Origin of the sequence: Bradyrhizobium sp. NC92 (assembly GCF_025200865.1) — a bacterium.
Lineage (GTDB): Bacteria > Pseudomonadota > Alphaproteobacteria > Rhizobiales > Xanthobacteraceae > Bradyrhizobium.
Window position 1 is genome coordinate 4,924,238 of record NZ_CP104171.1, and the last position, 56,588, is coordinate 4,980,825.

A 56,588-nucleotide genomic window follows, 5' to 3' on the forward strand; every position below is an offset into this window, starting at 1 on the left:
GCATGGAACGAGACCAACAAGAAGACTGCGAGGCTGGCCGCCGGCTCTACTTCAGCAATTGCCTGATTTCCTGAATCAGGCCGCTGTCACCGAGGCAAACGGCCCACTCGAGCAATGTCTGGCGAACAGTCGTCACGAGCATGCCATGGAGCACCAGACGGTCGAACGTCGGCCTCCGTTCGGCTTCGCGCCTCGCGGCTGACAGATCTGACAGGAGGCGTATATCGTAGCCCCGCGCGGCGCCCTCCAGGGCTGTCATAAGCACATCCTCCTCGAGCCAGGCGCCCGCGAGATACAGGAATCGAAAGTCGTCTTGCGCTATGCGTTGGACGAACCGCTCGTCCTTCCAAGGAACGTTCCCATCAAGCGGAATCATTTGAAAGACTTGCCCCATGCCCGAGGCCGACGTTTGCGGCTTGCAGTCGCCCAAGACCAGCGGGGTGACGCCCAATAGCCGACACCCCGCCTCCAGAAGCGGGAAATTCTCCCTATCGGCATCCTCCTCCTGACCGCCGGCCCTCGCCCAGTCAGGATTCAGAATGACGACGACGCTCTGCCTCGGATCTGCCAGCATGCGTCACCTTCCGGCCGTCTCCGGAAAGGTCCGACCACACAACGTCACGCTGCGGCAGGAATAGACGTGACCGGAATCAAAACCTGCCCAGGGACGCCAGCGGCTTGGTAGAGCGCGTGAAGGGCCGCGTCAGAGGCATGAAGATATCCTGCGAGAGCTGTGGTTTGTCCGACACGGCATGGTGCGCCTAGCCGCTCGAGAGGCCACCCCGCTCGGCGCAGGATCCGCTCCATTCGAACATCCGTCACCGTCACGATGCAGTCGGCATTTTTGGCCCTAAGATGTTCGATCATGGCCGCAAACAACATGATGGTTGCGCGATTGATGCCGTTGCCGGCAAGTTGGGAAGCCCGCTGTGTATCTACACAGAACCTCGAGCTTTCGAGGACCTTGTCACTTCGCGGCACTGGACTATCGCCGAGCAAGAAAGGAAATGTGTCCGCGAGCATGTTTGGCCCGACCGTTGGCAACAGCCTGACGCTGCCCACCACAGCGCCATCATCAGACAGCACCAGGAGATAGGTTGGATTGAGAGCGTCGAAGAGATCGACTTCCATGTCTCCGGAAACCGCGACCGACCAATCGAGCCGGTCTTTGAAGATCTGCCTGCGTAGCCGATACATGTCGGCAAGCAGATTGACATGCTGTCCGAAAGCGTGATGGTTCAAAGCGGTTGCAAGCACGGTGACCTCCGGTTGAATCGGTGACAAATCACCACAGCAGAAACCGGGGTTTGCAGCGCCTGTGTTTTTTAACAGGTGCCTCCGGCAGAACCGAACTTAGAAGAAGTTTGATCTAACGAGATCTTGGGGCCGAGCCAACGAATGCCAGCCGTACTTGCGCGCCGGCATACCGAGCGGTACAGGCGCCGACTCATTCCGGGCAACGGCCGGAACGGGCTTGGCGGCTTTCATCGATCGCCAAGCCACTGAGGAAGTTCTCTGAGGTGTCTCTGCCGACGGCGATGCTGGCCAAGGCGTACGTCTCCGCTGGCTATTTTGCGCACCGGCGCCCGTATGCTCCGCGATAAACTGGACCCTGCAAGCTCAGGCAGCAGAAAATCTGGATGAAATCGCCTACGTCAGCAGGCGACGACGGATGGCCTCGGCGACGCATTGCGCGATTGAGGTCGCATCCAGCTTGCGCTTGGCATTCTCCAGGTGAAAGGACACGGTTCGGGGCGAGATTCCGAGCAGCAGAGCGCTCTCCGAGACAGTCTTGCCACGTGCCGCCCAAGCGAGGCATTGCCGTTCGCGATGAGCGAGGACCGGATCGACCAGCGGTACTTCCGCCACCAACTGGCGTGCCGCCAGATGCGTGTGGAAGTGCAGTCCGACCAGACGCAAGATCTGCGCCGACGTTGCAATCAAACGCTCGGGATGCAAACTACGATCATCGCTGGCCAGCGTAAACGCCGCCATCCGACCGAAGCCGCCACGGATCGGTATCGTCACGCCGCCGCGAATGCCAAAGGAAACAGCCTCTTCAAAGAACCTGAGCTGATCTTTTGTACCAGGCGGCGCTGCCGCGCCGCTCGTCCAGCCGAAAACGTCATGGTCCAGCCGGGCCCTGCGAATCACCGGGTCCAGCTGCTGATAGTGCAGATCGAAATAGCGGCCTGACCACGATCTGGGGTAGGAGGAGATCAGCCTCGGCGCCCCCTCGACGATCCTTAGATAGGCAAACCAACGAAAGCCGAGGCACACCGCCGTGCGCGCCGCCGCACGCTCAAACTCGATATCGGTGCGCGCCAGCTCGATCGAATCCACGAAGTCCTGAAACACGCGATCCAATCGCTTCATCGTGCCTGATCCGATACGCAGCAACCGCCCCCGCCGGGCTGGTGACGGCTCGTCCGGTAGGGCAAACCAGTCAAGACAGCGACGTCAACTCCGGAAAGCCGTCCTTCGAGCGAAGATGCTTGCCACTGGCGAAGCAGATTCACCTCAGCCTGCTCGAGACTGCCCGCGGCTTTGTTCGGAAGCGAAGCTCGATCGAAGTCGCCGACAGCGAGTTGTGACATTGCAAAGACGTAACGGCAGACTGAAAGAAAGGTCGGCTTTTCAAGCCTGTCTCCGAGGAAGGATTCCCCTGCCGCGCCGCGGGTGACATTCAGGAGAACAACTCGACTACGCCACGGCTCAGCCAACATTAGCAGATGTCCCTCTTGAGGAGCCGCGCGAATGCCTCAATCAGCTTCAAGCTCTGCGCGCGGCGAGAGGAGCACCGGTCATCGCACCATTCGCGTGGCGGTACATGCGGTCGAGAGCTTCGCTTGAGCCGTGCAGCAAACCAGGAACCACCATCGTTCCGCCAGAGAGCTGGGTGACGCTAGACGCCGCATCGGCCAGCCGGCTCGGTTGAGGCCGTGTTCCGTTCTCGTATCGGTCACTATCACTATTGGTTGTGCACTTAGGTTCCACATCATCTCGATCATTGCGGCGAACAGGACGTATGCTACGCGACTGAGGCCATTGCGGTCGAAGTCGGAGGCAGCTACGCAAAATCGCGAGTTCTCCGGGATTGTTGGGCCGCTCGGGATCCGATTGGTCCCAACACGTGCCGCAATGGAGACTTCAGCAGCGCTTGCGCCATCTCCAGCGCCTCTGCCTCCGAGGCGGCGACCAGCATCGGATATCCCCAGAACTTTTCGGAAACGATCTGGAAGGCTCTCATGCCGAGCCGCTTCGCCCGTGAGGGCTCAACATAGATCAGGGCCTTTACAAATTCGCGCAATCGCGGTTTGTGCTTCTTCGACCAGAGCGCAAGCCTTCTCTGCTCACCCACATCGTGCTCGTGTTTGTCGATGTCGGCGCTTGCCCCCTGTCCTATGATGACGAACGGCGTGCCACGATCGAGCAGGGCTTCGAAGGCAGCGAAGGCCTCGTCAGCCGTTCCAGCAAGGCCCTGATCGTAAGAGAGCCTTACAATCGGAAAAGTCGCGGCGTTCAACAGCATTATCGTCCTATCAGTGCAGTTGGCGCAGGATAGACCCGCGTGAGCATGGCGAGTGACGATAGTCGAGATGATCTCTCAGCGCATTCATCCGCGGCGCCAAACCGTTGACCAAAACAGACAATCATGGCGACCTGCTAGTGCGACGGCGTAGTCAGGCCTTAGTGGCATTTTGGACGAATTCTTGTCCGGTGGCTGAATTGAACAATGGACTGGCCGAATTGCACGATGCGGCGTCCCACCACCCTGCTGTAGCCATTCCGCTGGATCACGACCTGCCCGAAATGGCGAAACACGATGCCGAACGACCTGTTGCCCACTCGTATTCCCAAGCGAATCTCGGAAAGCCTGGCAAGTCCCTATGCCTCAATAACCCTGCCCCGACCGGTCCTGCAGATTCGCGCCCAGCGTTTGACCAAGTCGCAACTGCGTGACCTGCTCGTCAGCAATCCCCACGATGCGACGCATTGGGTCGGGGCAGCAGCCGAGGCCGATATCATTCCCGCACAGATCGTGTGGGGCCAGTTGCTCCTCGACGGGACGCGGGTAGCGCGTGATCCGGCGGCTGCCTTCGTCTGGTTCGAGCGCGCCGCCCAATCCGGGGATCCCGACGGACAAAATATGGTCGGCCGGTGCTACGAACGAGGCTGGGGTGTCGAGCCAGATCCGAAGCTCGCGACGAGTTTTTTCGAGGCGGCCGCAGCATCAGGCCACGTCTGGGGTCAAGTCAATTTGGCGCAAATGCTAATGCGCGGCGGAAATCCGGCGGATCGGCCGCGGAGTTTCGAGCTCTTTCGGGCAGCAGCGGAAGGCGGCACCTCCAAGGCGAACCTCAAGGCAATGAATTCTCTTGCCCGCTTTCTTGAAGAAGGCTGGGTCGTGCCGGCCGATCCGAGAGGCGCCTTGTATTGGTACAACCGTGCAGCTGCACTTGGTGACCACTGGGCCCAGTACAACCTCGCCACGATCCTGCACGCCGGCGGTGACGCCGCCGGTGCTGATGTTTGGCTCGAACGGGCGATCTCCGCCAGCGATAGCGGCTTTCGCCGGCGCATTGCGCCGTTGTTGCTGGTGCGGAGTGAACTCGCCCTGCGCCGCCATGGCCTCGAAGCACTTAAGCGCATGGCGGCTTCCGGCAATCCCGCCGACGTTCAAGCGTATGCCTCCGCCGTCCACGAGACAGCAGCCGCGTCTTCGGACATCGACGGGGCCAGGAGGCGATCGATGCAGCCGCCAGGTCATGGGGGCGCGGATTCGCGATGGGGTCTTCCGACGTCGATCGTCCGATGCCTTGTTGATTATTTTGCCGGCCGTATCGAAGCGATTTCGCGCCGCATCACGAAACCATCCAACGCAACATCATCAAGCTCAGTGAGGGCTCTGTGACCATCATACAAACCTTACGACCAGCACTTTCCGGACTTGGGGCCGCAGCGAGCCTTGCAAACGGCTTTCTGTTCGTCGCGGCCGCCAAGGCGGAGGGCCAAAACGATCGACCAGGTCCGGCGTCCGGGAACGGGGCGGCAGCGCTTCCCCCGGTCGAGGTGGCCGCTCCCGCCGCCAAACGGCGGCGAGCTTCGAACGCGGGCTCGAAGCAGGCCGCGAGGCCCGTTCCGCCCAGCCGCTCTAGCAAGCCGACCGAAGCGCATCAAGAGGCTGCGGCTCCGACTCTTTCGCCTGGAAACTCGCTGCAGCGAAGCACCGGTCTCAGCCGTCTTTCCGATTCTCTGCAGAGCACGCCGCAGACCGTCACCGTCATACCGCGCCTGGTGATCGAGCAGCAGCAAGCGGCCACGATCAATCAGGTGCTTCAATATGTGCCGGGAATCACTGTTGCCACTGGAGAAGGCAATGGCGGCATCAATGGAGACCAATTCCGCATCCGGGGCTTCGACGCTTCTGGCGACGTGTATGTCGACGGCCTACGCGATTTTGGTTCCTATCTGCGCGACAGCTTCGCGACCGAAAGCGTCATGGTGCTGAAGGGTCCGTCGTCACAGAGCTTCGGCAATGGCACGACGGGCGGCGTCATCGAGATCGAGAGCAAGAAAGCTCATCTCGGCGACCAATCAACGTTCGAGGCTTCGGCTGGGACGGGCCCCTACGGACGCGGCATTCTGGACATCAACAAGCAGATCAACGACACGACGGCGCTAAGATTCATCGCCATGGGGAACGGCCAGGATATTGTCGATCGCGACCACGTCTATTCCGACCGGGGCGGTGTCCTCGCCTCGTTAGGACTTGGCCTCGGCACCGAGCAGTCCCTGATCGTCAACTACATGCATCAGCAGAGCGTACAGCGCCCAGATTTCGGCGTCCCCATCGTCAGTGCACCCGGCGTGATCGGAAAGCCGGTGACGGAGTACGGAGTTCCGCGCTCGAACTATTTCGGACGAGAAAGCGATCGCGACAGCGCAACGGCCGACGTTGCAACCGCCCTCTACAAGGGAGAATTCGGTGATTGGCTCACGCTCACGAACGACACGCGTGTCGGGTACTACACACGCGATCTGAAGTTTACGCCTGCGCTGTGCGCCTCGCCCGGCTTCCCGTTTCCAAGCAGTTGCGCGACGGACGTTTTGGCCGGGAATCTGGCGACGCCCTACACAATCTGGTCCGTCGGCGGAACGAAGCAGGTCAGTCACGGCGGGGAAAACGTAACGACCGCCACGATGCGGTTCGACACCGGACCGTTCCGACACAAGCTCATCGTTGGCTTTGACGCCTATTCGCAACATGCGACGACCGGCTTCTACCTTCCTTCAGGTCCGGAGCCGGCAGGGACTCTTCTCGATCCCATTTTTGCGAACTCACCCGGCTTTGCAGTGACTGCGGCGCCCGGAAATCAGTTGTCGGCCACGAGCTGGGATGTTGGTCCCTTCGTCAGCGACCGCATGTGGTTGACGCCCATGCTCTCGATCCTGGCGGGTGTCCGATGGGACCACTACCGGGTCGATGGCCAGGTTGGCGCCTCACCCCTCACGACCACGGCTGAGTTCGCCAGCCCAAAAGCCTCCCTGATCTTCGAGCCGACGGCGCATCAAAGTTACTATTTCAGCTATGCACGTTCGTTCACGCCGCCGGGCAACAACATCACGTCGCTGAGCTCGTCCCTCGGCCTGTCTCAGGCGCCAAGCGCTGCAAACCTTCAGCCGGAAGCCGATACGACCTACGAGGTCGGCGCAAAATGGGGCCTACTCGAAGATCGGCTCGGCGTGACCGCAGCGTTGTTCCGCGTCGATAAGAACAACGCGTCCTATACCGACCAGGCATCGGGGATACAGACGACGACCGACGACAAGGTGCGAGTCCAGGGAGTTGAGCTCGGATTGACTGACAAGCTCACGGCGAATTGGGATGTGCAGGCATCCTATTCGTACATGGACAGCAAGATCATCGCCTCGACAATCAACGCGTTCACGCCAATCTCAGCTGCAGGCAATCGGGTTCCGTACGTGTCTGAACATGGTCTGGCGATCTGGACCACCTATGACATCGCTCCCCTGCTGCCACGCGTACCGGGTCACCTGCTCGTCGGCGGCGGACTCAATTATCGTTCGGACTATTACCTCAACAACCTCAATTCGATGGTGATCCCCGCAGCGGTCACGATCGACGGGATGCTCTCCTACGATCCCAACGAGCGGCACCATCTTGCGCTCAAGGTCACAAATCTCACGAACAAGCTGACCTACAGCTCTGCTTTCGGAAACGGCTACGCGACACCCGTTGCTGGCCGCAGTGTCACCCTCACCGCAGCAATCAGATTCTGAAACACATGCTCATCGAAATCCCAGACCTGCTATCCGCCGACGAAGTCAAGTCCGTACGCAGTATCATCGAAGCCGCTGACTGGATCGACGGACGGGCAACTGCGGGTGAGCTGGCATCGCTCGCCAAACGCAATATTCAACTTCCTGAAGAGTCGCCTCAGGCTCGCCAGGCCGGCGATATCATCCTGCGAGCTCTCGGCCGGAACGCACTGTTCAACAGTGCCGCTCTGCCCTTGCGCGTCCTGCCGCCACTCTTCAACCGATACGACACCGGGATGTTCTTCGATGCCCATGTCGATGGTGCGGTCCGAGCCGCGCCTGGACTCGGCACTCGCATGCGCGCTGACCTGTCTTCAACCCTCTTCCTCACGGCACCCGATGACTATGACGGTGGCGAGCTGATCATCGAAGACAGTTACGGCGTTCACGCCGTAAAGTTGGCGGCCGGCAGCATGGTCCTGTATCCAGCAGGGAGCCTGCATCGCGTGAGCGAGATTACGCGAGGTGCGCGTTTGTCATCTTTCTTCTGGACCCAATCGATGATCAAGGACGAGGGGCTTCGCACAACGCTCTATGATCTCGACCGGGGCATTATTGAATTGCGCAGATCCCTGGCCGGCGATGCACAAAGCATCCTTATGCTGACAGGCGTCTATCACAATCTTCTGAGACGGTGGGCGGAGCTGTGATGGCGGCCGACCCTCTGCACGAACCCAGGACACAAATCAAAATGTCGACTTCGAGGATCACGGCGATGACTGATCTGACGAATGAACTCGCCGCTCGATTTGCCCGTCAAGAGGCGGCGTTGCTGTGGTCGGTCTGCGGCCTCGGAAACACGATCTACGCGGTCATCCAAATCCTTACATTCGTGAACCACCAAATCGATAGCTCCGGTACGGCGCCGACGGTATTCGATGCGATGGCCCTTTGGTACTTCGGTATCGTATGCTCGCTATCGGTCGTGCCCCCTCTATTTCCCCTCATCACTTCGGGGCGAGCTGAGAACCTGGCCTCGTCCCTCCTGGGTGGCTTTCTGGTCGTCACCACCCTCGCAGGCGGTTTCTTTGATGGGGTGCGCGACGGACTTCATATTGCAGGGACAGCTGCCCTTGCCGTAGCTCTGCCCGGGATTTTTGCAATTCGTGCATCTTGGCGATTGCTGCGACTTCCAGCTGCGCCTGCCCATCTTGCCAAGGAGTCGGCGTCCTAGATGGCGCTGAAGCGAGTCGCCGCTGCCGGTTTAGATTAGTTCAAAACGGCGCAGTTCTGGTGGCCGCTCTCGCGTCGATTTGCGATGGTCGACTTCGAATGACTTGGTGGCCAGTCGCCGACACAAAACGTTCTGAAAGGCGGCGAGATGCTCTCCCCTTCCCTTGGGGCCGACATCGATAGCATACCCCGCACAATTGCGCTGCGAAGCGGAATGCTATCGAATGACTGGACCTATGGTCGGCATCGGCATCGCAAGGCTCAGTTGCTGTACTCGCTACGGGGTATTGTCTGCTGCGAGATGGCCAATGCGGCTTGGCTTGTACCGCCCGGATGCGCGCTATGGATTCCAGCACAATTGGCGCATTCGGCTCGCGGCGCTGGCCTCGTAGAATACCACTGTCTCTATATCGAACCGAACTCCGCCAAGAGCTTCCCGACGACGTGTTGCACCATCTCGATATCACCCCTGGTCAGAGAGTTGATTCTGAAGCTGGCTCAACTTCCGGAATGCTATCCGCTCGGAGGTCGCGAGGATCGGCTGGTGATGACCTTGATCGACGAGCTGTCCGATGCACCGATCAGCAGCCTGAACCTGCCGATGCCAGGAGAGGCGCGCCTTCGGCGTCTCGCGGAAATGCTGATCGCCGATCCAAGCGCCAAGACCTCCTTCAGCAATTGGGCAAATTCGCTGGGCATGAGTGAGCGCACCTTGAGCCGCCTGCTTCTCCAAGAAATCGGGATGAGCTTCGGACGCTGGCGACACCAGCTTCATGTCATCCTCGCGGTGCAAAGAATCGCGAGTGGTGAAAGTGTAAAGACCGTCGCCTTGGAGCTCGGATACGAAAACGCCAGCAGTTTCGTGAATATGTTCCGAAAGACCCTCGGAAAACCACCGGTCCGCTATCTGGCCGAACATCGCGAAACCGCCGTGAACGGCACCACTGTATAGATGCCCCTGCTCGTCCGAGGCGCCCCCGCGCTCATCGCTTCGTTCACTTACTGCACGGCCCCATCATCTTGAAGGCCGAGGTATGCCATTGTGTTGTCCGTCCACCAAAAATGGCCCGCCGCCGTAAACCGGCGGCGGCCCATCCCAGTTTAGGAAGGTTAAGCAGACGAGCCGGCGTACCGGCACATTGGCAGTCGGCATCTATCTAGGTACGCCGGCCTGCCTCGCCGGAGCATGCGCGTTTGGATGAGAGCGCCGAGATAGACTCGTCGCATAAGCGGTCAAGTCCAATGGGCTCGTCCGGGCACCGGAGTTCGCGACCTATTATGACGATGCGCCGATGTGGAACGTCGAGCCGCGCAATCTGCCCTTCAGAGGTGCGCTTGCGACGGCGCATCCAAACGCGATTTCCCTGACGTCACCAAGGTCACTGGACAAGCGCAGAATCCGCAAGGGCCGAAAGGCCGCTTCCATACGCTCAACTCCTGGAGCCGATCCATCTTCACCCACATGTAACCTGTCCGGCGAGCGCTCGCGCCTGACGTGCCGAGCGCTGCACAGTCGTACAAAAGCGCAGAAAATCGTAGTTCGGCGTGCAGAATCGTAGGGTTGGTAGCGGGGTTCGCTACATCGCGAAGCCCACTATTTCGGAGGTACTGTTCTCCTATCGACGAACAGCTAACGCGTGGCACGGTTTTGTTGCGGTGTTTTGGTGACTTGCTGTCGCCTCGAACGGCCGGATACCACGGAAAGGAGAGAGTGGGAGTCAAACCCACGATTTTCGATCATTACGCGTCGAACAACTGAGATTGCAAGTAAGCACCCGCCGGCCTGCTGCCCTCGGAAATCCAGATTTTGCAAATGCGCCACAAGCCTGCTCACGTTGGCTGTGGTGAGATTTTTCTTGATCTCCCGGTGCACACGTCATGCACACGCCGACCCCTAACCGATTGAAAAAACTTGAACTCTCGCTCCAATCCATCATGGGGAAGTTTGAGCAAGCTCTAGCCAATGCGATCGAGGCCGATCAATGCTCGTCCGCTTTGCGCCAACAGCGGCCGCTCCTAACAACTCAGCTCTGCACTCTTCGGAACGCTTGTCGAGCCGAACGCCGGGCATGCTCTAACGGCTGCGCCTTTCCTGCACATACCGGCAGGCGCGATCCGCAGTCGAGCATTGGAAGGATTACGCCAGGATCCGAGTAACTTTCAGTTCGGCTCCGTGCCGCTGGAAAAACAGCCAGAACTCGGCCCGGGAGGATCAAACTTTTTGATTTGCGAACCCTTCTCTAGAGGATGATTGGACGAGCGGAACGCGCCTCCGATCGTCTGCGGTAGGTGAGATCATTCATGGTGCCAGAGAAATCATATGCGGCGCCCCGAGACATGCCGCTGTCGACAGCCTAGTCTTCCTTTTGGATTCCGAGGTCTTGTCGTTTGGTCCCTTTCGCGACCGGGAGCTGCCAACCGCGCTTGATCGCGATGACGCGAAGGAGGAAGCACGAAATCAGCGCGACTGTTGTCACTGCGGCGATCGGAAGCTGCAGCATATGGCCGATCACCATGATGGCCGCCGCCACCAGCGCCGCGACCGCGTAGAGATCGGCGCGCAGCACGGTCGGAATCTCGGCAAGCAGCACGTCACGGGCCATGCCACCGCCGATCCCCGTGACCATGCCAAGTACCGTCGCCATCACCGGATTGAGTCCGAACGATAGCGCCTTCGATGAGCCTGTGACAGCGAAAAGCGCTAGTCCCGCCGCGTCGAAATACAGCACCGCGTTTGATAGGCGCACGATGACGGGAGAGAAGTAAAAGGTAATAAGACCTGCGAAGAACGACACGCCGAGATATCGCCAGTCACCCACGGCTCCTGGAGGGACCGCGCCGATCAGGAGGTCACGGGTCATGCCACCCGAATTCCCCGCCGCGAAGGACAAGACCATGACCCCGAACAAGTCCAGCCCGCGCTTGGTCCCCGCCAAGGCCCCGCTTAGCGCGAAGACGAAAGTCCCAGTCAGGTCGAGCACGATAGGCAGCTTGTCCATCGGCGTTTCTCGCCTTCAGCTAGAGCTGGCTGGTCGATCCGGCGGTTAGCATCACCTATCCCGGCAGCCAGGCGCGGGCCGCAACGACCAGCGCTTCGACGCCGGTCCGCAGTGTCGGATGGAGAACGGGTGCGAATTTGGGACTGTGGTTCACCGGAAGTTCGTTGATCTTGTTCGCCTCCTTGGCCTTCGCGTAAGTTTCGGGATCGGTACCGCCGACGAACCAGAACACAGAAGGCACGTGCCATTCTGACCCGAATGATCCGAAGTCTTCGCTGGCAGGGGCCGGTCCTGTCGCTCGAACACGCTCGACGCCAAAATGTCCCCGGAATGCATCCACCACCCGGCTGCTGGCTTCCTGGTTGTTCACGTTCAGAGGGTACCGATCGATGGTCGTGATCTCTGGCAGCCGCGGCGCTCCCGAAGCCGCCGCTTCGGCATTGGCGATCCGCTCGATTGCAGCCAGCATCCGTGAGCGCACTCCGGCATCGAAGGTCCGGACGTTGAGCTTGATAATGGCCTCGTCGGGGATGATGTTTTCCTTGGTACCTGCCTGCAGGACGCCCACCGTCAGCACGGCCGCGTCGGCCGCGGCCAGTTCGCGCGATACAATGGTCTGCAGGCGCAGTACGGTCGAGGCTGCCATCACGACCGGATCAATGCTGGCCTGCGGCATTGATCCGTGCGCGCCTCGCCCAATCAGACGTATCTGCAAGCTGTCCGCCGCCGATGTGATTGCGCCGGCTCGCCCGGCGACCGTCCCGGAAGGGCCAACCATGACGTGTTGGCCCAGGATCACGTCGGGTTTCGGAAAGCGCTTGAACAGACCGTCGTCAATCATGGCTTGCGCGCCTTCGCCCGTTTCTTCGGCGGGCTGAAAGACCGCCATGAGCGTGCCCCGCCACGCGCTCTTGGCTTCCGCCATGAGCTTGGTGGCTCCCGCAAGCCAGGTAACGTGCATGTCGTGGCCGCACATGTGCGACACTGGCACAGTATTGCCCTCCTTGTCCGTCGCCGTTGCCTTGCTCGCATAGGCAAGACCGGTCGCCTCCTGGATTGGCAGCGCGTCCATGTCGGCGCGCAGCATGACCGTGGGTCCCTCACCGTTTCGGAGAAGTCCAACGACACCGGTTTTACCTATACCGGTCGTCACTTCGTAGCCGGCGGCGCGAAGCCGGTCCGCCGCCAATCCCGCGGTGCGAGTTTCCTGCATTGAGAGCTCCGGATGCAAGTGTACATCCTTGTAGAGAGCTTCCAGATCGGGAAGCATGCCGTCCAGGGCTTGCAGCGCTTTGGTCTCGCTCATACTTCCGATCCTTGTGAAATTTCGTCCAGCCAGAGCTTACGGCGGTCCGGATCAGTCCCTGGTCCCTTTGTGCTACCGCTTGGTGTTGGCTACGATCCACGCCTCAAATGCATGCATGAACTGCTGCAAGAACTTGCGTATCCGCTCGTTGACGAGCTTGCCATCAGCGTCGAAGAGCTTGTCGGCTCCGCCGAGATAGGCTTCCGGCTGCGGCATCGCAGGCACGTTCAGAAACACCAGAGACTGCCGCAAATGGTGGTTAGCACCGAATCCGCCGATGGCGCCCGGCGAAGCGCTGACGACCGCTCCAGGCTTGCCGTTCCAAGCATTCTTGCCGTAAGGGCGCGATCCGATATCGATCGCGTTCTTCAGTGCGGCCGGAACTGAGCGGTTGTGCTCCGGCGTGACGAAGAGAATGGCATCTGTAGCCCTAATGCGCTCACGAAAGGAAGTCCATACTGGAGGCGGCGCGTCGTCACTATCTTGGTTGTAGATCGGAAGGTGGCCAACTTCGACCTCGCTAAGCTTCAACGATCCGGGTGCGAGTTGGGCAAGCGCATTCGCCAGCTGCCGATTGATAGAATCCTTGCGGAGACTGCCGACGATCACTGCGACGTCGCGAGTTTCGTTCATGCAGGAATTCCTTCTTTATTGCCAGCCATGGCTCTCAAAAGGCGCCATCAAATTCTGGCGGGTCTTCCCTAACCTTTTATCCAGTAGCCACAATCGCGCTCACGCGTGGGCCCGAGACGAGCAGTATGCCTTGGCCCCATCGATACGGGACACAACTCGCACCCGAATGTGTCAGCGGTGTTGACCTCACTGACCGTCCTCTGGGATTCCATGCCGCCGAGCATACTGACGCCGCTCGATTGCCATCGCAACAGCGACATTGATTTAGATCGCCTGCGCTTCGTCGCGACTTCTCTAATAACCTTCATGTGCGCTCGTTCCAGCGAGACTGGCTCCAGAGTTCAAGCACAACGCAAACCTGCGTCAGACAAGCAGCTCAAGATCGACTGGCTGTCGCAAAACATGCTTCCACGACAATCTGAAAGGCCGAACTTCGGGCTCACGATGCAACCGCGTGGCCCAGCGAAGTTGCAGCGTCGAAGGCATGTATGATTTGCTTGTCAGTCATCGAACTGGCTCATGGGTGTAATTTACCTACCAATAGTCTGATTTTCCAGAACGTCACACTGGCGCGTTTGTCTTGACCAAGTACTCGTCCAACCACGGATGCGCTTACTTCTCGAACGGAGTCACATTGAGATCGCGGTTAAAGGCCAAGTAATCGTCCATGGCGGTCCAATTACGCCGCTCTCGATGTGCGGGCGGTGCTCGCCTTATCGAGCAGATCTATAGATTTCCCGGGACGGTGCGCGGTTTCGACACAATGGTCCTCGTACCAATCGGACTTATATTGCCGCCATGACCTTCAGTGTCGAGATCGCCCTGCGCTTCGCGCTCTACGTACACACTGGACGGCGCCAACCGCTCGTCTAGCCGGACGGCCTATTCCGCCGTCCGGGTCCGCTTTCTCTCCCCGACATCGTTGAATCTTATCATCGTGCCTCACGGAAGGAGAGCACTTTGCCTATGCCGTTGCCGGATCTTGCTATCAGGGCGTCTGAATACCAGCGCTTGGAGAGCATCGCTCGTATCGCTGCAGGTCGCGGTGACGTCGACGCCCTGCTTCTCGTGGGCGAGCTCACCCGAGCCACGTGCATCCCCGACGAGGATAACGATCCTGACTTCCTTAGGACGCGCGTCAGAATGGGATCGTGGGTCACCTACTGGACTGAAGCGGGCACGAGCGGTCTGCCTCGCAGCACCCGCCAGCTCGTCTACCCAGATCAGTATAAGTCTTCGAAGTGGCATCTCTCAGTGCTGTCCCCGCTGGGCGCAGCACTTATCGGGCTGCGTATCGGAAGCCAAATGCCGTTCTTCCACAACGGAAGCATGCACCACGTGCGCGTCGAGAGCGTGGACAAACCGTCGTCGAATGTCGTGCCGCTGTTTTTTAACAGGCCGGCGGGTATGGGGCACAACGGGCCACCGCCGGATGATGAACCTGACGGACCAACCGCAGCGTAACCTGGAAAGGAGATCGCAGTGTGAAGAAGAGCGCCGTACCGGTGATATTGCCGAGCAGTATGATGACAGATGACATGCACCGTTTGAACGCACTAGCCAAGCCAAGCGAGGAGCGCCTCACTAGGCTGGCCTGCTTTCTCGCGGGGAAAATGGAGAGTGCCACCGAAGTCGAGGATAGCACGCCCCTCAATGGCATCATTCGGATGGGCCCTCAGGTGCGCTATCGCGATAAAACAAGAGCGGTCAAAGACGTCGTTCTTGTCTAGCCGCACGAGCCGGAAATCGCGCTGAAGCACATCTCGGTGCTCCCGCGGATCGGATTGCCGATGCGTCGATCGATTGAGTTCACTACACCGGGCGATCTAAGCCAGTCGGAACTGTCCTAGGAGTGGAGAACTAGAACGGAGAATGGGATGATAAGGGACGTCAAGAGACGGGAAGCTTATGTCACGGCGGCATCCTTCGTGGTTGCCATCGTGGCGATGGTCCTATTGGTCAATCTCTTCATGGAGTGATCGATAACTGCCCCTAGACCAGCGTGAGCGAGTTCTAGGGACCTCTCTAGAGAGAACTTGCTCTTAGCAGGCGCCAGGCAGTGTTCACCTGTCGAACCTCTTCGCGGCGCGAAGATGCCTCCATTGCTTATGTAGAGCACCTCGTGGGGTCGTGAGGCGGGCGCTGACCTCGAACGGTCAGCTGTACTCTCATCCGCCCGGTCGGCCCGCAGCCGTAGGCGGGCTCGATTGCACGGATCCGCTCGTGATGCCGGCAGTAACCCCCGCCGATCCTGTGAATTTCCCGCCCGTTAGCGAGAGAGTGCCGACCGACGAACCGTCCACAAACTGGAGGGTCACGATGCCACGCTGACGAGATTCGACCGCTGGATCCCGCTCGAAGCTATCGGCGATAATCACTCGGCTTGATTCACGGTCTCGATTCTGAGGACATCCATCCCTTCCGAGGTGAAGTATGGCATGTGATCCCCCGCCCTGAGACCGACAAGCGCTACCCCCAAACCCGATAGAACGGAAATCTGAGTCGGATTGGAAGTGACGTCTTCAGGCCAGACCAACTGCACTGTGCGTCTGCGAATGCCCAAATTCGTCCAGAACGCAACCCAAGAGCCGATCGCTACGAGTGATTTGATCTCGGGAGCGTTATCCGAGAGGATCTTTGCTCGATCGATTTCAGCAAGTAGGCACATCCCATCCCTGCCTCCTTGCTGCGCAGCTACGCGCGCGAGTGTGTTTAGGCGCGTATAGTCGGATTCGGTTAATGCGATGGAAGGTCGAGGCATCACTACACTCATTTCGTCAAGATAGACCGACGCGAGCTCCCGCAAGCAAGCGTTGGAACAACCTGTGTGTTGGATCGAGAGAGAATCCGGTTGAGCGAATAGGTCGCATGCGCGCCGAAAACGTCCCGGCTCGTGCCGCCGCTAAACCCATCCAATCGCGAAGAAGTCCTTTGTCGTACCTCGAATGGGAGGCCCGCCGCCGAAGTTGTTCAATTGTATCGTCGGGATAACAGTGCTCAAAGTCTTCGCGGATCAAGCTCTCAAGGAAGTCTCGCTCAGCTTCGTCCGTTGGATCCACGTAGTGGTGGGAAGTACTCAACACAGTGTTGTCACCCGTCTCTGTTATAACGTTCTAGTTTCGAGCGCCGAGCGCAGACGTTATTGATTCCGCGGGGCGCGGAATAAGCACCTGCCCTGCGGTGTTTCATCGCGATCACCAGTGCACTTCGGTGCATCAGGCAATTTGCGGCCCCCGGACCTCAAGGACCGTCAATCGCCGGAGGTCGCCGGTCCGCGTCTCCCAAGTGATCGAGTTACCGGCACTAAGGCCAATCAGTGCGGCGCCGACGGGCGTCAGGACGGAAATCCTTCGTCGGGAGATGTCCGCATCGTCCGGATAAACGAGCGTCGCGGTCCGAACGGTCCCGTTCGCGTCGTCCCGGAACCGTACTTCAGAGCCCATGCAAACCGTCTGTGCAGGATGACCATCCGCAAGCACGTGTGCCCGCTCCAGCTCCTCGGTTAGTACAGAGGCGACATCAGGCATTTTGTTCTCCGCTGCTCGCGCGAGCAGAGACAGCCGTTTGTAATCATCGGCTGTGAGCGTAATAGGCGGTTTGATCTCGCTGCGCATGATCGTGTTAGCTGATGTTGTTGACATCGTTCTGTTCTCCGTTTTTCGTTCGGGTGGTGGCCTGACAAGATCGGCTTAGGCCGATTCAGGCCGCAGATTCTGCTTTGTCTGGTGATGTGGCTCCCGTCGCGCGCCAGTTTGATTAGAGCTCGGCCGCAAAATGAAGCGGCCAGAGCTTCTGAGCCGATCTGGGCTGGCGGATTCGGGTGCTCGGACTTGATTCATACATCGGACACCTACGCCCTATACGTACGGCGCGGTCCGACATGCTTGCAGGCGTTTTGGGCTCGACCGAACGCGATGCGCTTTAGTTTGCCTGCTGAGAGCGCCCCGAGCTCGGAGCGGACAAGCACGCTGAGCTCGGGGCTATTCGCCCGCGATCGGATAACCTGCGAGACACAGGCCCTGAAAGAATGTTGCCAAGCTCAACATGATAAAGTTCAAATGGGCATTACTGACATAAAGTCAAATGCGACATTTCGTCAGGAACGCCTAGCGACTCAAGAAGAACGGAAGACCCTTCTCAGACCAAAGGAGTTGCCCTTCCTCTCCTGCGCAAGAAGGTGCGGGCCTCCCTCTGCCAGTAGCTTTCAGTGATTGTCGCCTCTGTCCGGGCGACGCGATCTTGCTAGAAATGAGCTAACCATTCGCAGCGATGATCGCAGTCACTCACTCGTCAAGCGCCGAAGATTCCTTCACGTGCCATTCTGCAGGGCGATTAGTTTTGCGCCTCACGGCACGCCAAATCCAGGTGAGCAGCAGATAACGGCGTGGTCTGCCTTGCAGTAAACATCCTACGCGGGCTGTTCAGAGCCCTTCTGAAGCAAAAACCTCAATTCCGCTCGCTTTTTGATAGTACCATGTACGTTCGTCACGGGGTTCTCTGGCAAAAGACGGCCGATCACCTGCTAAACGCGGAGATTGATAATGCCGAAGGAACACGAAACATCGGAGCAGCGAGAAAAGCGAGAGCTGGACGAGGAACTGGACCGGCAACTGCGGGACACTTTTCCGGCCAGCGATCCCCCAAAAATCACGCGACCAGCCAAACGAACCCGACGGAAATCATCTGTTCGCGACACCGGGGGAAGCCGCCGCTGAGCCATTTCGGATGGACGCGGTGCATGGCGATCCGCGGACATGGGAATGACTGCGGACGCCATGCTTGCTGTGTAGGGGATTCCGCGCTTGGCGCTGGAGACCTGCACGGAGAACTCCCGATCGAACCGTCACGCCTCAGAGGAGGCAGCCGTGGCTACCTTTGGAGGTCTGAGGTCATGGCGTGTGGGAGGAACGATGAGAACGTCCACGTTCACGGACCGCAGAACTTCTTCTGTGACGCTGCCAATCAACGCTCGGAGCAACCCAGATCGGCCGTGAGTACCCATTACAAGCATGTCCGGCCGCTTTTCCGCAACCGCACGCGCGATCACTTGCATGGGAAGACCCTCGTCGACCCTAAGCGACCATCGCTGGGGTCCGAGCTCATTGGCCACGAGAAAAGCGCTCATTTCCTCCATCGCCCCATTGCGCTCGCTATCGACATATTCACTGATGACGTCGGAGCTCGCACCAGAGCTGAGCAATCGTCTCTTAGCCACCGGCGAGAAGGCGTGAAGAAGCGTCGCTCCGTCGTCCAACAGCCCGGCGGACAGACCGATGCGGATGGCGTCGGCCGATGTCTCAGACATGTCGACCGGCACCAGAACCCGTTCGTAATGCCGCTGCGCTTCGTTGTTCACCATGAGCACCGGATACTTTCCTCCGCGAATGACACGCTCGATAGTGGTCCCTGTAAAGATATCGCGCAGAAACTGCTTGCTGCGATGGGCGCCCATTACGATGAGATCGGCACCGACCGAGGCGCTCGCGCGCAAGATCCCGTCGAAGGGGTGCCCCCTGATCACGGTCGCATGGCAACGCGCGTCAGGCAGCTCGGCCATGGACCCGATCTGCTCTATCAGGACCCGCTGAGCCTCGCGCTCTTCCATGCGGACAAGATCGGCAGGCAGGTCTTCATCAACGACGTGAACAAGGTGCAGCTCGGCACGGCGGGCGCGAGCCAGAAGGCCGGCTTGACGCAAAGCGCGATAAGAACGCGTAGAAAAATCCGTCGCGGCGACGATGATCATGTCAAACCCTTATATTGGCCAACCACGCCGAGGCGATCTCGGCAAGGCGGCGATTTGATTGCTTGAAAGCCGGCTCGTGGCCCGGCCACACAAAGGCGGGCCCGAGATCCGGAGCGCAGGAGCGTGTCGCGGTCGAAAACCGTGCGGGCGGCAGCGCGCGGTGACAAAGCACCCACCAACGTCACGTTTCAGGGTGATGCGGAATCCGCGGAGGCCGGCGCGCGAAGGCTGCGCGGAAATCGTCGGGGTCGTAAATCCAGATGAACAGAATCCACGAGGTCAGGACGAGCAGTGCCAAAAAGACAGACATAGGAACTCCCAGCTTGGTCAGAATCGTTGAGTTGCCGTGCCCGGGCGATACAAAATCGCCCGGGTCACATGCCGATTTGCAGCCGGTTCTCCTGAATGTCTGGTCTCATTTTGGTCATCATGTCCTCTATTGGGAATGCCGCAGAGCTTCGAGCGACATCCGCAAGATCAGGCCGCCGGCAGGGGCCGACGATCGGCCGGCTGAAGTCGCGGCGAACGTGCACGCAGCTCAGCATCATGCCTAAAATGGATTTAAGCATGGGCCGCGGAAGATCAATTGCGACATTTAGCCGGCCTTGCGCGGCGGCGCGCCGTCTGGAACCGGCGCGTGAGCAGCTCTCGGCCTACCTATCCTGTGGTTCACCCAGCTGTGCCCGCTCGGCGGTGTCACGAAAGCGGGCTGCGCCGACGAGAACGGTCAGCGCGATCGGAGTGGTCACGATGCCGAGTACGACAATCAGGATTTCGTGCAGCACAGCCCTGCTCTCCAGAACCGAGAAGCAGACCATCGAAGCGGCGGCGATGAAGACGGTGCCGAGCGTCGAGCCGAGCGTCGGCGCGTGGACCCGCTCGTAGAACGTGCCTAGCCGCAAAAGACCCAGCGAGCCGATCAGTGTGACGGAGGCCCCTGTGAAAACCAAGACCGCAGTGAGTACGGCAGCCCAGGGCGGAAGGTGCTCGATGCCGTTCATTCGATCACCTCGCCCCGAAGGAGGAACTTGGCCAGGGCAACCGTACCAACAAAGCCGAACAGGGCCATGGCCAGAGCGGCCTCGAAATAGAGCGCCTCGCCCGTTCGAATCCCAACCGTCAGAAGCAACAACATCGCGTTGACGGACAACGTGTCGAAACCGAGAACGCGATCCTGCGCGCGCGGTCCGAGGAAGATGCGCAAAGCACCGCAGCCGATCGCCAATCCCAGCAACACCTGCGCGACCAGGAGCGAGTAGGTCAGCATGAGCTGGCTCATTCGAATATCTCCAGCAGATGACGTTCGTAACGCTCCTTGATGGTGCGGACCCACTCCTCTTCATCGACAAGGTCCAGAACGTGGATGGTCAGCGCGCCTCTTTGGGCGTCAAAATTCACCCACAGAGTCCCCGGGGTCGACGTAATGATGCAGGCGAGCGAGGCCAGCCCGTAGGGGTTGCGCATGTCGAGGGGAATCTTCACAAAGCCCGGCGCTCGTTGTCGCCGTCCAAAGCCGAGAACGATCCGCCCCACCCCTAGATTCGAGCGGACGATGTCGACGGTGACCAGTGCCAATAGTCGCAGAATGACGCCGGGTCGCCTGACCCGCAGGCTCGGTAATTCCAGTACGGTCAGAATCCGTCCGCCGACGAGCGCGACCACGCAGCCAAGCAGGATGTGCCCTGGGGTGACCGCTTGATTGAGCAGCAGCCACAGCGCGAGCAGGCAGACGCTGACAATGGGAAAGGGCAGCAAGCGTGTCATTTGCCCTCCCCTTGTCGGCTGCTAGAGCCGGTGTCCAGGACGTCGCTGATGTAGTCCGCCGGCGAGTGGAGGGAATGCGCCGCGGCCTGCATGAAGCGGATCACGGGACCCGCCCAGACGGTTTGCGCGGCACAGATGAACAGCAGGAACATGATCGGCGCCATCTCGATCACGCGCACGCGTGGCACAGTGCGATCGGGCGAGGCCCAGAAGATGCGGATCCCCGCGCGTGCCATCGCGACCAAGGTCGCGAAACCCGAGAGGATCAGCACCGCGAGGAGAGCCCATCCGCTGCCGGGAACGGCTCCCGCCGGCTGATCGGCTGGATGCAGCGCCGCCACGAGCAGCGCGAATTTGGCAATAAATCCGGACAGCGGCGGCAAGCCGGCGATAACCAGCGCACAGCCGATGAAAGCGACGCCGAGCAATCCCATGGTGGCCACGATCGCGATGCCCACATCTCCTTCGGCTTCGTCTGTTTCGACCTCCTCTCCATAAGCTTCCCGCGTGACAGCGATCATGTCCGCGCCAGGTTCACGGCCGCGCTCGATGAGCTCGACCAGAAGAAAGAATGCGCCGATGCCGAGCGTCGAGCTGACCAGGTAGAAGAGCGCTCCACTGGTGACGCCGACCTGTCCGATCCCTGTGGCCGCGAGCACCGTTCCAGAGGATATGAGCACCGAAAAACCGCCGAGTCGGGCGGTATCTTGCGAGGCTAACGTGCCGATGGCTCCGAACAGGATCGTCGCCAAGCCGGCCAACAACAAGAACTCCCTGCCGAAGCCAGCCGATGCGCCGGCGTCCTCGCCGAAAAGCAAAAGCGACAGGCGCAGCACGATATAGACGCCGACCTTCGTCATGATCGCGAAGATCGACGCCACCGGCGGACTTGCGGCGGCGTAGGCGGTCGGCAGCCAGAAGTTCAAGGGCCACATTCCCGCCTTGAGCAGGAAGGCAATCGCAAGCACGCCCGCACCTGCTTCGAGCAAGCCGCGGCTCTCGGCGGCGATCGCCGGCACGCGTGCCGCGAGATCCGCCATGTTGAGCGTTCCGGTCACGCCGTAGATCAGGCTGACCCCGATCAGAAACAACAGCGAGGCGGCGAGGTTGACGACGATGTAATGCAGCCCTGCCTTCACCCGTACAAGGCCGGATCCGTGCAACAGAAGGCCGTATGACGCCGCCAGCAACAACTCGAAGAACACGAACAGGTTGAAGAGATCGCCCGTGAGGAAGGCGCCGTTAAGGCCCATCAGCAGGAATTGAAACAGCGAATGGAAATGCGCGCCTGCCCGGTGCCAGCGTGCAAGGGAGTACACAACTGAGGCCAGCGCGAGGATATTGGTCAGCAGCAGCATTAGAGCCGACAGTCGATCGAGAACGAGGACAATTCCGAACGGCGCAGGCCAATTGCCCAGACGATAGACGTCGCGCGTGCCGGTATCGGAGATTCCGAGCAGGATCGTGGCGATGCAAACGAGGGCAAGGCTTGCGCAGACGTTGAGGCCGGCGACGATCCACCGGTGCCTCTCTCCGTTGAGCAGGAGCATGCAGGCACCTACCAGCAGGGGCAGGAGGATCGGGGCAATGATCAAACCAGAGGCGCCGCTCACGCTTCCGGCTCCTGGCCGTCGACATGATCGGTCCGGGCGAGGCCGCGGGATGCCAGCAGCACCACGAGGAAGAGCGCGGTGGTCGCGAAACTGATGACGATTGCAGTCAGTACCAGCGCCTGCGGGAGCGGATCGGCATACCGCGCAGATTCTGCGGCCTCCTTTGCGATGAGCACTGGAGCCCCCGTCCTCACTCGCCCCATGGCCACGATGAAGAGATTGACCGAGTAGGAAAGCAACGACAGCCCAATGATAACCTGAAAGGTGCGCGGCCGGAGGATCAGCCAAACGCCGGACGCCGCAAGCGTACCGATACCGATCGCCAGCACGAGTTCCATCAGACCAGTTCCTCCCTCGATGGCTCACTTGCCAAGCCTCGACCGCTTTGAGGCGGAACTGCGTAGCGACGCAGCGATTGATGCGCGATCGCGATGAGCATCAGCACCGTGGCGCCGATCACGAGTGAGAATACGCCGACGTCGAATAGGAATGCGCTCGCCGTGGGGACCCGGCCGATCAGCGGCAGCTCGGCATAGGCAAAGTACGAGGTCAGGAACGGATATCCGAATACGCAGGCGGCGGCCCCCGTACACCCGGCGAGCAGAAGCCCGATCCCCATCCAGCGTACCGGCATGACGTTCAGACGAGCTTCCACCCATGTCGTGCCGCGCGCCATGTACTGCAGAATGAATGCGGTCGCCATGGCGACGCCAGCCACGAAGCCTCCGCCCGGAAGATCGTGCCCGCGCAACAGCAGGAAGATCGCCACGACACCGATCACGGGAAACATCAGCCTCATCATCAGCGCCGCCGTCTCCGTCGTATCCTTGGCGGTGTCACCCTTCTGTCGGTCAGGATGCGCCTCGTCGTGGGTGTCCTGGGCGTGCTGCTGTTCGGGAACGGGAATGCTCTCGGGTGCCGGACGGAAGCGGCGCAACAGCGCGTAGACGGTGAGCGCAACGACGGCGAGCACGGTGATCTCACCCATCGTATCGAATCCGCGGAAGTCTACCAGGATGACGTTGACCACGTTGGTTCCGCCGCCTTTTGTATAGGCGTTTTCGATGAAGTATTGCGAGATGCTGTTCGTATCCGGGTGCTGCATGGCCGCAAAAGCGAGCGCCGCCAGGCCGACGCCGACGGAGAGCGCGATCGCGAAGTCACGCACGCGGTGCCATCGAATCGTGCCGGTTGGCGCGTCCGCCCCGGCCGGCGCGATACGTTTTGGCAACCACCGCAAGCCGAGCAAAAGGAGGACTGTCGTAACCGTCTCGACGACGATCTGCGTCAGCGCCACGTCGGGAGCCGATAGCCATACGAAGCTGGCGCAGGTCACGAGACCGGCAGACCCGAGCAGGATCAGCGCAGCGACGCGATGAAATTTGGCCTGGATTGCGGCGCCGACCGCGCAGGCGGCGCCGACCGTCCAAAGCAAAGCGAACGCAAGGTCGAATGTAGTGCGCAGGGGATCCGCAAGCGGGACGCCGCGCGAATAGAGCGGCAGCAAGGCAGAGAGGAACGCTGTACCGGCCAGGACTCTCAATTGTGGCTGGAGACGTCTCGTTCCGAGCTTGCTCTCGAGCCAGCGTGCAAGACGCCAGGATAGCGTCACCATCGTCCAGTCGAAGATCTGCTTCCCGCTGAAACGGCCGAGCAGAGGCGGCCCCTCGTTAACGAGAAGGTAGGAGCGCAGCATCACATAGACGCCGACGCCACCAACCATCGCCAGGCCGCTCATCAGCAATTCGGGCGTGAAGCCGTGCCAGATCCTGAGACTGTACTCCGGCATGTTGGAGCCGAGCACGGCGCCAGCGGCGGTGTCGAGGACCGGTGCAACGGTCAACGCCGGGGCGATGCCCACCACGACGCATGCAAGCACGAGAAGCTCGGCTGGAAGCCGCATCAGGAGGGGCGGCTCGTGAGGCGTGCGCGGAAGGCCGACGGGGGCAGGACCGAAGAACACGTCGCGAATGAACCGGAGAGAATAGGCAACGGTGAAAGTGCTTGCCGCAGTGACGATGTAGGGAAGCGCCTGATCGACAAATGAATTGTCATGGACTTCGATTGTCTCGGCGAAGAACATCTCTTTCGAGAGGAAGCCATTCAGCAGCGGCACGCCGGCCATCGATCCGGCCGCAACCATGGCCAGCGTCGCAGTGATCGGCATGAACGCGTAGAGACCGCTCAAGCGCCTGATGTCGCGCGTGCCGGTTTCGTGGTCGATGATGCCCGCAGCCATGAACAGCGAGGCTTTGAAGGTGGCATGGTTCATGATGTGAAAGATCGCCGCGATCTGCCCGAACGGCGTGTCCAGTCCAGTCAGGAGCGTGATCAAGCCAAGATGGCTGATGGTCGAGTAAGCCAGCAAGCCCTTTAGATCCTGCTGGAATACCGCGAGAAACGCGCCCAGCAGAAAGGTGATCAGGCCGGCCGATCCCACCAGCCACAGCCATTCGTTCGATCCGCCGAGGGCGGGCCAGAGTCTGACCAGAAGAAACACGCCCGCCTTCACCATCGTTGCCGAGTGCAGATAGGCGGATACGGGAGTCGGAGCCGCCATCGCGTGCGGCAGCCAAGAATGGAATGGAAATTGGGCGCTCTTGGTCAGGGCGCCGAGCAGGATCAGCACGAGCGCGGGAACATAGAGCGGATGCGAACGGATCGCCCCTCCTGACGCCAACACCTTGTCCAGGTCGTAGCTGCCGACGATGTGACCGATCAGCAGGACGCCGGCAAAGAGGCAGAGTCCGCCACTCGAGGTGATCACCAGCGCCATCCGTGCGCCGTCCCTCGCAGCCGAATTGTGATGCCAATAGCTGATCAGCAAGAACGAAAACAGGCTGGTCAGCTCCCAGAAGAAAACGAGCTGGAGCAGATTGCCGGAGAGCACGATCCCGAGCATCGCCCCCATGAATGCGAGCAGGAGAGAAAAGAACCGCGGAACGGGATCGCTAGGCGACATGTAATAGCGGGCGTACAGCACCACCAGAAATCCGATGCCGGTGACCAGCATGGCGAACGCCCAGGCGAAGCCGTCGAGCCTCAGAGCGAACGAAAGACCAAGTTCGGCGATCCACGCCGTGCGCCAGCCGACGACCCCGCCGTGCGTCACGCTCGGATAGGCCACAGCAATGATGCAAAAGGCCGCAAGTGCAACTCCTCCGGCGAGCCATGCCGCAGCATTGCGGGCATGGACCCGCAGGAGCGCCGCAATGAAGCTTCCGACGAAGGGAAGGACGAGAACGGCAAGGAGGAACATGCCTTCGCTGCCCCAACTGCTAGATGGAGGGTATGTTTTCGCGACCCATCTTGCTTAGCCGAGACAGACGCACATCGCCACTGTAAGGTTTGGCGCCATTGTGCGCGACCGGCATACCCGGGGCCACTCGCCAGCACTCGTTCACAATCGAACGGTTGAGATCCAATGAGGGAAAGTGCCGACCAAGGCAGCAATTGCGGCCGCCAGAGCGCCAAAAAGCGCATACAATCCGCAGAGCGCGATCACCCGCCAGCCGCTTAGAGCAAGGGCCTCGCCGTCTTTGGCCTCACTGAACTCTGATCGGCGTCGCATGTCGTGGATGCCATTCGTTGTTCCGCGCAGGTGGATCCAGCGCAATATAACGACGTGTTGCGGAACTGCGGCTCACATTCACGTCAAAGGCCAGCCCGACCCGATTAAGGCGACAGAGTTAGGGCCCTCAAATGCGGACCGAAATACTGTCCCGCGTACTATGCGCGTGTACAATTGTGTAGGCGGATGGCCACCCGCCTGCTTCACCTAGCAGGGCTCTTTCACTCGAGCTTCAGTGTTGCAAGCGGCTGTGCGGTTTCGCCGCAATGTCGCCGACGGGCTAAGGTCACTATATTGGTTGTGCTATGCTTATAGGATCGACATTGATAAGCGTGCGGCGCGCTTTGATCTTCACGCCGGCCTCCTTCATGCAGGCGGTTAGCCGGACGGTGTGCGCGCCGTCCGGGCTCTTTTCCAGCTTTCGTGATCTCCACCCGAGAGATCGAATTGAAGCAGAAGGAGTTTGTCATGCTTCCTCTTCCAAAAATCGCGCTCACCGCATCTGACTATCCACGGCTCGAACAGCTCGCCCACATTGCCGCCCGACAAGGAGACTTGGACGGGATATTCCTTATGGGTGAGATCAACCGGGCCGAGATCGTACCCGAAGAGTCGGAGGATCTCCCCTCGTTCGTGACCATAGGATCGTGGGTCACCTATTCCACCAACTGGAGCGTTCCTCGGCGACGGGTCCAACTGGTCTGGCCCGAGGAGTGTCAAGCGGATCTTGCCCGCATTTCAGTTTTGACACCGCTAGGTGCGGCTTTGATCGGACTCCAGGTCGGCGACCAAATGCCATACTTCGTTGCCGGCTGTTTGAACGTTGTCAGGGTGAAAACCGTGGCTCAGTCAGATGCCAAGGTAGTGCCACTCGTGCGCAGGGCGGCGCGGCGGCAGAGCAAGCCGTTTAATGATGACCCAGGGCCATCTGCGCCATAGGAGAAATCAATGGCCAATTTCGAAGCCGAGAAGCGTCAGCCGATCGACTTCGAGACACCCGGCAGGCGCACAAGAGGTCTGACCTTTCTGTCGGTTTCGGAATGACAGCCGGACAGGTCGGTCGATCGGCGATGCAGGACCACCATACGAGCGCGGATTTAGAGCACGTTGTCCCCTCGTGCGTATAACGGATCAGTCAGGCCGCCGCAAACTTGCAGCCCTACGCACTTGAAACCTCGTCGGCCGAAGAACGAGAGCAGGATATGAGGAAGACTAAAGGCGCGGAAATCGCTCTGTTGACCATTCTAACAGCCATATTGTTGCTCACCGGCGCTGGAGCTGTTGTTACGTGGGGAGCGACCACCGGTGTGGAAATCGGAAAGCATGGCTGGATAGCCCTTGGCCTCGGAACATTCTTCTCCCTGCTAGTCGGTTGCGGGCTGATGGCACTGATGTTTTTCAGCAGTCGCAGCGGTCACGACGATATGGCGGACCCCTTCCGTCGGACAGAGGTCAGATAGTCGTATCGTGCCCCTCATGACGGCCGGACAGTCGCCACCGAGGAGAAACATTCGACCCTCTGAAACTAAAGGACGCCCGTTGAGTCTTTGCATTCTATCGAGCTCGGCAGTGCCACGTCCGGGTGGTCAGCTGCACCGACGATGTCAACGATCTATGTCTTGCAGATGGAGCGACATCGAGCAACACCCCGGTCGCCGTAGCGGTTGCCCGTGGCGCGCAGCGCCTAATCGTACTTCCTACCGGCTACGCCTCCGTTCTTGACTATTTTGTTGCGCCGCCGCTCTGTCCCCTAACCGAAACGCCGTATGATTTCTCGAAGACCAGCGAGCTGATCGAACGGGCAGCGAAGGATGCCGAGGGAGGTCTCGATTGTCCCGGCGTTCATGCGCAATTGAGGATGCACAAGCACAGGCACAGAACTAGGTGGTGAGTTGCGTGGTGGCTGCTTAGAACCGGCATGAGCGATGCTCCACCTTCTTGCATTGAACCGCGGCCGCTCGAGCTGCTATCGAAGGATGCAAGTCTATCCGCACCTATCATCTTTTCTGAGGTTGACGCGCAATATTTGTCGCTTGTCAAATGCGCACAAGAGACAACACTAACGGCGTGACGTTAAGCGCGGTCTTTGGATATCTGAGGTGCTTCGGTGTGAACAACGGCGTCATCCAATCCCGTCGCCGGACGACTGGAGCACATCGGTCGCCTCGTGCCGCGTCTATGCCCGTCGCAATCAAAACGCGAGGTAGCGCGATGAATCCGACAAGAACGCTTCACGATTTTGGTCAAAGCTTGTGGCTCGACAACATCACTCGCGATTTGCTCAACGATGGCACTCTGCAACGTTACATCGACAAGCTCTCGGTGTCGGGACTGACGTCGAACCCCGCAATCTTCAATCATGCGATCAACAGCAGCACAACCTATGACGTCGACATTTCCCGGCAGGCATTGCCGACGAAATCGGCTGAGGATCTTTTTTTCGATCTGGCCCTGGCAGATTTGACCCGTGCCGCCGAGTTGTTTCAACCTGTTTTCGCCCGGACGAATGGGATCGACGGCTGGGTGTCGCTGGAAGTCTCGCCCGCCTTAGCTCATGACAGCGACAAGACCGTCGAGGCGGCGATCGAGCTTCACCGGCGTGGCGGCAAGCCCAACCTGTTCATTAAGATTCCCGGCACTGCGGAAGGGCTGCCTGCCATCGAGGCGGCTATCTTTGCCGGCGTTCCCATCAACGTCACGCTGCTTTTTTCACGCGAGCAATACGTCGCGGCTGCCGAGTCCTACCTGCGCGGCGTCGAGCGGCGCATCGCGGCGGGGCTGAATCCGGCAGTCGCCTCGGTCGCCTCGCTCTTCGTCAGCCGCTGGGATGTCGCAGTCGCCGACAAGGTTCCGGGCTCGCTGACAACCCGACTCGGCATAGCCGTCGCTCAGCGGACCTACAAGGCTTATCGAGAATTGTTGGCCTCCCCGCGCTTCCTGCGCGCCGCCAACGCCGGCGCACTACCTCAGCGCCTGCTATGGGCCAGCACCGGCACCAAAGATCCGCACGCCTCCGATATCCTCTACATCAAAGCGCTCGCGGCACCTTTCACGATCAATACGATACCGGCCGCTACCCTCGAGGCCTTTGAAGACCACGGCGAGGTCGACACGACGCTCGATCCTGACGGAGGAGACTGCGAGAGGGTTCTCGCCGAATTTTTGAAGGTCGGTATCGATATCGACGTACTCGCTGCCAAGCTGCAGAACGACGGCGCCCAGTCTTTCGTCAAGTCTTGGAAAGAGTTGATGGGGCGTATCAACTCTAAGGGGATCGCGATCCGCAAAGCGAGCTGACGTAGACGGGCATAACCTTCCGTACACCGGGCTTTGTGCGGGAGCATTTGCGGCCTGTCCATCCACCAGGCCCGCCCCACCCAGTGCTTGCTTTACCTCATTCACGGCTCGATGCGCAGGAGCTTCGGCATCCTGGTCCTTGCCGGCCCTTGGCATCCCGGACCGGCCGCTTGGCCGTCATCGGGCGCTTGACGCACGTCAAGCGCTCGTCATCTTCGATATCCGGATTGGCCATCCTCCATAGGTGACTGCGCACGACGAAATAGCGTCCATCGGGCTTCACCTTTACGTTTACGCCGCTTTCCGCCGCGCTCGCGGGTCGCCAGCGGGGGCATTTCAAAGCCCCCAAAATGACTTGGATATTGCATCGAGTTTGCGCTGCTAACTCTCGCCATTCGTCCAGCGCGTCTATCTCTGGATTGAATTCCTTAGCGTTGCCAACTCAAGGAACGCGTCTGCTTGCCGTCTCAGCTCTTCGGATCCCATCGCCGGTGTGGTCTGTAGACTCGACACGACCGTGACTCTGACCCCCAAACGCTGAACCGCTTCGACGAGGGCACGAAAATCGCCGTCGCCAGAGAAAAGGAACAGTTCATCCAGTTGCGGAGCGATCTCGAGCTCGTCAATGGCGAGGTCTATACCAATGCTGCGCCTCGACCTCCTACCCTCATCCTCATGGCGCTTGATCAACTTCGTACGAACGGTGAACCGATTGACCTCGAGCCAGTCAGTGAGACGCTGAACGTCGCCGGCCGCGCTTTCTCTTATCGCCAAGTAGAAGTAAGAACGGACAATGCTCCCGGATTTTTCGAATTCCAGCAACAATCTTTTGTAGTCGATCTCGAAGCCAAGGTTTCTGGCCGTCCGATCCAGATTGGCTCCATCGATGAAGAGCGCTCTTCGTCCTGTCATGCCTCTTGCTTCCGCGGCGATCTGAGCCGCCTGCTTCTTTTGCGCCAACGTGCGCAGTGGTTCCTAATGATCTCCCGAAATCCGAGGCAATACTTGGAATTGGTGGAACGGCGGCGGAGACGAAAGCGTCCACTCCAGCGTAGTCGCGCCGGGACCCCACGGGTTGCCCGCTGCCGTCTCTTTCCGGACGAAGGCATACACCATGGTCACGAAGAACGTGATCAGACCGGCGGCGGAGAGATAGGACCCGACGGAGGCAACCTGATTCAGGCCGCCGAATGCGTCTGGATAGTCTGCTATTCGTCGCGGCATTCCCGACAATCCGAGAAAATGCATAGGGAAAAACGCAATGTTGACGCCGACAAACGTCAGCCAGAAGTGCAGTTTGCCGAGGGCTTCCGAAAACATGTATCCGGTCATTTTCGGAAACCAATAATACCAGCCTGCAAAAATTGCGAACACGGCACCAAGCGACAGGACGTAATGGAAATGCGCAACGACGTAGTAGGTGTCCTGCAGCGATCGGTCGATGCCTGGATTGGCAAGCACAACGCCCGTGACCCCACCGATCGTGAATACGAAGATGAATCCGATAGCCCACAGCATCGGCGTCCTGAAGGTTATGGAGCCGCCCCACATTGTCGCTATCCAGGAAAAGATCTTGATGCCCGTCGGCACAGCGATAACCATGCTGGCCAAGGCGAAATACGCCTGCGCGCTGCTGGACATGCCGACGGTGTACATATGATGGGCCCAGACGAGGACTCCGATAACTCCGATCGCAAGCAGCGCATAGACCATCCCCAGATAGCCGAAGATCGGCTTGCGGCTGAACGTGGAAACGACATGGCTCACGATGCCGAAACCCGGCAGGATCATGATGTAGACCTCGGGATGACCGAAGAACCAGAACAGATGCTGATACAGGATCGGGTCTCCGCCGCCTTCGGGCGCGAAGAACGTCGTTCCGAAATTGCGGTCGGTCAGAAGCATGGTAATGGCGCCGGCCAGTACAGGCAGAGACAGCAGCAGCAGGAAAGCCGTGACGAGGACCGACCAGACGAACAGCGGCATCTTATGCATCGTCATGCCGGGCGCTCGCATATTGAAGATCGTCGTGATGAAGTTGATCGAGCCGAGAATCGACGACGCACCCGCGAGATGCATCGACAGGATCACGAAATCGACTGCCGGCCCCGGATGACCGGCGGTCGACAACGGGGCGTAGAGCGTCCACCCGGTGCCGGCGCCGTCCGCTCCAGGCGCGCCTTCGACGAACATCGAAATGATGAGCAGAGCAAACGACGCCGGCAGCAGCCAGAATGAAACGTTGTTCATGCGCGGAAACGCCATGTCCGGCGCGCCGATCATGAGCGGCACCATCCAGTTGCCGAATCCGCCCATCATCGCAGGCATAAGCGTGAAGAAGATCATGATCAGGCCGTGGCCTGTCACGAATACGTTGTAGACATGCGGGTCCGTGAAAATCTGCAGACCGGGAAGCTGCAATTCCATCCGAATCAAAACCGAAAAGATCCCACCGATAAAGCCTGCACATATGGCGAGCACGAAGTACATCGTGCCGATGTCCTTGTGGTTGGTCGAATAGAGATAGCGACGCCAGCCGCCGGGATGTGCCTGTTCCGCTTCGTGAGCGTCACCGACTGTCGACTTGGTTGTCATCGCCAATTCCGATCAAGCATTGGAAGGTTAGACCTGCTCGCCTCACGGCCTTCAAAGCAAGTGGTTGCTTCTATCTTCCATCAAGGCAGCCGAGCGGCAATCGATTTTAACTGCAGCTTAAATGCATGATTCTTGATCGTTGAAACTCGCGTCCTTCTTCCAGGCCGACGTCATAGACCTTGCAGTCCACGGTCCATTTGGATGACGCCAATCATCGATCGCGCGATGTACCATGTGGCTCTCTGGCGATTGAAGGCTTGGGCCAACGGAGCGAGACCAACCTCTTCGCCGGCAGCGGAGCGCCATGTCGGATTCAGACCAAGCGAGCCTTTGCGCCCGCCGCTCGTGTCACCCGCCTAAGATTGCCAGGAAGGCCTCGAGTATCTGGGAACCACCACCGGATACATCTCGTGGACCTTCCGAAATTCGCGTGCGATCTCTTCGTAGCCGACTGCGTCGAGGAAGTCGCAGATCACCGTTTCAGCGCTACCGTGCACGTTGCAGCCGTCGTTGCTCCGTTGCAGCGATTTCAGTTTAGCGATCGTGTCATGCTTGATGACGGTGTGTTCGAATTGCGGTTTGGGCAAAACCGGCATTTCAACGTACTTCCCTTTCCGGCACGGCACGAAACTGTCTTTCCACCGCGCCTTCACATCGAAACGACCTTCCTCAATACGGTCGTTCCGTCGCAGGTCGAGGTCTCAAAGCCCGAGATAAGCACGTCGGACTTCTGGATCGTCGATGAGCTGCTTGGCGGACCCGCTGCGAGCGATATGTCCGCTTTCCATGACGTAACCCCGGTCGGCAACCGACAGAGCCAGATTGACGTCCTGTTCGACCAACAGAACTGTCACGCCCTCACTTCGGATCGCCACCAGCGCATCGATCAACTGCTCCACGACTACGGGTGCCAGTCCCAAGCTCATCTCGTCGATCATCAAGAGGATCGGAGCGGCCATCAATCCGCGGGCCATCGCGCACATTTGCTGTTCGCCTCCCGACAAGCTGCCGGCAAGCTGACGCTGGCGCTCCGCCAGGCGCGGAAATAGAGAGTACATTCTGTCCAGGTCTCGGCTTATTCCAGACTTGTCCGCGCGTACGAACGCGCCCATCAACAGATTGTCCCGTACGGTCATGCGGTCGAAGAGCTGACGACCTTCAGGAACCTGTACGAGGCCGGCTCTAAAGGCACCGTCAGACGTCATCGGCAAGAGGTCCCGGGAATTCAAGGTCATGCTGCCCTGGCAGGGAAGCACGCGCGACAGCGCGCGCAGCAGAGTGGTCTTGCCCGCCCCGTTGCTGCCGACCAGCGCCACGACCTCGGCCGCGTAGATCTTCAGGGTTACGTCCTGCAAGACCGGCATTCCGCCGTAGCCCGCACTTACTCCGCGCACGTCGAGCAGCGGGACCGCTTTGGCTGCCGAATCCAATTTCATGCCCGCCTCTTGCCGAGATAGGCCTCGACAACCGTTTGGTTCGACAGGACGCGGCCTGGATCGCCCTCGGCGATCTTCACGCCATGATTCAGCACCAGCAGCCGATCCGACAGACTCCTGATAGCCTTGATGACGTGCTCGATGACGAGGACGCTGATCCCCTCATTGCGAACCTTGCGGATCACTTCGATCACGTCTTCGATCTCGACCTGATTGAGACCCGCCATGACCTCATCGCACAGAAGAACCTTCGGCTTCATTGCCAACGCCTTCGCCAGCTCGAGCCGCTTGCGGCCCGGCCCTCCTAATTCGTCGGCCCGCTGATCGATATTCTTGGCCAGTCCGACGAAATCGAGCTGAGCGCGGGCCTGCTCGCGGGCTTTCGCCATTTGGACCTGTCCGTCGCCCCTTCCGAACAGTGCCCCTACGGCCACGTTGTCCAGGACCGATAGGCCGGGAAAGGGACGCATGATCTGGAAGGTGCGGCCTATGCCCAGTCTCGCACGGCGATATGCAGGCAAGTGGACAATGGACCTTCCTTCGAAGAGGATGTCGCCGGAGCTCGGAGCCAGCGTTCCGCTTATCAGGCTGACCAGCGTGGATTTGCCTGCACCGTTCGGACCGATCAGGCCGAGGATCTCGCCACGCAGCAGCATGAAGCTGACGTCGTCGACGGCGACTAGGCCCTCAAAGCGCCGGGTGACGTGGCTGATCTCGAGCATCGCCGTCATAGCTGGTGGCTCCGAATATTTTCGACGAAGTAACGCCAGCCCATGCTGCGAAAGCGCCGCAGCACGTCGGCCAAGCCGCGCGGCATCGCGACGACCGCAACGACGACGACAACGCCGAAGAACAGGCCCGCGAGACTGGTGATCTCGCTCGACAGAAGCTCGGAGACCGCCGAAAGCGAAAGCGCCCCGACGATGGGGCCGAAAACCGTCCCGGGTCCGCCAAATACCGCCATGATGATCATCTTGACGTTCAAGCCGATATCGAATGCGCTTTCCGGGTCGATGAACGTAACCCAGTAGGCGTGAATGCCGCCCGCCAGCGCGCTGAATACGCCAGAGATGGCAAAAGCCACGGTTTTGTAGAGGGTCGTATTGACACCCATCACCGCCGCACCTTCCTCATTTTCGCGGATGGCGATCAATCCAAAGCCGAAGCGGCTGCGCGTCAGCCAGTAGACGGTCAGGGTCGCGAGCACGAGCAGCAGCAGCGACAACTCGTAAAACAGCGAGTCGTTGTTGAGGGGCGGCAAGACGAGTCCGATGTTCCGCCCGGCCAGTTTCACGTTGGAGACGATCGCGGCCATGACCTGGGCGAGCGCGAGTGTCGCGATCGCGAAGTAGTGCCCCCGCAGCCGCAGCACCGGTATCCCAATGAGCACGGCAAACACGGCCGCAAGCGCCGCGCCGAACAGGAGGCCGCCCCCGAAAGGCAATTGCCACTGCACCATCGCGATGGCCACGCCGTAGCTACCGAGCCCGTAAAAAACCGAATTTCCGAAGGAGGCATAGCCCGCATAGCCCCCAATCACGTTCCAGCCTTGCGCCAGAACGGCCAGAAGCAGGGCGTTGATGCCAAATTGGATGAGCACGTCCGAACCAAACCACGGCACCGCTGCCAGGACGGCAATCGCGGCCAGAAGTAGCATGGTGCGTGCCGCCTTCATGCCGCTTTCCCGAGCAGACCGTTGGGGCGAACGATCAGCACCAACACCAGCACGCCGAAGCTTGCCACGTCGGAGAAGGTCGATCCGATATAGAGTGCTGTCAGGGACTCCAGGATTCCCAGGAATAAGCCGCCCACGATCACACCGAGCGGATTGTCCAGTCCGCCGATGATCGAGATGGCAAAGGATTTGGCCGTCAGCGCCGCGCCGATATAGGGATTGATTTGCGACACCGTTCCGTAGAGGCCTCCGGCGGCGCCAGCCAGCGCAATCCCGATTCCAAACGTCATGGCGTAGAGGTGCCGGGGCTCGACGCCGTACAGCCGGGCCGCGACCAGATTTTGCGCGGTGGCGCGGATCGCACGTCCAAGCCGTGTGCGCAGCAAAAAGAGCCACATGCTGACCGTCAGCACGATTGCAATGCCGAACGCCAGAAGACGCGACACCGGCAGTACCACCGTTCCCAAGGCGATGCTGTCGCCGACATAGGACGGGTTGATGGTGCGAAAGTCGGCTGAAAACGCCAACTGAGCCAGGTAGGTGAGCACAACCTCGGTCCCGAAGGTCACCAGCAGAGTGTTGAACATCGGGGCCCTGACGATCAGGTTCAAAAGGCCTCGCTGCACGCCGTAACCCACCGCAAACATCACCACGGCAGTCAGCGGCAGCCCCAGAAACGGGTCGATGCCGACATAATTGTAGAGGTACCAGGACACATAGCCGCCGAGCATGATGAACGCGCCATGCGCAAGGTTGACGATATTGAGGACGCCCCAGACCAGGGCGAGACCGAGCGCCATCACGGCGTACAGACCGCCGAGGAGCATTCCGTTGACAAGAACTTGCGCGAGCAGGTCCACATCTTCCTCTTCTCAGCCGACAGCTCGTTCTCAGTCCGCCTGGCGCACGTCCCAGGCCGGCATGGGATATTTCGGCGGCGCGATCTTGCCCTTGCCGCCGAAAATCGCGACCAAGCGGTCACCCTGAACCTGAATGACCGTCTGGGGCAGATCGATCTGGCCACTCTCATTGAATTCGACCGGACCGTACAGGCTGTCGAACTTCACGTTCGAGAGCGCGTCGCGCACCTTCGCGGGATCCGTGGAGCCTGCCATTTCCGCAGCCTGCACCAGGGCTTGCACGTCGGCGACGCCGGAGGCGGCATGATAATCGGGGTCGTAGCCGAACTTCGCCTTGTAGACGGCCGCGAACTGCGCGGCATCGCCAAACCAGCGGTCCTTCAGGTCTGCCGAAGGCAGCCAGGCCGTCATGCCGAAGGCGTAATCGGCATCCTTACCCAGCGCCTTGCGGAAATCCTCGCTGGGAACGCCCACAGTGAAGGAATACATCTTCGGAGCGACGGCCAGGCTCTTCGCCTGTAGCACGAAATTCAGGATCTCGGTCTCATGACCGGCGACCAGCACCGCATCGACGTTCTTGCTTTTGATCCGCGACAGAAGTGAACTGAAGTCCGTGGCGTTCGTGCTGTATCGCTCGTCCATGACCAACGTCAGACCCGCCTTCTTTAATTTTGGTCGAGTCCCCTCCGCCACCGAAACGTCGAAGGCATCGTCCGCGTACAGCAGCGCGACCGATTTGGGCGCAGGATCGAGCCCCTTCAACATCTCGATCGTCGAGCCAAAATAGTTGCTGGCCGGCGCCAGCGTCCCGAAGATGAACTTGAAGCCGCGCGAGAAGATCTGGTCGGACGCGCCGCCCCCCTGCACCATTGGAACTCGGTATTTTTCGGAGACGGCCGAATCCGCCAGCGCGAAATTGCTCGCAAACGGCCCCAGCAGGAAGTCGACCTTGTCCTGCGAAACCAACTGCGTGTACTGACGCACACTCAAGTTCACGTCGGACTGATTGTCGTACAGCTTGAGCGTGAGCTTGTATGAATCGTTTCCGATCCTGACGCCCCCCGCGGCATTAATGCGATCGACCGCGAGCTGATAAGCGTCGCGATAGTAGCGGCCGGTATTGGCGACGGGTCCCGTCAGTTGTACCGACGCTCCCAAGACGATCTCCTTTGCAAGAACCTCGCCCGACGGCATCGCGACGGCAGCGGCAAACAGCAGGAGCGCCGACAGACGGGAGATTCTGAACACGAAGCTCATGCTCTCCTCCTCGCCTTCGATTGCGGTATCGGCGCGACGCTGCTCGCCGTCCGCTGGGGCTTTATAGCGATGAGAACGCTGCAGGGCGGCCGATGCAAGATCGACTCGCCCACCGATCCGCTCAACCAGCGCGCAAGGGTCCCTTGATCTCGATGGCCCACAACAATCAACTTGGCGCCCATTTCGCGAGCACACAGCACTATCTGTTCGGCCGGCCTCCCATGCCGGATCTCGCTGGTCGCGATGCATCCAGCGCGCTGGAAACGCTTGACGCCTTCGTCCAGCACCTTCTGCATCACAAACTGCTGATTTTGCGGGATATGAGTCATCGCTTCGCCGATGAGCATGCTTTCGGCAGCGTCGACGATCGCCAGAAGATGAACCGTCGCGCCGCACCTTGACGCCAACGTCTCGGTCTGCGCCAGTGCCTCGCGGCCATCGGGCGAGCCGTCGAAAGCCAACAGGATTTTCTTATACATTGCGGGTTTCCTCTCCGTACTTACGTGCGCGGCCAGCAGCAACACGCCTGACCGCCGAGCATCTGGTAATCTTGGCCCAATGGACGGCGCGAGCGGCCGGCACCTTCATCGACACGTTCAAGCTGCTGGCGCAAAGATGGCCGATAGCCATTGAGCCTTCAGGACGGTGTCGACGCCACCGACCATCGAAGGCCCGCCGAAGCGTTTCGAAAAGAAAACTTGCGGAAGTTCGCATCATCTCGGCGTTCCTCAGCAGCACGCGGGTCGGCGCACCGATCTGCACGATTAAGCCGTCATCAACGTATGTCCGGGATCAAGTTTGACAAACGAAATGTATCAACACTTGATATCAGTTTTGTTGCTGCGGGATTTCGTGCGGCACCAACGCACAATTCGAGAATGCTCGAAGGTGTGACATGCGACGAAGCGACAAGGGATCCGACGCTGTCGGTCGAACATCCACCTGCATCGAACTTGCATTGAACTGGCAACGAATTTCGTTTGCGTCGCTCAACCACGGATGAATACAGTTCTCTCAAGCACACAACAAAGCGGCTCAGGTCCGCCCAAGGAGGTTTTGATGTCGCGAGACGTAGTACGGCAGCTTGCCCATCGTCGTGATCTTCTCACCGTCGGCGCCGCTATTGCCGGTCTTCTGCCTCTCTCCAACAGCGCGTTCGCCGCCGCCAGGCGCTCGCGCCCAAACAAGGGAAACGCTCGCACCGACAAGACTTCCGAGACGGCGGCCACACTCCGAGATCTTTGGATCGGTCACATTTTCTGGGTAAGAGCCGTCTCGCTCGCGACGATCGAAAACCAGGGAGCGATCGCAAAAACGGCAGAACGAAAAGCCGTTGCCAACGCTCAATCCATCGCCGCGACCGTAGAGCCATTCTACGGCGCAGCGGCCAAGGACGCCTTCTTCAAGCTCCTTGCGGGGCACTATGGTGCCGTAAAAGCCTATCTTGCAGCGACGGTCGCAGGCGACGCCATCAGGCAAGGCGCGGCAACTCAGTCTCTGACGTCGAACGCTGAGGAGATTGCACACTTTCTGAGCAAGGCAAACCCATATCTGCAGAAGGATACAGTGAACGGCCTGCTCCAGGCCCACGGTAGTCATCACATCCAGCAGATCCAGCAATTGACCGATCATCAGTACGATGCCGAGGCTCAAACCTGGGAAGAGATGAAGAATCACATCTATCAAATCGCAGATGCCACCGCCGACGCTCTGGCAAAGCAGTTTGCCGAGAAGTTCTCCTGACCTTCGAGGCAGACAACGAGCACAGAGGATCGCTGCTCGTCGCGGCGATCCATTCTAGCCGGCGCGAGGGGCAATGATATCAGAACTGGCCGAAGAGACCGGCCGAGCACCGCGAGCTCGGCCGGAACGAAGCGCCGTTCAATCGGATGTGACACTCGACCTCGACAGCACGGACGTCGTGCGCGGCCGTGAAATTGTGCCACATGGGACCCAATCCTTCATGAACGCGACTGATCGCGCGATACATGCCGATCGGCATGGGCTGGCGATTTTGCCGAACTCGCTGTCGACCGGAGGACCGTCACGCTGCTCGGCTCGCCGCTTGCTGAACACCAATCGACCGAGTGGCCTTCCGATAGTCCGATCAAGGCTGCTCCCAGGGGACTCAATACCGAAACCGCGTTCGGTTGTTCCGACGTTTCGTGGGGCATGACGAGGACGACCTGCCTTGTCGTGCCGGTAACATTATCGCGCACGTCCACATGCGAGTTGACTGCTACGACGTTCTCTGGGAGCTCGTCATCAGGGACGATTCTCGCCCGAGATATCTCCCGTAGTACGTTCGATGCGGACGACGCCATACGGCTGTTCGTCAGCGCGGAGATAGCGATGGCGTATAGCCTGTCTCGGTCCGCTTCTGAAAGCATGACTGGAGGAAGTGCAATCGGATGGTCGTCGGGCGTATTCATGGCGGACTCCTGGCGGGTCGAACCTCGCTATTTTCGCTCACCGCTTGCTATCCGCAAGCGAAAAACATTGCGCGTCATGATCAAGAAAATTGATCTATCCTTCTGCGACTCTTACGCTTGAGCGTCGTTTCCGATGTACTCGACGGTTCAAGCGCTGCAACGTGAACTTCGGCGCCCCGCGAGAGTTGACGACGGAACGCCCCACCATGGCCAGAGGATATCGTTTACTAGAGGGCTCCATGGAAAACGACCTCTTGTCTGAGAGAATTCTCGATCAAATTGCCGACGCCGTCATCTACGCAGACCGATCGGGTGAGATCGCGCGATGGAATCGCGCTTCGGTGGCCATGTTCGGCTTCCCCTCGGAAGAGGCGCTCGGCCAACGTCTCGATCAGATCATTCCAGAGCATCTGCGCGCTCGCATTGGCGAGGGGTTCGACGCAGCTATGTCAACCGGCGTATTGAAGCTACAAGGTCGTCCGACTTTGACGCGAGCCCTGCATAAGAGCGGACGCAAGCTCTACGTCGAGATGACCTTTGCCCTCGTGAAGGGTGTCGACGGCGACGTGCTTGGCTCGGTCGCCATGGCCCGCGACGTCACCGAACGCATCGAGCGAGAGCGTTCTGCAACACGCGCGGCCTGACTTCGGCGGTCATAGCCGCTCGACTCTACGCTGCGCGGTCGCAAGGAAGCGCGACAGGAGCTTGGCGCAAGCGCACCCGTCGCGCTCCCACGAGCCAACAACATTCTTGATGCAAACTTGCAATACTTTTCGCTTGTCGAACTCGACCGAATAGCCGGTACTGGTGCGCGGCAGCCCAAGACATCGATGGCCCAATGAGCCAAGGACTGCAGATCCTTCTCGTTCTCCCAGGGAAACGACATCATGCGGAAAGCCCGGGTACCCCAACAAACGAACGCGGACGTCACAATCCGGCAGTTTGCGCCCTCTCCTCTCAAGGCAAATGCGCTCGGCTCCAGCTACTTTGGCTATTGGTCCAAAGAGGAGATACTGAGCTTTCTCAAGCATCTGCTTGACGGCGAACACATCGGCCTGACCGCATACGCAGCGATCGGTCGTGCGGCCTGCACCCATCTTGCAGACCTGGCTTTAGAGGCCGAAATGGGCCAAGGAGCGATTTGCATCCTGCTCAGAAAGGAGATTGCCGCGAGAGGCGGGACCGGCATACTTCGCGCAAAGGCGGCGGACGCCATTCCCAACATCGATTGCAGTCTCCGAAGCCGGATCAGATTTGCAAGCCGCAATCAGGCCATGCTGGCGGACATGATCGAGGATGCTGTCGTGGACATATTCGACTCCAAACTCAATGCGAAGCTCATTTACTTGCTGCTGCTACACCGCAAACAGGTCGAGCAGCTTGAAGCCATCGCCGCATAGCCCACGTGGGGCCAGCAGGCCTTTCGTGTCGCGCGGCACATGCAGAAACGAAGGGAGATTGTCGTGACCGCCAGAGAGTCTTTTGCACAGTGGGAGAAGAGAGAGATCGATCGTCGACTGAACGATGAGCTGGAGGGCACATTTCCAGCAAGCGATCCACCCAAGATTACTCGCTTTTCCGCGAAGTCGCATGGCGCCCCGGACGATACACGGCAGGGCGCCCGTGTGCCCAAGTTGCGAATGAAGCACCGATCAATCATGTGATGTTCAATCAAAATCCGCTGACGGCGCGCAGGACACCGCAGCGCCGATGAAGCAATGAGGTCATGGGAGGATATCATGGCCGGGCTGTGCGGTCTCGACTCTCAATACGACGCCTTCCTGTTTGCCTCGATATGCGAGACAGATCAGAGCAACTTGAGCGTCTTGTCACTACTCGCACGCCAAGACGTCGATCCCTGGCAAGAGGCGGCTCGCCTAACGAGCCTGCCAAAGGCTCAAGCAATACAGAGCTTTGCTGCGACGATTTCACGATCGAAGAGCGAGCAATGGTCTCCGTCGGAGGCAATCGTGCTGGCTGGTCCCTTGATCGATCTGTTGCCGTCGCATGGCCGTCCCTCATCGGCAGCGCCCTGGGCAGAGGACGGGATCGGCGGGTTGACGGTGTGGGTGATCCTCGGGGCGCTATTCATCTCGATCGCCATTTCGGGAAACAGCGTGCGGAATTCGACCAGGGACTCCGGCGAGCCGATCAACGTCGTCAGCAAGACTGCACGGGCGGATACGGCCACACGATCGTCGAGTAGAATCGGAACGGATTAGAGCGTCGCTCCGAATAGAACGAACCGGTCGAGAGAAGGGAGAGGCATCAATGGGACGCAAGTTTATCGCGGAGAACATCAAATTGAAGCGCGCATACGATGAAGTCCACTCCGGTGACGGCACGCGAATTCTGGTAGACCGTCTTTGGCCCCGCGGCGTCAGGAAAGTGGACGCGGCGATCGACCTTTGGGCCAAGGATATTGCGCCAAGCACGGGGCTGCGGAAGTGGTTCGGACACAATCCCGATCGTTGGACCGAGTTCCGCCGCCGCTACTCGGAAGAGATGCGCCAGCACCGCGAGCGGCTTGACGAGCTACGCGCCCTTGCCCAACGGGGGCGTATTACGCTCGTTTTCGCAGCGCATGATGCTGCTCACAACGATGCCGTCGTTCTTAGGGAAATCTTGCTCGGCCGGAGCACCTCCGGAGCGCCTTAGCCTCGCATCGGCCGGTAACCGAGCGCGATGCGAGACTTGACTATCTCGTGATTAGCAACATTTTCTCGCGCTCTCGATGGATCAAGGCCAAGGATATAAAAACACCTAATCGCAGCGCCCGCGCGCCCGTATTGTCTGCGGGGAGAGTATGGGGAAAGACCCGTCAGCGCGTCCATGATCCGCGGTCGCAGAAGCCCCGCGGGCCGGACCGTTCTGCCCTACCTGCCTCCCCTAGCTGGATCAGAGCGCGTGATTTTCGGCGGATCGCTCGCGGGAAATGTTTGTTGCAGCTGCCTGTCCAATTCCTCATCCAGTTCCCGTCTCTCGCGCTGTTCTCGGGTCTCAATTTCTCTTGTCACGACTAATCTCTCCCATCTCGGCGGACAACCAAACCTGTTGACCTTCTCCGCGACCGCGCTGAATGCGTGGTTGGCGAATGGATCTCCTGCGGCAAGGGGTTGCGACCGCAAGACGAGGCCCCTGCTTCAATGCGGGACCAGATTTGGGGGCTTCGGACCTCCGGGCGCGAGCACGCGATGCGGCGCACGCCCGGTTCACGAGCGGATTTGTCGATACCCCGGGCTGCGAGGAGAATGCTTGGAAACTCGATTAAACATCATTGCTCTCATGTATGGTCTAAAGACGGGATCCCAAGGCAGCTGCGGACTTTTGCCGCACAGTCACACTGCTGCGAACTCGATTCAGGCGAGCATCATCAGTCGGCGTCAGACCGGGAGGGTTTGTGGTGCACTGGGGTCCGACAAAAGGAAATGCTGAGGCTGCGCGCCCGGTAACCTCGTCTGAGCCTCATGGGCCTTAAACTGCTTGCGTACGCTCAGACTTCGCCACTACAAGCACGCTGCATGGCAGTGGAGACAAGGTCGACCCATCTGCCAGGCCATCGAAGTAGCGGGCGAGCGCTCCGTGATCTCGGCGACCGACGATAATCAGATCCGCGCCTATCTCAACGGCGGCGAGCATTATCTGCTCCGCCGGCTTCCCGTAGTCCAACTTGCCTGCTGCCGCGCATCCGGCGCCCGTGAGCTGCCTCACAGCCTCGTCGAGCACTGCCTGCGTCTCAACTCCCTGATTTACGAAGGATGAAGTCCCCGCCTCGACAGTGAGCATTCGCTCGGGCGATTCAATGATCGCAATGAGATGAACTCTCGAACCACACGCGGCCGCCACACTCTGGGCATGAACGAGTGCGTCGCGGCCATCCGGTGATCCATCAAAAGCCAGGAGAATCCTTCTGTACATCAGAGTCCTTGGTTTGACATACGTTGAAGCTCGGAACGTCGCCGGCCCCGCAATGGTTCCTCGGGGGCAAGTCCGGGGCATTTTTCCCGCTCCTGGCGCGCGGATCACGCCGAGGTCAACCTGCACGTCGATCAACATTTGACAAGCGAAAATGATCATCAGCTGATGCCGATTGGCCGAAGGAAACTGGCGGAGGCTTCTTCAGTCTAAACGACCATGGGCGCACGACTTGCCGGCCGTTGCACCTAACATTCTCCTCGATGAGAACTGACAACACTTTTTGTTTGCAAGACCCGCACACTGGACGACTACTCGAGAGGCCCCATGGGGACACTGAACGCGGACGATTGGAACGGATGCAATGCCTCTGCCGCTCGAACATATCGTCAAGCATTCGATGGGCACCCCCGCGCTCACAGCGCCCAAACTGACATTGCTCCTTTTGGCAATTATTGTGTGCCTGGGCATTGCCCTCGTGTGGACCCTTTGGAAGATCGAGCACGATGCGCATCCGCGACACGATAGATATCGGTCGGATTAGGTAAAGCCAATCAATCGCAGCCCAGCAACGAGCTGATTGGATCAGAGTGGGCGCGACGGCATCCATCGCGCCCACGTTCTCTCTTCGCCGCCAACTAGCCTTCGCGACCGACCTTGAGCACGGTGAGCTCGCGCCTTTCGCCGGTTCTACTGCGGAATGAAATCGTCTGATTGGCCGAAAGCCCCAGAAGTGCGGCGCCGACCGGCGTCAGCACGGACACACGTCGGCGTGCGATATCGGCATCATGCGGATAAACTAGGACGATTTCTCGAATCTTTCCGGTCTGTTCATCTCGAAATTCCACCTTACTGCCGAAACTAACGATATCAGGACGCAGTTTATCTGCGGGGACGATATGCGCTCGGTCGAGCTCCTCCCGAAGATATTCACATACCTCGGCCATCGGCCCGGTTGCCATGGACGAGAGCGCCGATAGTCTGGCCAAATGATCAGCATCAATGGCAATCGGCGGTCTCATCTCAGCTACTCTGTCGCGCTGCATTTCCCACTCCTTTAAGACTTGTCGAGCGATCCAGCTCTCTTCCAACACATGCGCTCCTAAGCCGCCTGAGGGCCGTCGTCATCGGCCCCGGAGAGCTAGTGGGAGCCCGACCGGCTCTGCGGCGGGATTGTGCCGGAAACAACACGGGTGCTCCCGCCGGTGCCAGGACGCTTTCGACAATGACGGAATGAAGCCCGCCCTCGATACTGAAGAACTTCATAAGCTGCCCAACGCTCATTCCGAGAAGGGCGGCACCAAGCGGTGAGAGGACCGATAGTTCCACCAGCCCGTTTCTAAGATCGTGCGGGCACACCAGGATTTTGCTTTCGGACTGCCGACCACCATCGACCCTGTAGGTCACCCACTCGTTGAGACGCACAGTACCATCCGGTACCTGGTTCGAATCGAACACAACGGCCCGACGAATCTCTGACATCAGGAAGCTGCCTACCGGATGACGTTCTTTCACGGCATCATCGGCTAACCGTTCAAGGCGCGCATGGTCTCGTCGCGCTATGCCGATCGAGGGCAATTGCCCGGTGGAATCGACTCGGATGTTTGACATCGAGCAATACTCCTCAGTTTTCATGAGCTGGTAAGACGCCTTCGTCCGCCTCTTGGCGTTCAGAGGGGGCTAGACATAAGCTTCGCATCCTCCGGGTTAGGTCGATCAGATTGTTCGCGTGCTGCCCCAGCGCACCTATCTGATTTCTATAATACGCGTCTGAAACCTCGATCGCTTCCATTCCAGTTCTGGCGCCTGCAAGTCGGGCAAGGTATGCAAATGACTGCAACGTGTTGTTGCCGGCCAGTTGCACGGTCTTGCGACTATGGTCTGCAATGGTCGCAACTACATCGCTCGCGGCGTTCATGTACACTCGCCCGATCTCTCTCGCCTCTGTCATCACTTGACTCCCTCGGTGTTAGCTCGATAGTGCGGCAAAGTTGCAGGTCCAAGCCTCGTATTGCGGCGCACCTTCGTCGACAGGCTCATGTCAAACGAGCGCGCAGCGCGTACTACGCACTTCGTGACAGAGCAGTAAAGATTGTTGTAAAATAGTTATGCCCGGACAGCCATTAAGGCTACCCGGGTCACCTGCCAATTTGCAGGTGGCCCTCGACGCAATATTGTTGATCGAGCGCGATGATAATCATGCCAACATAGTTGGCGCGATGGCCCGCGAAATCAAGATACTCCGTTGGTCCGCGCCGTTTTGTCGCGAACTGCTACCCACCTTCTTACTTAGACACCTTCCGATCTCCGCGGAATGAAACCGCGATGAGATACGGGCTTGAAATCCCATCGCGGATCAAGTTGGTCCTGCCCGTGAAAAACCCGGCCCGGAATCAACAACCAACGATGTAGCTCTCGCCTGACATCTCAGACAGTAGGCGCGGGTTCGTGATCTGGATAGCGCATCATTCGGAGAACGCGCAGGACCCCACGGTCGTGGGTCACGGTGGCCCTGCGGCAATTGCACAGCGCGCTTTCTAGCCACGCTGTCGCACTGAATCAGTGTCGCTCATCCCAGCGTTTTCATTGCATCGAACGGTCAAATAAACTCGTTTGTCATCGAGGGCGGCCGATGGGAAGGTGCTGTTCTCCGGGATCACCATGACGAACGCTGGACAGAGACGTCCTGACCGACCGCCCATAGTTCTAACGAGAATGGACCGACAAAAGCTGCTCAGGCTGCTTCAAGACTTGCCGATGAAGAGCGTCGATACCGATTGCCTTCTTCGAGAGGAGATTGATCGCGCCGATATGATTTCAGACACCGCCGCATGGAGTTCGGCCGTCAGACTCGGATGCGAGGTGAAGTTCGTCGAGCTTGGAAGCTCACATCTTCGGCGCGGTCGTCTCGTTCTTCCGGACGAAGCCAGAACCCCTCATTGCATCTCGGTTCTAAGTCCGATTGGCACCGCCCTCATTGGACTTGGACCTGGGCAATCAATTCATTGGACCGAGCGTGGTAGGAAACGAAGCCTCGCGGTGCTTGAAGTAAGAGCGAGCGGAGTATCACCGCCGACCTAACCGGCGGCACAGCGTATCGATGATGCATGGTGACGATCTTGCCGACCGTCGTCATTAGCGCTTCGCCAATGCTGACGCGATTGCACGTGCGCTTGCTGAACGAGTCGCCACACTTTCCTGTCGAGCTACTTCCCGACGCTTGCAGCATTGCGCAGCGCGACGAGTGCCGCTTCCAACGCTGCGGCATCAACATTTGTCGCGTGGGTGGCGTAAACGGGGAATGAGAACCGAGGCGCGCCGGGAACCAGGTGAAGTGTGCCGTCGGCAAGATATGACTGAACCGCATGCATTCGGAAGTATCCGGAGCCTCCCTCCAGGAGGATATAGCTCAGCGCAAGTGGACCGAGATTTGTTACGAGGCTCGGCACGGTTTCCGGAAAGCTCACTGCATGATGAAGAGCGAACTCCGAACCCCATTCGACGTGGACATATCGAGGATCGTTCTCGTGATACTTCGCGAGATCGGTTGTTACGAGAACGAGTTCTTCCTCCATGACCAAATCGACCTCCAGCCCTGGTCGATGTTGGGGAGCGTACATGATCGCGATATCTACAAGCCCGGCAGCAACGTGCGTAATCAAATCCTGAGGAACGTCGACGTGAACGCGAAGGGCAATGTCCGGGTTTGATCGCCTCAACGCCCTGACCCACTCGATCAAAAGCGGCCGCCATAAGCTGACTTCGCTTCCAATCGTCAAGACGGCGCTGTGCCCTTCCGGCACTGCCACTTGCTGTTTTGCGCGCTGCCACAATTGCACGAAAGTCGGTGCGAAACGAAGGAACTGTTCGCCCGCCGGGGTGAGGCTCGCACCGCCCTTGTTTCTAACGAACAGCGGCCGCCCGAGTTGCTGCTCGAGGAGGCGCACACGTGCGCTGACCGTCGTCTGCGCGACATGCAAGCGGTCGGCAGCTTTGATGAAACTACCGGTTGACACGATCTCGATGAAAGTTCTGGCAAGTTCGATATCCATTGTTTCATAGCATAATTAATGCAGCAAAATGTCAATCGAGTTCGGTTATTTGCTTGTTCGGGCGATAGACGGGATTTGAACTCCGGCCGGGCCGCCATTCCTTATGGCTTAAAATAGCCGGCGTTTCACAAGCGCCGCCCCAAGGAAAGGGCCCGTCCCAAGCTATTCAAGATCGAGTGCGACCTCATCTTCTTGCTAAAGGCGGGGCGGATCCCGATCCGCGGTCCATCGGCCGAGGTCGGCAAGACGGTCGTGTCAGTTGGGGGCGGACGGCCCGATTGTACTCCAGCCGCCTCATCGGGAGACGGCGAATAAAAACTCGAGGGACGAGACGCTTCATGAAACAACCAGCATTTTGGGCCGTCCCAGGTCATCATCGGTTCGAACCGTCCTCCTCATCGTTACGATATAGCCAGAATTCATCGCACAAGTGTGCAATCGCCTTGCATTGAAGCGTCAACACAATTCGTTTGTGCGCTCTGAGGCTTGAGCGGATACAGAAACGACGTGATGACAATATTCGCGCGAGATCCCTCGATAGATGGAGGCAAGATTGCATGAGCAGATCGCGGAGAAGTATCACGATGCGGCAGCCGGCAGGAGGGATGTCGAGATTCTTCAGCCAGTCGTACCGCGATCGCTATCGCAGATTGGCAAGCAGTACGATCAGTCACGATGAGCAACATCAGCTATTGCACGATCTCGCGAAGGAAATGGACGCGTTCAAGCGTGAGGCTCGCTGCTGCCTTTCGCTCACAGGCGAGAATGGCAGCGCAGTCCACAGCTCTCCTGACCATCATGGGCAAGTTTGGTCCAGCCTCAGCAGTCGATGTCCGATTGGAATCACTGAGAGAAAGATTCGACCATCCCCCTCCCCATGAGCCCCGCGCGCCGCCTCGAACAGCCGAGACTGCAGCGTAAGAACTCACCCTCCTCCTGGCCTAGCAAATTCAGATCATGCGCCTGTGCAACAAACCTGCTCACGTTGGCCGTGGTGAGATTTTTCGCACACGTCGTGCACACGTCGCCTGCTAACCATTTGAAACACTTGAGCTCTCGCTCCAATCCATCATGGGGGCCGTAGAAACTTTCCAGCGCAAGTCTTTCATACTGCTATGTTATTTTAATTCCGATCAACCCTACATGTTATTGGACCGACCGAGAAATTCGGTTCGACCACGTTTCCGCGGCGTGGCCTTTCTAGGCTCTTTTGGGCCTAGATTGGAAGTGGAAATCGCGAATTCGGATTCTCAGTGCACACGGCGCGCAAACGAAAAGTCCCCTGCACACACAGCTCGCAAGGCTAGCGTCTGAAATAGAATGACATCTAAAGCGTGTTACTAAGCTTGCGGATTGAGTATGAACTGTGAGGCAGCGTCACCGCGCCCATGTAACGCAAACCCTTTGCGTCCAATGCGCGCCGATAAGCTTCGAACGCATCTTGCCCAAAGGGGGTCTTTTCGTCGAAACCCTTCGCAACCTCGCTCTGCATCTGACGCGTCGTACGGCGCAGAATCTCTTCGGGCAAAGGCCGCCAGCCTTTCCCGAACGTTGCAGCTGCGAGCTGCACCTCGCATGCGCGTTGCAAGACCGTCATGCGGAATAGCGCCTCCGCGACAGTCCTTCCGCAGGTCAGAAGCCCATGATGTCTCAGGATCATGTAGTTCTTGTTGCCGAGCGATTTGACGAGGCGCTCGCGCTCGCCGAGATCCGTCGAAATGCCCTCGAAATCGTGATACGCGATGTGGTCGTAGAGCATCGCGCCGTAGAAGCTGTGATGGGAGAGCCCCTCATTCGCGCGGCGGCTCGATCTTGATCACGTCGGCGCCGAGGTCCGACAGGGCCCTGGTACAATGGGGACCAGCAAGGACGCGCGAGAAGTCGACGACCTTGATTCCGGCAAGGGGTGTACGATTTGTCATGACAATGTCCCTCAGCGGCCCGAGAAAATGGCGTGACCAGGCCCGGCCTCGCGGAAGGCCTTGAGGCCGACGACGAGATCGTTGCTCTGAAAGATTGGACGCTGCGCGTCAGCCATTGCGCGGTCGGCTTTCACGACGTTCTCGTCCATGTATTCCCGGATCAGCCGTTTGGTGGCGCCATGCGCCACTGTCGGGCCCACCGCAAGCTCGAGCGCGAGGATCCGCGTCGTTTCTTCGAGCTGGGCTTCGGGCACGACGCGATTGACGATATTCCAGCGCTCCAGCGTCGCCGCATCATAGCGGCGGCCGAACAGAGCCATTTCCCTGGCGCGCGCCACGCCGGCGCGCGATGCGTCCGTGCATGCTCGCGATGATCGGCACCGGCACCTGTTCGAGCGCATCCAGGCAGGCGCACACATCAACTTCGGGCAGCCGTTCGCCGCGATTATCGAATAGTTCTATTTCAGCACCGGCGGAGAAATATCGCATCCCGCGAAGGATAATGGCGCGCGCCTTCCTTATGAGCCTTTTCGACCGCCCAGGAGCGCAGTCAGTAGCGGTTTTGCCACGAGATTATAGGACGCAGCGGTCGCCTAGCAGAAACGTCTCCCGCTCCGATACATTCAGTTCGGCCAGCCACACTCAATTGACCATCGGCTCGTACCGATCCCGTGAACGACGTCAAACTGTGTCCGCCGGACTCTATTTCCCGCGGAATACGGCCGAGCGACGTTCCACGAAAGACTGGATGCCTTCTTTCATGTCTTCGCTGCTAAAGACGCGATCCTTGATCTCGGGAATGTAATCGATCGCGGCTCTCTCGCCGGCCTCGATGTATTTCAACGCGGCCTCCTTCGTCACCTGAATGCCGATCGGCGCGTTCTTTGCGATCAGATTCGCAATCTCCATCGCGCGCGCAATCTGCTGGCCGGGTGCAACGACTTCCTGAACGAAGCCGATCTTGTGAGCCCGGGCTGCGCCGAACTCGTCACATAGGAACAGGTGATACATCGCGTCTCCCCAGCCAGCCCGCGTCAAATACCGGAAATGGGCACCACCTAGGGGCGCGATCCCGCGCTTGGATTCCATCTGACAGAACCGGGCGTCGTCGGCGGCAACGACGATGTCGCCAGCCAGCATCATTTCGATGCCGATCGTGAAGCAGATCCCCTGCACTGCCGTCACAATCGGCTTGCGGCACCGGCTCTTCAAGGCGAACGCATCGATGTTGCCGGGCTTGATATCGGTATTCTCGGCCTTGGGTCCGAAGAACTTCGGCATATCCAGCCCGGCCGTGAAATCCGGACCCTCGGCGCAGAGTACCCCGACCCAATAGTCGTCGGTGCGATCGAGAAGCGTCATCGCATCCGACATCTGCGCCATCATCTGCGGGCTGAAGGAGTTCTTCTTAGCCACGTTGTCGATGATGATCTTGAACACATGCCCGTGCACCTCGGTGCGTATCTGGCCGACCTGGGACTTGGTGTCGCTCATTGTTCGTCTCCGAATTGCTTCCAGGCGACTGCGCAATGACGCGCACCAGCCTAGCTCAGTGCCGCAAACGCGGTCCGTTCGAAGGCCATCAATTCCTTCGTCCGGCCGTCGCGTATCTTCAGCAGCCATTGCGGATCCTGAAGCAGCGCCCGCCCCACCGCGACAAGATCGAACTCCTCGCGATCGAGGCGGCGGATCAGTTCGTCGAGGGACGCCGGACGGGAGCTCTCCCCGCCATATGCGGCGATGAACTCGCCGGTCAGGCCGACCGATCCGACCGAAATCGTCGGCACCCCCGTCACCTTCTTGGCCCATCCGGCGAAGTTCCGATCGGAGCCGTCGAACTCCGGCTCCCAGAAGCGCCGTTGCGAGCAGTGCAGAATATCGACCCCCGCGTCGACCAAAGGTTTGAGCCAGGCTTCCAAGGCGCGAGGCGTATCGGCCAGCTTCACTTCGTAGTCCTGTTGCTTCCACTGGCTGATGCGGAGCAATATCGGAAAGTCGGGTCCGACCGACTTGCGCACCGCGTGGATGATATCAGCAGCAAACCGCGCCCGACCCGGCAGGTCCTTGCCTCCATAGGCATCCTCGCGGCGATTGGTGCCTTCCCAGAAGAATTGATCGATCAGATAGCCGTGCGCCCCGTGCAATTCGACGGCGTCAAACCCCAAGCGCTTCGCGGCAAGCGCCGCATCGGCGAAAGCGCGAATGGCGTCTGCGATGTCCTCTTCACTCATCGGCTCGCCAAACTTCTTCTCCGGTCGCGACAGACCGGACGGACTGTCGTAAGCACCCGGAGGAGACCAATCCTTGGCGCGGGTGCGAACGGCTCCAACGTGCCATAGCTGCGGTGCCATCAGGCCACCCGCGGCATGCACCTCGTCGACCACGCGCCGCCAGCCGGCCAGTTCCTTCTCTCCGTGAAAACGGGGAACATTCGGATCGTTCAGGGAAGCCGGACGATCCACACCCGTGCCCTCCGAGATAATGAGGCCGACCGCGCCTTCGGCACGGCGGCGGTAATACCGCGCGACGTCTTCGGTCGGGATTCCGCCCGGAGAGAATGAGCGCGTCATCGGCGCCATCACGACCCGGTTCGGCAAGTTCAGTCCTTTCAGCTTGAAAGGCCGGAAAAGAACGCCGCTGGACATCCGTGCTCCATGGTTCAGTTGGTCGTTTTGCGGGCTTAGATCATCCGCATGTTCAGAAGGTACAATTCACTTTCCGTCGGCGCTGAGTACGTCACCGAATTGCTCCCACGTGGTCCCGTTCCAGCGCTGAAGCTGTAGCTGCGTGTACGCCATGCTGCCTTCCGGGCCCGTGTTGATGATAACACCAGGTATGACCGTGGGAAGCGACAGCCCGCGGATGCTACGCGATTGCCTGACGATGTTCTCGCGCGAGAGATCGTTGCCGCACTGCTTGAGCACCTGCTCCAGGATCTGTCCCTGCTGCGTACCGAACAGATAATTGTTATCGCCGATATCGGCGCCCGGCAGGTATTTGGCGAAATGATCGCGATACCATTTGATGCCGGGATCGTCGGCCCACTTCTTGTCGTTCGGATCCTTGGTGATCGTCGCGGCGACGATGCCGACGGCCTTTTCCGGTCCCGCCGGGACGATGGTCGACGACACCGAGCTCGAAACGTAATTGATCAGGAAGAGCGGCTTCCAGCCGATCTCGTCCGCTTTCTTGATGGCCTGTGCTGCGAATTTCGGCGTGCCGGCGACCAGGAACGCTTCTGCGCCAGACGACTTCAGCGACACGACGTGGGAATCAATCGTCGGCTCGGTCACCTCATACGAGGACACGACGACTTTCTTGTCGAAATCGTCCTTCAGGTAGGCCTTGAATGCATTGACGAAATCCTTACCCAGATCGTCGTTCTGATAAAGTATCGCGATCTTCGCATCGGGCCGGGTCCGGGTGATGTATTTTGCGTAGATTCGTCCTTCGGTGTCGTAGCTTGGCAATCCCGTCGTGGTCATCGGGAATTCAGCGAAATTCGTGAACTTGCTGACACCGCTCACGACAAACAGATGGGGCACTTTCTTCGCGTTGACGTACTTGATGGTGGCGCTGATCCCGGGCGTACCCAGCGGGCCGAACAGGAAGGCCACCTCATCGCTCTCGATGAGTTTCCTGGTCTGCTCCACCGTCTTGGGAGGACTGTAGGCATCGTCGTAAGTGACGAGGTTGATCTTCCGTCCGTTGATGCCGCCGCGATCGTTGATCGAATTGACGTAGGCGATCATGCCCTTGCCGGTATTGCTGAGCGGCGAAGCAGGGCCGCTGAACGGGAACGTCGCCCCTATCGTCACCTCGGATTCGGTGACCCCAGGCGTTTCCGCACCAGCCTGCGCGTTTGCCATCGATACCGCGAGCGCTGCAACAATCATGGTCGTCTTAAGCATATGCAATCTCCCTTCGGCGACAATTCCGTCGCTCACCCTTCTTCCTTGTTCGGACGTCATTCGACTTCGGGCGCCTCCGTCAGCCCGCGGCTGCGTTGGACATCCCTGCGCTTGCGCGCGCGTTGGCCATCTCGCGCAGCTGGTGCTTGAGGATCTTGCCGGTTGAAGCCGCGGGCAGAGCGTCGAGCACGATCAGCTCGGTCGGCCGCTTGTACGACGTGAGCAATTGAGCCGTGTACGCCTTCAGGTCTTCCGCGCTGACGCTGGCGCCGGGAAGAAGCTGCACGAACGCGACGACCTCCTCGTTGCCATCGGCCTTTCGTCCGACGACGGCCGACTGGACGACCTGATCGTGCGCATTCAGGACCGCCTCCACCTCGGCGGGATAAACGTTGAAGCCGGAGCGGATGATCAGCTCTTTGGTGCGACCGGCGATGTAGAGATGCCCCTGGCCGTTGACCCGGGCGAGATCCCCCGTATTGAACCATCCGTGGTGATCGATCGCACCCGCCGTCAGATCGGGCGCGCGATAATAGCCGAGCATGATGTTTGGACCACGAACGTGCAATTCGCCCACTTCGCCGGTCGCGACTTGCTTTCCCTGCCCGTCCACGATCCGGTGCTCGATGCCCGGAAGAAACGGGCCGACGGACTCATCCGCGACAGGCTGTTCCGAACGAACCCCCGTGAGCCCGGGTGAGCATTCCGTTATGCCGTAGTTGTTCAGCAGCGGGATTCCAAACTCGTCCTCGATCCGCTTCTTGAGATCGAGGTCGAGCGGAGCGCCGGCGACGGCCATGATCCGCAGCCTGCCCCGCTCGAGCCGACGGAGGCCCTTGACCGCCTTGTGCTCGAGCAGACGCTGATATGTGGCGGGCACGCCGAACAGGCTCGTGATCCCCTCCTCGGCGATGGCATGAGCCAGCGCAGCGGGATCGGCCTTGGCTACGACATGCAACGTGCCGCCGTGCATCAGTGTCGAGATCAGCAGGATCGCATACCCGACGATGTGCGACATCGGCAGCACGCCGTAGACACGGTCGTCTGGCCCGCTCCGGCGAAGGATTCCCGACGTCCTTGCGGTGAAGAGGAGGTTGCGATGGCTCAGCATGACGCCCTTAGGTGCGCCGGTCGTGCCCGAGGTGTACAGAAGCCCGGCGACCTGGCGGGCGCCATCCCTTTCGACCGCCTCCACTTGCGCATCCGCATTGAGCGGACCGACGCCGATTCCACCAAACGGCCCCACGGCGCCGATTGTCGCACCGAGCCGGGTGGCATGGTCGGCCGCTTCCTTCGATAGAGCCGAGTTGAACAGCACGCGTCTGGCGCCGCTATGCGTCCCGATCAGGTCGATTTCCCTGGGCGAAAGGCGGGGATTGACCGGAATACCCCAGGCATCGAGCTTGCTCGCCGCGAAGAGCATCGCTCCCAGCGCCACGCTGTTCTCGCTGGCAACGATCAAGCGATCACCAGGCCTGATGCCCAAACCGGCGAGATCCTTTGCCGCGGCGTCGACTGCGTCCGAGAACTGCCGGTAGCTCCAGGCACGCCCGCCTTCCATAAAGGCCGGATGATCCGGAATACCCCGCACGAACGGCGCGTAGACCTCGTGCACTCTGGACGGCAGGCCGTCCAACAATTCGGCTGCGGTGAGCTCTTCCACGCTCCTCATGCCATCCTCCCTCGCGCCTTGTTTTCGGCAGCGTGCGCGGCCCCCTTCAACCGGGAGGTCCGCACCCCTTCATTCTATTGGCCGACGGAGTAAACCGTTCTGAAATAGAACTGTCAAGACGTACGTACAAAAACGAATCGACACTTGCGGCAGTCGCCGGGGTAAAATCCGCATTCCAATTTGGAATTGACAACTGCCGCGCGATTTGTTCGGAGGGATCAGCTTGGCGCGATTACCATTTCTCAACCCACGGCCGCAGCACGACTTCAAAAGCCCAGGTCGACCGATGCTGGCGGTGCAGTTGCAGATAGGTTTCCGCAATATGGACAGGGTCGGCCATGTTGTCGTCGACAGTCGTTCCCGCCAGCCGGTGGGCGCGGGTCCCGTCCTCCTGAGTCCAACCGATCGCGGCATCGATCGGCACATTCGCCACATGGATTCCCTGCGGCATCAATTCTCTCGCCATGCTTTGCGCGAGTCCGGACTTTGCGTGGCACGCCATCGCAAATGCGCCACTCGATGGAAAGCCCTTGAGCGCCGCGCTGGCGTTCGTAAAGATGATCGTTCCTCTCGCACCATTGACGTCGAGTTCGTTTCCGAGCATGAGCCGGGCTGCCTGTTGACCGACCAGAAACGCGCTGAATGCCGAGTTCCGGATTGTTTCGAGCGCCATTGTCGGGTCGGCTTCGAGAATGCCCTTGCGGAAAATGCCGGGAACGCGGCCATCGATGTTATGCACGACAAGCCTCGGCGTTCCGATCTCTCGAGCGACATTCGCGAACAACTGTGCCACGGCCGCCGGTTCGCTTGCATCGCAGGCGTATCGACGCACGCCATGCATCTTTTCGAGAGTCTCAAGGACGGCTTTTTCCGGATTCCTGGCTGCGACGGCAACACGCATCCCGCTTTCCGCGAACAGCCTGGCGCAGCTCGAACTGATGCCCGGGCCACCGCCGACAATGAGTGCAACGCCAGGTGTGGAAGTGTGAGTGTCGCGGGGAGACTCAGTCATGGTGCTTCCTTCAATGTGTTTACCTTGTTGGTCACAAGTCAGGGCTTCGCAACGCGAGCAGCGTCATTGCGGGACCTAGTGCGCCACGGCAATCACGACCTTGCCCTTTGCGCGCCCGGTCTCGACATAGGCGAGCGCGTCGCCGGTTTCCTCGAACGGGAAAACCTTATCCACGATCGGACGAATCACGCCGGCTTCGATTAGGGACGTGATTTCGCGGAGCTGCTGTCCTTGCGCTCGCATGAACAGGAATGAGAAGCGCACACCGAGCTTTCTCGCATTCTTCCGTGCACCACGGCTCAGCAAGCGCATCACCAGTTTCAGGAAGATGTTCATGCCCTGCTCTCTGGCGAATTCCGGGTCAGGCGGTCCGGAGATCGAGATGAGCAGGCCGTCCGGCTTG

The 56,588-nt window shown here is 59.5% G+C and carries 57 protein-coding genes (1 of these 57 cut by a window edge); 16 read left to right on the plus strand and 41 right to left on the minus strand.

Going from position 1 to position 56,588, the window contains the following annotated elements:
- Nucleotides 1-46: 46 nt before the first annotated feature.
- From N2602_RS23100 to N2602_RS23115, 5 genes are all read right to left on the minus strand, one after another.
- Complete coding sequence (locus N2602_RS23100) at nucleotides 47-574, minus strand: isochorismatase family protein (protein ID WP_260379519.1); 528 nt, start codon at nucleotides 572-574, stop codon at nucleotides 47-49.
- A gap of 44 nt (nucleotides 575-618) precedes the next feature.
- Nucleotides 619-1,257, minus strand: a complete 639-nt coding sequence (locus N2602_RS23105) for an acyl-homoserine-lactone synthase (RefSeq protein WP_260379520.1) — start codon at nucleotides 1,255-1,257, stop codon at nucleotides 619-621.
- A gap of 393 nt (nucleotides 1,258-1,650) precedes the next feature.
- Nucleotides 1,651-2,376, minus strand: coding sequence for an autoinducer binding domain-containing protein (locus N2602_RS23110; RefSeq protein ID WP_260379521.1), 726 nt, complete (start codon nucleotides 2,374-2,376; stop codon nucleotides 1,651-1,653).
- Between the two features lie 428 nt (nucleotides 2,377-2,804).
- Nucleotides 2,805-3,143, minus strand: coding sequence for an acyl-homoserine-lactone synthase (locus N2602_RS38945; RefSeq protein ID WP_409241921.1), 339 nt, complete (start codon nucleotides 3,141-3,143; stop codon nucleotides 2,805-2,807).
- Nucleotides 3,071-3,532 carry a hypothetical protein gene (locus N2602_RS23115; RefSeq protein WP_260379522.1) on the minus strand — a complete coding sequence of 154 codons (462 nt, stop codon included), beginning with the start codon at nucleotides 3,530-3,532 and terminating at the stop codon, nucleotides 3,071-3,073. The genes N2602_RS38945 and N2602_RS23115 overlap by 73 nt, the downstream gene beginning before the upstream one ends.
- 294 nt (nucleotides 3,533-3,826) lie before the next feature.
- Between N2602_RS23115 and N2602_RS23120 the strand changes: the two genes are divergently transcribed.
- The 5 genes from N2602_RS23120 to N2602_RS23140 all read left to right on the plus strand — a co-directional run bounded on the left by N2602_RS23120 (nucleotide 3,827) and on the right by N2602_RS23140 (nucleotide 9,469).
- Nucleotides 3,827-4,915, plus strand: coding sequence for a tetratricopeptide repeat protein (locus N2602_RS23120; protein ID WP_260379523.1), 1,089 nt, complete (start codon nucleotides 3,827-3,829; stop codon nucleotides 4,913-4,915).
- On the plus strand, nucleotides 4,912-7,305 hold the full coding sequence (locus N2602_RS23125) for a TonB-dependent siderophore receptor (protein WP_260379524.1): 2,394 nt from the start codon (nucleotides 4,912-4,914) through the stop codon (nucleotides 7,303-7,305). Before N2602_RS23120 ends, N2602_RS23125 begins: the two co-directional genes overlap by 4 nt.
- 5 nt (nucleotides 7,306-7,310) lie before the next feature.
- Nucleotides 7,311-7,994: a Fe2+-dependent dioxygenase gene (locus tag N2602_RS23130; protein ID WP_260379525.1), complete on the plus strand. Its 684-nt coding sequence runs from the start codon at nucleotides 7,311-7,313 to the stop codon at nucleotides 7,992-7,994.
- A 65-nt stretch (nucleotides 7,995-8,059) separates the two neighbouring features.
- Nucleotides 8,060-8,518, plus strand: a complete 459-nt coding sequence (locus N2602_RS23135; protein ID WP_260379526.1) for a hypothetical protein — start codon at nucleotides 8,060-8,062, stop codon at nucleotides 8,516-8,518.
- A 213-nt stretch (nucleotides 8,519-8,731) separates the two neighbouring features.
- Entirely contained in the window at nucleotides 8,732-9,469 is a 738-nt protein-coding gene (locus N2602_RS23140) for a helix-turn-helix domain-containing protein (RefSeq protein ID WP_260379527.1), read from the plus strand.
- A gap of 1,402 nt (nucleotides 9,470-10,871) precedes the next feature.
- On the opposite strand, the gene N2602_RS23145 is transcribed toward N2602_RS23140, so the two are convergent.
- The 3 genes from N2602_RS23145 to N2602_RS23155 form a co-directional block, all read right to left on the minus strand.
- On the minus strand, nucleotides 10,872-11,516 hold the full coding sequence (locus tag N2602_RS23145) for a trimeric intracellular cation channel family protein (RefSeq protein ID WP_260379528.1): 645 nt from the start codon (nucleotides 11,514-11,516) through the stop codon (nucleotides 10,872-10,874).
- A 55-nt stretch (nucleotides 11,517-11,571) separates the two neighbouring features.
- Nucleotides 11,572-12,822, minus strand: a complete 1,251-nt coding sequence (locus N2602_RS23150) for a M20 family metallopeptidase (protein WP_260379529.1) — start codon at nucleotides 12,820-12,822, stop codon at nucleotides 11,572-11,574.
- Between the two features lie 72 nt (nucleotides 12,823-12,894).
- Nucleotides 12,895-13,455 (minus strand): NADPH-dependent FMN reductase, encoded by a 561-nt coding sequence (locus tag N2602_RS23155; RefSeq protein WP_260379530.1) that lies wholly within the window; start codon nucleotides 13,453-13,455, stop codon nucleotides 12,895-12,897.
- Nucleotides 13,456-14,421: 966 nt separating this feature from the next.
- On the opposite strand from N2602_RS23155, the gene N2602_RS23160 reads away from it, so the two are divergent.
- Nucleotides 14,422-14,919, plus strand: a complete 498-nt coding sequence (locus N2602_RS23160; protein WP_260379531.1) for a GreA/GreB family elongation factor — start codon at nucleotides 14,422-14,424, stop codon at nucleotides 14,917-14,919.
- Nucleotides 14,920-14,939: 20 nt separating this feature from the next.
- Nucleotides 14,940-15,185, plus strand: a complete 246-nt coding sequence (locus N2602_RS23165) for a hypothetical protein (RefSeq protein ID WP_260379532.1) — start codon at nucleotides 14,940-14,942, stop codon at nucleotides 15,183-15,185.
- 644 nt (nucleotides 15,186-15,829) lie between these two features.
- Here the strand turns inward: N2602_RS23165 and N2602_RS38950 are convergent.
- The 9 genes from N2602_RS38950 to N2602_RS23205 form a co-directional block, all read right to left on the minus strand.
- Nucleotides 15,830-16,228: a GreA/GreB family elongation factor gene (locus tag N2602_RS38950; protein ID WP_409241922.1), complete on the minus strand. Its 399-nt coding sequence runs from the start codon at nucleotides 16,226-16,228 to the stop codon at nucleotides 15,830-15,832.
- 442 nt (nucleotides 16,229-16,670) lie between these two features.
- Nucleotides 16,671-17,096 carry a nucleoside diphosphate kinase regulator gene (rnk, locus tag N2602_RS23170; protein WP_260379533.1) on the minus strand — a complete coding sequence of 142 codons (426 nt, stop codon included), beginning with the start codon at nucleotides 17,094-17,096 and terminating at the stop codon, nucleotides 16,671-16,673.
- Nucleotides 17,097-18,298: 1,202 nt separating this feature from the next.
- Nucleotides 18,299-19,201: a universal stress protein gene (locus tag N2602_RS23175; protein ID WP_260379534.1), complete on the minus strand. Its 903-nt coding sequence runs from the start codon at nucleotides 19,199-19,201 to the stop codon at nucleotides 18,299-18,301.
- Nucleotides 19,202-19,854: 653 nt separating this feature from the next.
- Nucleotides 19,855-20,202: a monovalent cation/H(+) antiporter subunit G gene (gene mnhG, locus N2602_RS23180; RefSeq protein ID WP_260379535.1), complete on the minus strand. Its 348-nt coding sequence runs from the start codon at nucleotides 20,200-20,202 to the stop codon at nucleotides 19,855-19,857.
- Nucleotides 20,199-20,480 carry a K+/H+ antiporter subunit F gene (locus N2602_RS23185; protein ID WP_122400504.1) on the minus strand — a complete coding sequence of 94 codons (282 nt, stop codon included), beginning with the start codon at nucleotides 20,478-20,480 and terminating at the stop codon, nucleotides 20,199-20,201. Before N2602_RS23185 ends, mnhG begins: the two co-directional genes overlap by 4 nt.
- Nucleotides 20,477-20,965 (minus strand): Na+/H+ antiporter subunit E, encoded by a 489-nt coding sequence (locus tag N2602_RS23190; protein WP_260379536.1) that lies wholly within the window; start codon nucleotides 20,963-20,965, stop codon nucleotides 20,477-20,479. Before N2602_RS23190 ends, N2602_RS23185 begins: the two co-directional genes overlap by 4 nt.
- The gene (locus N2602_RS23195; protein WP_260383699.1) at nucleotides 20,962-22,515 is read right to left on the minus strand and encodes a monovalent cation/H+ antiporter subunit D; all 1,554 of its coding nucleotides are present in this window, start codon (nucleotides 22,513-22,515) and stop codon (nucleotides 20,962-20,964) included. The genes N2602_RS23190 and N2602_RS23195 overlap by 4 nt, the downstream gene beginning before the upstream one ends.
- Before the next feature lie 59 nt (nucleotides 22,516-22,574).
- Nucleotides 22,575-22,916 (minus strand): Na+/H+ antiporter subunit C, encoded by a 342-nt coding sequence (locus tag N2602_RS23200; protein ID WP_260379537.1) that lies wholly within the window; start codon nucleotides 22,914-22,916, stop codon nucleotides 22,575-22,577.
- Nucleotides 22,916-25,837 carry a monovalent cation/H+ antiporter subunit A gene (locus N2602_RS23205; RefSeq protein ID WP_260379538.1) on the minus strand — a complete coding sequence of 974 codons (2,922 nt, stop codon included), beginning with the start codon at nucleotides 25,835-25,837 and terminating at the stop codon, nucleotides 22,916-22,918. The genes N2602_RS23200 and N2602_RS23205 overlap by 1 nt, the downstream gene beginning before the upstream one ends.
- A 759-nt stretch (nucleotides 25,838-26,596) precedes the next feature.
- Between N2602_RS23205 and N2602_RS23210 the strand changes: the two genes are divergently transcribed.
- The 3 genes from N2602_RS23210 (at nucleotide 26,597) to tal (ending at nucleotide 29,446) form a co-directional block, all read left to right on the plus strand.
- Nucleotides 26,597-27,088 (plus strand): GreA/GreB family elongation factor, encoded by a 492-nt coding sequence (locus N2602_RS23210; protein ID WP_260379539.1) that lies wholly within the window; start codon nucleotides 26,597-26,599, stop codon nucleotides 27,086-27,088.
- Nucleotides 27,089-27,351: 263 nt separating this feature from the next.
- The gene (locus tag N2602_RS23215) at nucleotides 27,352-27,609 is read left to right on the plus strand and encodes a hypothetical protein (RefSeq protein ID WP_260379540.1); all 258 of its coding nucleotides are present in this window, start codon (nucleotides 27,352-27,354) and stop codon (nucleotides 27,607-27,609) included.
- Between the two features lie 751 nt (nucleotides 27,610-28,360).
- Nucleotides 28,361-29,446 carry a transaldolase gene (tal, locus tag N2602_RS23220; protein ID WP_260379541.1) on the plus strand — a complete coding sequence of 362 codons (1,086 nt, stop codon included), beginning with the start codon at nucleotides 28,361-28,363 and terminating at the stop codon, nucleotides 29,444-29,446.
- Between the two features lie 408 nt (nucleotides 29,447-29,854).
- Here tal and N2602_RS23225 read toward each other — a convergent pair whose 3' ends face one another.
- From N2602_RS23225 to N2602_RS23265, 9 genes are all read right to left on the minus strand, one after another.
- Entirely contained in the window at nucleotides 29,855-30,406 is a 552-nt protein-coding gene (locus tag N2602_RS23225) for an NYN domain-containing protein (protein WP_260379542.1), read from the minus strand.
- Between the two features lie 15 nt (nucleotides 30,407-30,421).
- On the minus strand, nucleotides 30,422-32,041 hold the full coding sequence (gene ctaD, locus N2602_RS23230; protein WP_260379543.1) for a cytochrome c oxidase subunit I: 1,620 nt from the start codon (nucleotides 32,039-32,041) through the stop codon (nucleotides 30,422-30,424).
- Nucleotides 32,042-32,397: 356 nt separating this feature from the next.
- Nucleotides 32,398-32,637, minus strand: coding sequence for a hypothetical protein (locus N2602_RS23235; protein ID WP_260379544.1), 240 nt, complete (start codon nucleotides 32,635-32,637; stop codon nucleotides 32,398-32,400).
- 105 nt (nucleotides 32,638-32,742) lie between these two features.
- Entirely contained in the window at nucleotides 32,743-33,477 is a 735-nt protein-coding gene (locus tag N2602_RS23240; RefSeq protein ID WP_260379545.1) for an ABC transporter ATP-binding protein, read from the minus strand.
- Nucleotides 33,474-34,208, minus strand: coding sequence for an ABC transporter ATP-binding protein (locus N2602_RS23245; protein WP_260379546.1), 735 nt, complete (start codon nucleotides 34,206-34,208; stop codon nucleotides 33,474-33,476). Before N2602_RS23245 ends, N2602_RS23240 begins: the two co-directional genes overlap by 4 nt.
- Nucleotides 34,205-35,152, minus strand: a complete 948-nt coding sequence (locus N2602_RS23250; protein WP_260379547.1) for a branched-chain amino acid ABC transporter permease — start codon at nucleotides 35,150-35,152, stop codon at nucleotides 34,205-34,207. The genes N2602_RS23245 and N2602_RS23250 overlap by 4 nt, the downstream gene beginning before the upstream one ends.
- Complete coding sequence (locus N2602_RS23255) at nucleotides 35,149-36,012, minus strand: branched-chain amino acid ABC transporter permease (RefSeq protein ID WP_260379548.1); 864 nt, start codon at nucleotides 36,010-36,012, stop codon at nucleotides 35,149-35,151. Before N2602_RS23255 ends, N2602_RS23250 begins: the two co-directional genes overlap by 4 nt.
- Before the next feature lie 30 nt (nucleotides 36,013-36,042).
- A complete protein-coding gene (locus N2602_RS23260; protein ID WP_260383700.1) occupies nucleotides 36,043-37,206 on the minus strand; it encodes an amino acid ABC transporter substrate-binding protein in 1,164 nt (387 codons plus the stop codon).
- 59 nt (nucleotides 37,207-37,265) lie between these two features.
- Entirely contained in the window at nucleotides 37,266-37,748 is a 483-nt protein-coding gene (locus N2602_RS23265) for a universal stress protein (RefSeq protein ID WP_260379549.1), read from the minus strand.
- Between the two features lie 580 nt (nucleotides 37,749-38,328).
- Between N2602_RS23265 and N2602_RS23270 the strand changes: the two genes are divergently transcribed.
- Nucleotides 38,329-39,012 (plus strand): hypothetical protein, encoded by a 684-nt coding sequence (locus N2602_RS23270; protein WP_260379550.1) that lies wholly within the window; start codon nucleotides 38,329-38,331, stop codon nucleotides 39,010-39,012.
- 218 nt (nucleotides 39,013-39,230) lie between these two features.
- Here the strand turns inward: N2602_RS23270 and N2602_RS23275 are convergent, their stop codons facing one another.
- The gene (locus tag N2602_RS23275) at nucleotides 39,231-39,701 is read right to left on the minus strand and encodes a GreA/GreB family elongation factor (RefSeq protein ID WP_260379551.1); all 471 of its coding nucleotides are present in this window, start codon (nucleotides 39,699-39,701) and stop codon (nucleotides 39,231-39,233) included.
- Nucleotides 39,702-39,940: 239 nt separating this feature from the next.
- Between N2602_RS23275 and N2602_RS23280 the strand changes: the two genes are divergently transcribed.
- From N2602_RS23280 to N2602_RS23295, 4 genes are all read left to right on the plus strand, one after another.
- Nucleotides 39,941-40,345, plus strand: coding sequence for a PAS domain S-box protein (locus N2602_RS23280; protein ID WP_260379552.1), 405 nt, complete (start codon nucleotides 39,941-39,943; stop codon nucleotides 40,343-40,345).
- Nucleotides 40,346-40,588: 243 nt separating this feature from the next.
- On the plus strand, nucleotides 40,589-41,101 hold the full coding sequence (locus N2602_RS23285; RefSeq protein ID WP_260379553.1) for a hypothetical protein: 513 nt from the start codon (nucleotides 40,589-40,591) through the stop codon (nucleotides 41,099-41,101).
- A 339-nt stretch (nucleotides 41,102-41,440) separates the two neighbouring features.
- Entirely contained in the window at nucleotides 41,441-41,923 is a 483-nt protein-coding gene (locus N2602_RS23290; protein WP_260379554.1) for a hypothetical protein, read from the plus strand.
- Nucleotides 41,924-41,972: 49 nt separating this feature from the next.
- On the plus strand, nucleotides 41,973-42,359 hold the full coding sequence (locus N2602_RS23295) for a DUF488 domain-containing protein (protein ID WP_260379555.1): 387 nt from the start codon (nucleotides 41,973-41,975) through the stop codon (nucleotides 42,357-42,359).
- 816 nt (nucleotides 42,360-43,175) lie between these two features.
- On the opposite strand, the gene N2602_RS23300 is transcribed toward N2602_RS23295, so the two are convergent.
- From N2602_RS23300 to N2602_RS23310, 4 genes are all read right to left on the minus strand, one after another.
- A complete protein-coding gene (locus N2602_RS23300) occupies nucleotides 43,176-43,757 on the minus strand; it encodes a universal stress protein (RefSeq protein WP_260379556.1) in 582 nt (193 codons plus the stop codon).
- A 497-nt stretch (nucleotides 43,758-44,254) separates the two neighbouring features.
- Nucleotides 44,255-44,707 (minus strand): nucleoside diphosphate kinase regulator, encoded by a 453-nt coding sequence (gene rnk / locus N2602_RS23305; RefSeq protein WP_260379557.1) that lies wholly within the window; start codon nucleotides 44,705-44,707, stop codon nucleotides 44,255-44,257.
- Entirely contained in the window at nucleotides 44,640-45,251 is a 612-nt protein-coding gene (locus N2602_RS38955; protein ID WP_409241840.1) for a GreA/GreB family elongation factor, read from the minus strand. Before N2602_RS38955 ends, rnk (N2602_RS23305) begins: the two co-directional genes overlap by 68 nt.
- Entirely contained in the window at nucleotides 45,241-45,567 is a 327-nt protein-coding gene (locus N2602_RS23310) for a phasin family protein (protein ID WP_260379558.1), read from the minus strand. Before N2602_RS23310 ends, N2602_RS38955 begins: the two co-directional genes overlap by 11 nt.
- Before the next feature lie 860 nt (nucleotides 45,568-46,427).
- On the opposite strand from N2602_RS23310, the gene N2602_RS23315 reads away from it, so the two are divergent.
- Entirely contained in the window at nucleotides 46,428-46,697 is a 270-nt protein-coding gene (locus N2602_RS23315) for a GreA/GreB family elongation factor (RefSeq protein ID WP_260383701.1), read from the plus strand.
- 125 nt (nucleotides 46,698-46,822) lie between these two features.
- Here N2602_RS23315 and N2602_RS23320 read toward each other — a convergent pair whose 3' ends face one another.
- The 10 genes from N2602_RS23320 to N2602_RS23365 form a co-directional block, all read right to left on the minus strand.
- Entirely contained in the window at nucleotides 46,823-47,668 is an 846-nt protein-coding gene (locus N2602_RS23320; RefSeq protein WP_260379559.1) for a LysR family transcriptional regulator, read from the minus strand.
- A gap of 1,327 nt (nucleotides 47,669-48,995) precedes the next feature.
- Complete coding sequence (locus N2602_RS23325) at nucleotides 48,996-49,427, minus strand: class II aldolase/adducin family protein (protein ID WP_260379560.1); 432 nt, start codon at nucleotides 49,425-49,427, stop codon at nucleotides 48,996-48,998.
- A 31-nt stretch (nucleotides 49,428-49,458) separates the two neighbouring features.
- On the minus strand, nucleotides 49,459-49,590 hold the full coding sequence (locus N2602_RS23330; RefSeq protein ID WP_409241841.1) for a CoA transferase: 132 nt from the start codon (nucleotides 49,588-49,590) through the stop codon (nucleotides 49,459-49,461).
- Nucleotides 49,591-49,601: 11 nt separating this feature from the next.
- Nucleotides 49,602-49,910, minus strand: a complete 309-nt coding sequence (locus N2602_RS23335; protein WP_260379561.1) for an enoyl-CoA hydratase/isomerase family protein — start codon at nucleotides 49,908-49,910, stop codon at nucleotides 49,602-49,604.
- A 382-nt stretch (nucleotides 49,911-50,292) separates the two neighbouring features.
- A complete protein-coding gene (locus N2602_RS23340) occupies nucleotides 50,293-51,084 on the minus strand; it encodes a crotonase/enoyl-CoA hydratase family protein (RefSeq protein WP_260379562.1) in 792 nt (263 codons plus the stop codon).
- Between the two features lie 50 nt (nucleotides 51,085-51,134).
- Nucleotides 51,135-52,235 carry an NADH:flavin oxidoreductase gene (locus tag N2602_RS23345; RefSeq protein WP_260379563.1) on the minus strand — a complete coding sequence of 367 codons (1,101 nt, stop codon included), beginning with the start codon at nucleotides 52,233-52,235 and terminating at the stop codon, nucleotides 51,135-51,137.
- Nucleotides 52,236-52,301: 66 nt separating this feature from the next.
- Nucleotides 52,302-53,501: an ABC transporter substrate-binding protein gene (locus tag N2602_RS23350; protein WP_260379564.1), complete on the minus strand. Its 1,200-nt coding sequence runs from the start codon at nucleotides 53,499-53,501 to the stop codon at nucleotides 52,302-52,304.
- Nucleotides 53,502-53,580: 79 nt separating this feature from the next.
- A complete protein-coding gene (locus tag N2602_RS23355) occupies nucleotides 53,581-55,173 on the minus strand; it encodes a class I adenylate-forming enzyme family protein (RefSeq protein ID WP_260379565.1) in 1,593 nt (530 codons plus the stop codon).
- A 232-nt stretch (nucleotides 55,174-55,405) separates the two neighbouring features.
- Nucleotides 55,406-56,185: an SDR family oxidoreductase gene (locus N2602_RS23360; RefSeq protein ID WP_260379566.1), complete on the minus strand. Its 780-nt coding sequence runs from the start codon at nucleotides 56,183-56,185 to the stop codon at nucleotides 55,406-55,408.
- Between the two features lie 75 nt (nucleotides 56,186-56,260).
- Nucleotides 56,261-56,588 carry the 3' portion of an NADP-dependent oxidoreductase gene (locus N2602_RS23365; protein WP_260383702.1) on the minus strand. The gene runs 641 nt beyond the window's last position, so only the last 328 of its 969 coding nucleotides appear in the window; its start codon lies off the right edge, out of view; the stop codon is at nucleotides 56,261-56,263.

Coding starts and splice junctions, on each gene's coding strand:
- N2602_RS38955 (WP_409241840.1), bottom strand. CDS start 45,251: ATGAAAACTGAGGAGTATTGCTCGATGTCAAACATCCGAGTCGATTCC.
- N2602_RS23115 (WP_260379522.1), bottom strand. CDS start 3,532: ATGCTGTTGAACGCCGCGACTTTTCCGATTGTAAGGCTCTCTTACGAT.
- N2602_RS23350 (WP_260379564.1), bottom strand. CDS start 53,501: ATGCTTAAGACGACCATGATTGTTGCAGCGCTCGCGGTATCGATGGCA.
- N2602_RS23150 (WP_260379529.1), bottom strand. CDS start 12,822: ATGAGCGAGACCAAAGCGCTGCAAGCCCTGGACGGCATGCTTCCCGAT.
- N2602_RS23235 (WP_260379544.1), bottom strand. CDS start 32,637: ATGCCGGTTTTGCCCAAACCGCAATTCGAACACACCGTCATCAAGCAT.
- N2602_RS23130 (WP_260379525.1), top strand. CDS start 7,311: ATGCTCATCGAAATCCCAGACCTGCTATCCGCCGACGAAGTCAAGTCC.
- N2602_RS23295 (WP_260379555.1), top strand. CDS start 41,973: ATGGGACGCAAGTTTATCGCGGAGAACATCAAATTGAAGCGCGCATAC.
- N2602_RS23100 (WP_260379519.1), bottom strand. CDS start 574: ATGCTGGCAGATCCGAGGCAGAGCGTCGTCGTCATTCTGAATCCTGAC.
- N2602_RS23355 (WP_260379565.1), bottom strand. CDS start 55,173: ATGAGGAGCGTGGAAGAGCTCACCGCAGCCGAATTGTTGGACGGCCTG.
- N2602_RS23240 (WP_260379545.1), bottom strand. CDS start 33,477: ATGAAATTGGATTCGGCAGCCAAAGCGGTCCCGCTGCTCGACGTGCGC.
- N2602_RS23175 (WP_260379534.1), bottom strand. CDS start 19,201: ATGATCATCGTCGCCGCGACGGATTTTTCTACGCGTTCTTATCGCGCT.
- N2602_RS23110 (WP_260379521.1), bottom strand. CDS start 2,376: ATGAAGCGATTGGATCGCGTGTTTCAGGACTTCGTGGATTCGATCGAG.
- N2602_RS38950 (WP_409241922.1), bottom strand. CDS start 16,228: ATGAGTGTAGTGATGCCTCGACCTTCCATCGCATTAACCGAATCCGAC.
- N2602_RS23265 (WP_260379549.1), bottom strand. CDS start 37,748: ATGTATAAGAAAATCCTGTTGGCTTTCGACGGCTCGCCCGATGGCCGC.
- N2602_RS23300 (WP_260379556.1), bottom strand. CDS start 43,757: ATGTTGATCGACGTGCAGGTTGACCTCGGCGTGATCCGCGCGCCAGGA.
- N2602_RS23140 (WP_260379527.1), top strand. CDS start 8,732: ATGCTATCGAATGACTGGACCTATGGTCGGCATCGGCATCGCAAGGCT.
- N2602_RS23260 (WP_260383700.1), bottom strand. CDS start 37,206: ATGCCGTCGGGCGAGGTTCTTGCAAAGGAGATCGTCTTGGGAGCGTCG.
- mnhG (WP_260379535.1), bottom strand. CDS start 20,202: ATGAACGGCATCGAGCACCTTCCGCCCTGGGCTGCCGTACTCACTGCG.
- N2602_RS23340 (WP_260379562.1), bottom strand. CDS start 51,084: ATGAGCGACACCAAGTCCCAGGTCGGCCAGATACGCACCGAGGTGCAC.
- tal (WP_260379541.1), top strand. CDS start 28,361: ATGAATCCGACAAGAACGCTTCACGATTTTGGTCAAAGCTTGTGGCTC.
- N2602_RS23275 (WP_260379551.1), bottom strand. CDS start 39,701: ATGAATACGCCCGACGACCATCCGATTGCACTTCCTCCAGTCATGCTT.
- N2602_RS23250 (WP_260379547.1), bottom strand. CDS start 35,152: ATGAAGGCGGCACGCACCATGCTACTTCTGGCCGCGATTGCCGTCCTG.
- N2602_RS23190 (WP_260379536.1), bottom strand. CDS start 20,965: ATGACACGCTTGCTGCCCTTTCCCATTGTCAGCGTCTGCCTGCTCGCG.
- N2602_RS23270 (WP_260379550.1), top strand. CDS start 38,329: ATGTCGCGAGACGTAGTACGGCAGCTTGCCCATCGTCGTGATCTTCTC.
- ctaD (WP_260379543.1), bottom strand. CDS start 32,041: ATGACAACCAAGTCGACAGTCGGTGACGCTCACGAAGCGGAACAGGCA.
- N2602_RS23160 (WP_260379531.1), top strand. CDS start 14,422: ATGCCGTTGCCGGATCTTGCTATCAGGGCGTCTGAATACCAGCGCTTG.
- N2602_RS23320 (WP_260379559.1), bottom strand. CDS start 47,668: ATGGATATCGAACTTGCCAGAACTTTCATCGAGATCGTGTCAACCGGT.
- N2602_RS23145 (WP_260379528.1), bottom strand. CDS start 11,516: ATGGACAAGCTGCCTATCGTGCTCGACCTGACTGGGACTTTCGTCTTC.
- N2602_RS23120 (WP_260379523.1), top strand. CDS start 3,827: ATGCCGAACGACCTGTTGCCCACTCGTATTCCCAAGCGAATCTCGGAA.
- N2602_RS23315 (WP_260383701.1), top strand. CDS start 46,428: ATGATTTCAGACACCGCCGCATGGAGTTCGGCCGTCAGACTCGGATGC.
- N2602_RS23205 (WP_260379538.1), bottom strand. CDS start 25,837: ATGTTCCTCCTTGCCGTTCTCGTCCTTCCCTTCGTCGGAAGCTTCATT.
- N2602_RS23200 (WP_260379537.1), bottom strand. CDS start 22,916: ATGGAACTCGTGCTGGCGATCGGTATCGGTACGCTTGCGGCGTCCGGC.
- rnk (WP_260379533.1), bottom strand. CDS start 17,096: ATGTCAACAACATCAGCTAACACGATCATGCGCAGCGAGATCAAACCG.
- N2602_RS23195 (WP_260383699.1), bottom strand. CDS start 22,515: ATGCTCCTGCTCAACGGAGAGAGGCACCGGTGGATCGTCGCCGGCCTC.
- N2602_RS23245 (WP_260379546.1), bottom strand. CDS start 34,208: ATGACGGCGATGCTCGAGATCAGCCACGTCACCCGGCGCTTTGAGGGC.
- N2602_RS23215 (WP_260379540.1), top strand. CDS start 27,352: ATGAGGAAGACTAAAGGCGCGGAAATCGCTCTGTTGACCATTCTAACA.
- N2602_RS23335 (WP_260379561.1), bottom strand. CDS start 49,910: ATGGCTCTGTTCGGCCGCCGCTATGATGCGGCGACGCTGGAGCGCTGG.
- N2602_RS23280 (WP_260379552.1), top strand. CDS start 39,941: ATGGAAAACGACCTCTTGTCTGAGAGAATTCTCGATCAAATTGCCGAC.
- N2602_RS23330 (WP_409241841.1), bottom strand. CDS start 49,590: ATGACAAATCGTACACCCCTTGCCGGAATCAAGGTCGTCGACTTCTCG.
- N2602_RS23135 (WP_260379526.1), top strand. CDS start 8,060: ATGACTGATCTGACGAATGAACTCGCCGCTCGATTTGCCCGTCAAGAG.
- N2602_RS23290 (WP_260379554.1), top strand. CDS start 41,441: ATGGCCGGGCTGTGCGGTCTCGACTCTCAATACGACGCCTTCCTGTTT.
- N2602_RS23155 (WP_260379530.1), bottom strand. CDS start 13,455: ATGAACGAAACTCGCGACGTCGCAGTGATCGTCGGCAGTCTCCGCAAG.
- N2602_RS23185 (WP_122400504.1), bottom strand. CDS start 20,480: ATGAGCCAGCTCATGCTGACCTACTCGCTCCTGGTCGCGCAGGTGTTG.
- N2602_RS23285 (WP_260379553.1), top strand. CDS start 40,589: ATGCGGAAAGCCCGGGTACCCCAACAAACGAACGCGGACGTCACAATC.
- N2602_RS23345 (WP_260379563.1), bottom strand. CDS start 52,235: ATGTCCAGCGGCGTTCTTTTCCGGCCTTTCAAGCTGAAAGGACTGAAC.
- N2602_RS23310 (WP_260379558.1), bottom strand. CDS start 45,567: ATGACAGAGGCGAGAGAGATCGGGCGAGTGTACATGAACGCCGCGAGC.
- N2602_RS23325 (WP_260379560.1), bottom strand. CDS start 49,427: ATGCTCTACGACCACATCGCGTATCACGATTTCGAGGGCATTTCGACG.
- N2602_RS23360 (WP_260379566.1), bottom strand. CDS start 56,185: ATGACTGAGTCTCCCCGCGACACTCACACTTCCACACCTGGCGTTGCA.